Raw genomic sequence first — 56,245 nt, forward strand, 5'->3', positions numbered from 1 at the left:
CGGTGGCTGGCGCATGCGTCTGAACCTGGCCCAGGCTCTGATGTGTCCGTCCGACCTGCTGTTGCTCGACGAGCCGACCAACCACCTGGATCTGGACGCCATTCTCTGGCTGGAGGGCTGGCTGCAAAGCTATCCAGGTACTCTGCTGCTGATTTCCCACGACCGCGACTTTCTCGACGCGGTGGTCGACCACGTCGCCCATGTCGAACAGCGCAAGCTGAACCTGTACCGCGGCGGCTACACGGCTTTCGAGCGTACCCGCGCCGAACGCCTGGCCCAGCAACAGCAGGCCTACGAGAAGCAGCAGGCGCAGCGCGCGCACATGGAAAAGTACATCGCCCGCTTCAAGGCCCAGGCCACCAAAGCTCGCCAGGCGCAGAGCCGGATCAAGGCCCTGGAGCGCATGGAAGAGCTGAGCGCGGCGCATGTCGACTCACCCTTCGACTTCGTCTTTCGCGAGGCTGACAAGATTTCCACGCCGCTGCTCAGTCTCAGCGAAGGTCGCCTCGGCTACGGCGACAAGACCGTGCTGCAGCAGGTCAAGCTGAGCCTGGTGCCCGGCGCGCGCATTGGCCTGCTCGGCCCCAACGGCGCGGGCAAGTCGACGCTGATCAAGAACCTGTCGGCCGAACTGCAGCCGCTGAGCGGCAGCCTGAGCCGCGGTGAGAATCTGGTGATCGGCTATTTCGCCCAGCACCAGCTCGATTCGCTGGACGACAAAGCCAGCCCGTTGCTGCATTTGCAGCGTTTGGCGCCGAGCGAACGCGAGCAGACCCTGCGCGACTTCCTTGGCGGCTTCGACTTCCGTGGGCCGCGTTGCGATGAGCCGGTGGTTAACTTCTCCGGTGGCGAGAAGGCCCGCCTGGCGCTGGCGTTGATTGCCTGGGAAAAGCCCAATCTGCTGCTGCTCGACGAGCCGACCAACCACCTCGACCTGGAAATGCGCTTGGCCCTGACCATGGCCCTGCAGGAATTCGCCGGCGCCGTGGTGGTGGTATCGCACGATCGCCATCTCCTCAAGAGCACCACTGACGAGTTCCTGCTGGTCGCTGAAGGCCGCGTGGTGCCATTCGACGGAGATCTGGACGACTATGCGCGCTGGCTGGTCGATTACCGTCAGCGTCAGGCGCCAGCGAGTGCGCCGACCGAGGGTGGCGCGGACAAGACCGACAAGCGCGCCCAGCGCCAGGCTGCTGCGGCGTTGCGCCAGCAACTGGCACCGCACAAGAAGCAGGCGGAAAAGCTCGAACAGGAGCTGGGCAAGGTGCAGGAAAAGCTCGCCGCCGTCGAAACCCAGCTGGGCGACAGCGGTCTGTACGAGGCCGCGCGCAAGGATGAGCTGCGCCAGCGCCTGGCCGAACAGGCACAGCTCAAGACCCGCGAGGCCGAGCTTGAGGAAGCCTGGCTGCTGGCGCTGGAAACCCTGGAGGCGTTGCAGCAGCAACTGGAGGAAGCCGAGTGATGGAACAGTTAGATTTGCTGATGGCCTGGCGCGACCCGCTGATTCGCACCGGCCAGGTACTGCTGATCATCCTGCTGGCGTGGGTTGCCCAACGCATTCTGACCCGTGCCATCAGCCGCCTCGGCGCGCGTTACAGCCTGTTGCCGCCAGAAGTGCTGCAGCCGCTGCGGGGGCTGGTGCGCTGGCTGATCATGGGCAGCGCGCTGCTCATGGTGCTGGAGCGCCTGGGGGTTTCGGCCACCGTGCTGTGGACGGCGCTGACCGGTTTCACTGCTGTCGCTGCGGTGGCGTTCTTCGCCATCTGGAGCGTGCTGTCGAACATGTTCTGTGCGCTGCTGATCTTCACCATGGGGCCGTTCCGTATCGGCGACACGGTCGAGGTGATCGATAGCGCTGACAAGCCGGGTGTGAAGGGCCGGGTCATCGCCATCAACCTGTTCTACACCACCCTGCAGGACCTCACTGAGGATGCCTCCGGCGCTGTGTTGCAGGTACCCAACAGCCTGTTCTTCCAGAGGTCGGTGCGCCGCTGGCGCTGACCGACTGGTCGAGGCGCTGGAGCAGGAGTAGGCTGTGCTGCTCTTCCCCTGAATTCAGCTTCTCGAGGTACGCATCATGGCATTGGAAACCTGGCTCGCTTTCTTCGTCGCCTGCTGGGTGATCAGCCTGTCGCCGGGTGCCGGTGCCGTGGCCTCGATGTCGGCCGGTATGCAGTATGGCTTCTGGCGCGGCTACTGGAACGCGCTTGGCTTGCAGCTCGGCCTGGCGCTGCAGATCGCCATCGTCGCCGCTGGCGTGGGCGCCATTCTGGCCGCCTCGGCCCTGGCCTTCAGCCTGATCAAATGGTTCGGCGTGGCCTATCTGGTGTTCCTCGCTTACAAGCAGTGGGTCGCGCTGCCTAGCGATCTGGATGCCGGTGCGGCCGAGCGGCCTATTGGCCGGCCACTGACCCTGGTGTTGCGCGGTTTTCTGGTCAACTTCAGCAACCCCAAGGCCATCGTCTTCATGCTTGCGGTACTACCGCAGTTCATCAACCCGCATGCGCCGCTGCTGGCGCAGTATCTGGTGATGGGCGTGACCATGATCATCGTGGATCTGATCGTTATGGCCGGCTACACCGGCCTCGCTTCGCGCGTCCTGCGGCTGCTGCGCACACCGCGTCAGCAGCGGGTGATGAACCGCAGTTTCGCCGCACTGTTCGCGGCTGCGGCTGGCCTGTTGGCGACGGTCAAGCGCGCGGCAGTCTGATCCTCGTTCGTATCGCTCAACGCTGGCCGAGCGTTTGCCAGGGATGTTCTGAAAAAGCCATTCATCGCCACTCCCGCGGAGGCGGGAGCCCAGTTGATTCGCCGATTCTGGGTGCTCGCCTGCGCGGGCAGGACGGGTTTTCAGGTTCCGCTCGGCTGATTGTTACCAGATATTTCAGATTGTTCTTGTGCTTGGTCGTTAGGCAGGCAACAATTTAATGCCACCCATTCTCGTTTGGGATGCATTAATGATCCGCTTTCGTTTCTCCCTTTCCTGGCTGATGCTGCCGTTGCTGGCCAGCCTCAGCTTTCTCGCCGTTGCCGAGCCCCTCGATGGCGCCGCGCAGGCGCTGCATCTGATTGGCTATATCGGTGCTGATTACCCGGCCACCGTTGCCGGTGGCCAGATCGTCGATGCCGGTGAATACCAGGAGCAACTGGAGTTTCTCGACGTTTTGCAGGGCCTGGTCGTGGCCTTGCCGGCTCAAGCTGGCCGTGCCGAGTTGGAGCAGGGCGTGCGCGATCTGCACCAGGCGATTGTCCAGCGCCAACTGGGCGATGAGGTCGCAGGCGCCGCGCGCAAGCTGGGTGCACGCCTGGCCGAGCTCTATCAGGTGGCGCAGACCCCTGTGCTGACGCCTGACCCGGAACGCGGCGCGCCGCTCTACGCGCAGCATTGCTCGGTGTGCCATGGCGACACCGGCCTGGGCGATGGGCCTGCCGGCATCGGTCTGGAGCCGGCGCCGGCCAATCTGCGTGACGCCGCGCGTCTGGATCGCCTGAGCCTGTATGACCTCTACAGCACGCTCGGCCTGGGCATTGAAGGCACCGATATGCCGGCTTTCGCCGATCAGCTCGACGAACGCCAACGTTGGGACCTGGCCGCCTACATCGCCGGCTTCAGCGCCGCGCCGGCACAGGGCCAGACGCGCTTCGCCATGAGCGAGTTGGCCGGTCGCACGCCTGCCGAGATTGCGGCTGCTGGCGGCGATATCGCCGCGTTCCGCGCCCAGCGCGCGCATCCGGTGCTGGAGCAGCGCGGCCCGCAACAATTGATCGGCTACACCCGCTCGACCTTGGAGCGCAGTCTGCAGGCCTACCGCGAGGGTGATCGTGAGCAGGCCTATGACCTCTCCGTTGGCGCCTACCTGGAAGGCTTCGAACTGGTCGAAGGTGCTCTCGACAACCTCGATGCAGTGCAGCGCAAGACCACAGAGCGCGCCTTGATGGCCTATCGACAAGCGCTCCAGGATGGCGCTGGCGTCGCGCAGGCGGCACAGGCGCTGGAACAGGCCAAGGTGGAGCTGGACAAGTCTGCGGCGCTGCTGGCCGATGGCGCAATGGATGACAGCCTGAGCTTCTTCGCCAGCCTGTTGATTCTGCTGCGCGAGGGGCTCGAGGCGATTCTGGTGCTGGCGGCGATCCTCGCCTTTCTGCGCAATACCGGGCAGCAGCAGGCGGTACGCAGCGTGCACATCGGCTGGGGTCTGGCATTGCTGGCAGGTGTCGCGACCTGGGCGGTGGCGGCCTACCTGATCGACATAAGCGGTGCTCAGCGTGAGCTGCTGGAAGGCGCCACGGCGCTGTTCGCCAGCGTGGTGCTGCTGTGGGTTGGCGTGTGGATGCATGATCGTCGCCATGCTGCGGCCTGGCAGGATTACATCAAGAGCAGCCTGGTCGGTGGCGGTGGTCGTTTCGGCTTCGCCATGCTGGCGTTCTTCTCGGTCTATCGCGAGCTGTTCGAAGTGATTCTGTTCTACGAAACCCTCTGGCTACAGGCCGGCCCTGCCGGGCACGGTGCGGTGCTGGCCGGCGCCGGTGCGGCGTTGGTGCTGCTGATCGGCCTGGCCTGGGTGATCCTGCGTGGTTCGCGCAAACTGCCGCTGGCGACCTTCTTCGGCGTCAACGCGGTGCTGCTGTGCGTGCTGTCCGTGGTCTTCGCCGGCCATGGTGTGGCCGCGTTGCAGGAGGCCGGTGTGCTCGGCACTCGTCCGGTGGCCTTCTTCGAGTTCGACTGGTTGGGCATTCATGCCGATGCCTGGAGCCTGTCGGCGCAGGGCCTGGCGCTGGCCGGTATCGCGCTGCTGTACGGGCGCAGCCTGCTGGGTGAACGGCGCCGCGCAGCAGCTCAGGCCTGAGCCACTGGAAAGGCGTGAACGAGGGCGACTTTGCTCGCCCTCGTTGCGCGATAGCGTGAACCGCTGCCACGACAGCGGGTCCCAGTGTACCTAGGCTGGCTCCAATTTCTCTGCCGAGTGCGCGCATGTCTTCCTCGATCCACTCCACTCACTACGCCGACAGTCCTGATCTGGCGTTGGCTGCTCTGCGTCATCCTCCCCTGGAGCAGGCCCTGTCTGCGGCCTGTGCCCAGCTAGCTGTGCGCGAAGCTTTTCTCGCTGCGTTGCGCGATCCGGCCATCGGCCCGCAGCCGCGCTTGCTGCTGGCGATTTCCGGTGCAGATGTGTGCGGTCAGCGGCGCCTGGCTGCGCTGGTAGCCGAGCTGCTGCCCGATGAAGTGGAACTGGACCTTATCGAGCTGGCCGACGACAACCTGTCGCGCGCCGTGCGTGAGCGCTGCGAGCCTTTCTACAACGCCTGATCGAGTCGTCAGCTGGCATACTGCGCGCTGATTGTTCTGCGGAAGTTGCTGCATGCGCGTATGGATCGACGCCGACGCTTGCCCCCGGGCAGCGCGGGACCAAGTGGTCAAGTTCGCCCTCAAACGAGGCTTCGAAGTGGTGCTGGTGGCCGGTCAGGCCGTCGCCCGGCCGAATTTCGCCTGCGTGAAACTGATCGTGGTGCCCAGCGGGCCGGACGCCGCCGATGATCATTTGGTGGAGCACGCCGTGCCCGGCGAGCTGGTGATCTGCAGCGACGTGCCACTGGCCGACCGTCTGGTGAAGAAGGGTGTGGCTGCGCTCGACCCGCGTGGTCGCGAGTTCGACGAACGCAACATGGGCGAGCGCCTGGCGGTGCGCAATCTGTTCACCGACCTGCGTGAGCAGGGGCAGGTGGGCGGTGGTCAGGCGCCGTATTCGGAAAAGGATCGGCAGGCATTCGCCAACTCGCTGGATCGGATTCTCACACGGCTGAGTCGCTAGCTGCTCCGGATTTCTGCTATGGGAGGCGCGTAGGGCGTACTCGCGAAGCAGTACGCCGGTGATGAGCGAGCTGGGCGCCAGCCGCGGCTGAAGCCCCTCCCACAATGTGCGTTGCCACTACCCACACAGATAGGTGCCAGTGCCCACTGCCACCAGCACGCCCTCGTCGTTGTGCAGCTCCATACGAATCACCGCCACCTTGTTACCGGCGCGCAAGGGCATGGCCGTGGCAGTGAAGCGCTGGCCGCGTCCGGGGCGCAGGTAGTCGATGCGCAGATCGATGGTGCCGAGCTTGGACAGTTTGCTCATGCGCTCGGCTGCCGGCAGGTGCTGGTGGTTGGCGAATGCGCCGATCAGCGCCATGGCGCCGCCACAGACGTCGAGCAGCGAGGAAATCACGCCGCCGTGCAGGATGCCGTGGACGAAGTTGCCGATCAGTTCGGGCTTCATCGGCAGGTGCATGGTCACCCGCTCGGGGCTCAGCTCGTCGAGTTCGATACCGAGCATCTGATTGAAGGGGATGCGCTGAAAGAAACTGGCCACCGCCTGTTGCAGGTCGGGGCTGAGGACGAAGGGCTGGGACATGGCAGGGGCTCCGGGAAATCCTGTTGCCACGCTGCAGTACCGCGCAAGGCTTGGCCAGAGGCAATGCAGGAGTGCCCTGAGTATTGGCCGGATCGGCCTGACTCCTGTGGGAGGGTTCGGGCGCGTTCCGCTTCAGCTTCAGTCCACCAATGGCAATTAAGGTGGGCTAAAACGGAACGCCGCCCACCCCATGGGGCCTTGGCGTCAATTCAGGCGCAACGCCACATGCCGACGCCTGAAAATCAGTGGTGCGCCAGTTCCAGTACGCGGTCGACCATCTTGTTGATGCCCGATGCCGCCTCGGCGATGGACTGCGCGAGCATATAGGCCGGCGTGGTCACCAGCTTGCGTTGCTCATCCTCGATGATGTCGCTGACCTCGCACTCATGGTGCTCGGCGCCCATCTGGGTCAGGGTGGTGGCGGTGTCGTGATCGGTGCCGATGGTGCACACCACGCCGGCCCCGAAGATTTTCGCCGCCAGTGCCGGCGCTATGCACATCAGGCCGACCGGCTTGCCGGCATCGACGAAGGCCCTGCATGCGGCCAGTACGTCCGGCTGCACGGTGCAGCCGGCACCGTTGGTGGCGAAGTCGGAAAGGTTCTTCGCCACGCCGAAGCCGCCAGGCAGGATCAGCGCGTCGAACTCGGCCACATGCAGCTCTTTCACGTCCTTGATCTTGCCGCGGGCAATGCGCGCCGATTCCACCAGGACGTTGCGCGTCTCGTCCATCTCGTCGCCGCTATAGTGATCGACCACGTGCAGCTGCGGCACGTTGGGGGCGAAACACTGGACCTGGGCGCCACGCTGGTCGAGGCGCAACAGGGTGATCACGCTTTCATGGATCTCGGCGCCATCGTAGACGCCACAGCCGGACAGAATCACTGCCACTTTCTTGCTCATGCTCGACTCCTGGTGAGGAAAGACGCGACCGTGAAGCGGGCGCGGGTGTTACCGATTCCTGGGTTGTCGCCAAATGCCACTCGGGCTGTCATTTGCCGCCGCGAAGCCTGGCGAAGCTGCGCATAGGATGAATAACAGCTCATTCCCGACACAAGTACAACGATACGGCGCAGTCATGAATTACGTTCTCTACGCAGTGCCCTTCTTCTTTTTGCTGATCGCTCTGGAACTGCTCGCAGACCGCTGGCGCGGCATGTGTACCTATCGCCTGGCCGATGCGCTCAACAGCCTCAGTGCTGGCGTGCTGTCGCAGGCCACCGGGATTCTCACCAAGGTGGTCGGCCTGCTCACCTATACCTTCGCCTGGGAGCATCTGGCGTTGGTCGAGTTGTCTGCAAGCAGCCTCTGGGTGTGGATCTTCGCCTTCGTCTTCTACGATTTCTGCTACTACTGGAACCACCGCCTGGGCCACGAGCGCAATGTGCTCTGGGCCGCTCATGCCGTGCACCATCAAAGCGAGGACTACAACCTCTCCACTGCGTTACGGCAAACCAGCACCGGTTTCATCTTCGGCTGGATCTTCTACCTGCCGATGGCCGTGGTTGGTGTGCCGCCGCTGGTCTTTCTCACTGTCGCAGCCCTGAACCTGCTCTATCAGTTCTGGGTGCATACTCGCCACATTCCCAAGCTGGGCTGGTTCGAGTGGTTGTTCATCACGCCATCCAACCACCGGGTTCACCATGCGCAGAATCCTATCTACATGGATCGCAATTACGGCGGTGTGTTCATTGTCTGGGACCGAATTTTCGGCACATTCCAGGAGGAGCTCGACGAGGAACCGGTGATCTTCGGCGTAACCGTACCTCTGGCCAGCTGGAACCCCCTGTGGGCCAACCTGCAGGTCTACGCCGGGCTGTGGCGCGACGCCAGGCGCGCCAGCTCCTGGTGGGACCGCCTGCGTATCTGGTTCATGCCAACGGGGTGGCGCCCGGCCGACGTGGCGGCGCGCTATCCGCAAGCCAAGGCGGACCTGAGCAACTTCCGCAAGTTCGATGTGCCGCTGGCGCGTGGCGCGCAGGTTTACGCGTTGCTGCAGTTCGTCTGTTACCTGCTAGCCGGCGTATGGCTGCTGGCGCAGGGCGATGCGCTTTCGATCAGTGCGGTGCTGCTGGCCTGCCTGTGGATGGCGCTGGGCCTGTGCAGTATCGGCATGTGGCTGGAAAACCGCAGCAATGCCAGGCAGATGGAGTACCTGCGCCTGGCGAGCAACCTGCCGGCATTCTGGCTGGCCGGTGAACTGGGCATGCTGACGTTGGATGTCGGTGCCTGGACCTGGCTTGTCGCTTACAGCCTGGCCAGCCTGCTGGGCATCTGGCTGGCTCGCGGTTCAGCCACGCCGGCGCTGACGCCACCGGTTTAGCCAGGCGAGCGCCAGTAGCAGTACCACCGCGGCGAGCAGGATGACCTGATAGTTGCGCAGCTCTTCCAGCAGACCGCCCATGGCGTTGCCCAGACTGTAGGCCAGCAGGCTGATGCCGCCGGCCCAGACGCCAGCGCCGATGGCATCGAGCAGCAGATAACGGCGCCAGGAATAGCCGGACAGGCCGATGGTCAGCGGCATCACCGTGCGCAAACCATAGAGGAAGCGGAAACACAGGACCCACAGGTCCGGATAACGCCTGATCAGCGCGCTGGCGCGTTCGCCCAGCGGTTGCCAGCGTGGTTTGCGTGCCAGCAGCGCGCGGCCATGGCGACGGCCGAGGTAGTACCACAGCTGATCGCTGGCGAAGGTGCCGAGGAAGGCGCACAGCGCCACCCATTCGATCTCCAACACGTTGCGCACGGCCATGTAGGCCGCCAGCAGCAAGGACACCTCACCCTCGAGGAAGGTGCCCAGTACCAATGCCGGATAACCGAACTGGCGGATCAGATCTTGGAGCATGCCGTGCGCTCGATGTGGGGGTGCTGAAGACTACTCTGACCGCGAGGAACCCGGAAGGTGGCGCGTCATGCCACAATGCGCGACTGGCTGTGCGACTCGCCGTCGCACGCGGTCATTTGACCGTCATCATTTGGTCATAATGGTCGCTTATAACCGTCACACTGGCCCGCCCGAGCGGGCTTTGGAGTCTGCCGTGAGCGTTACCCCCGCCAATCGTCTGTTCCCCGCCACCCGTCTGCGTCGCAATCGCCGCGACGATTTTTCCCGTCGCCTGGTGCGCGAGAATCGCCTGAGCGTCGATGATCTGATTCTGCCGGTGTTCGTCCTCGACGGCGAAAACCGCCGTGAAGCCGTGCCGTCGATGCCGGGCGTCGAGCGCCTGTCCATTGATCTGCTGCTCAAGGAAGCCGAGCATTGGGTCGAGCTGGGCATTCCGGCGCTGGCACTGTTCCCGGTCACGCCGCTGGAGAAGAAGTCCCTGGATGGGGCGGAAGCCTGGAACCCGGACGGTATCGCCCAGCGCGCGATCCGCGCCCTGCGTGAAAAATTCCCCGAGCTTGGGGTGATCAGTGACGTGGCCCTCGACCCCTTCACCACTCACGGCCAGGACGGCATTCTCGACGACTCCGGCTACGTGCAGAACGACATCACCGTCGATGCGCTGGTCAAGCAGGCGCTGTCGCATGCCGAGGCTGGTGCCCAGGTGGTGGCGCCGTCGGACATGATGGATGGCCGCGTGCAGGCGATCCGCGAGGCACTGGAGCTGGCCGATCACGTCAATGTGCGCATCATGGCCTACTCGGCCAAGTACGCCAGCGCCTACTACGGTCCGTTCCGCGATGCGGTGGGCTCGGCCGCCAACCTCGGCAAGGGCAACAAGCTCGGTTACCAGATGGACCCGGCCAACAGTAACGAGGCGCTGCACGAAGTGGCCGCCGACCTGGCCGAAGGTGCCGACATGGTCATGGTCAAGCCTGGTATGCCCTATCTGGACATCCTCTGGCGTGTGAAGGATGCCTACAAGGTGCCGACCTTCGTCTATCAGGTCAGTGGTGAGTATGCCATGCACATGGCGGCGATCCAGAACGGCTGGCTCAGCGAGGCCGTGATACTGGAATCGCTCACCGCCTTCAAACGTGCCGGTGCCGATGGCATCCTCACCTATTTCGCCGTACGGGCGGCAGAACTGCTAAAACAAGAGCGATGACGCTCTCAGGAACCCAGCGATGAACAGCGAAGGACTCAACAGCGAAGTGCTCGACAACAACCCGCCTCAGGCCGAGGTGGTCGCCGAGACGCCAGTGGTGGAAACCCCGCCGCCGGCGCCGATTCCCAGCCTGGATGACAGCAGCCTGTACATCCACCGTGAACTGTCGCAACTGCAGTTCAATATCCGGGTGCTGGAGCAGGCGCTGGATGAGTCCTATCCGCTGCTCGAACGTCTGAAGTTCCTGCTGATTTTCTCCAGCAACCTCGACGAATTCTTCGAGATCCGCGTCGCCGGCCTGAAGAAGCAGATCAATTTCGCCCGTGAACAGGCCGGTGCCGACGGCCTGCAGCCGCACCAGGCGCTGGCGCGCATCAGCGAACTGGTGCACGAGCAGGTCGAGCGACAGTACGCCATTCTCAACGACACGCTGTTCCCGGCGCTGGCCAAGCACAACATCAACTTCATCCGCCGGCGGTTCTGGACCACCAAGCTCAAGGCCTGGGTACGCCGCTACTTCCGCGACGAGATCGCGCCGATCATCACGCCCATCGGCCTCGACCCGACGCACCCCTTCCCGCTGCTGGTGAACAAGAGCCTGAACTTCATCGTCGAACTTGAGGGCGTCGATGCCTTCGGTCGCGACTCCGGTCTGGCCATCATCCCGGCGCCACGCCTGCTGCCCCGTATCATCAAGGTGCCGGAAGACGTCGGCGGCCCCGGCGACAACTACGTGTTCCTGTCGTCGATGATCCACGCCCACGCCGATGACCTGTTCCAGGGCATGAAGGTCAAGGGCTGCTACCAGTTCCGCCTGACCCGTAACGCCGACCTGTCGGTGGATACCGAGGACGTCGAAGACCTGGCCCGCGCCCTGCGCGGCGAGCTGTTTAGCCGTCGCTATGGCGATGCGGTGCGCCTGGAGGTGGTCGACACCTGCCCGAAACACCTACGCGATCACCTGCTCAAGCAATTCGGCCTGACCGAGAGCGAGTTGTACCAGGTCAACGGCCCGGTCAACCTGACCCGGCTGTTCAGCATCACCGGCCTGGATAACCACCCGGAGCTGCAGTACGCGCCGTTCACTCCGGTGATCCCCAAGCTGCTGCAGAACGCCGAGAACATCTTCAGCGTGGTCAGTAAGCAGGACATCCTCCTGCTGCACCCCTTCGAGTCCTTCACCCCGGTGGTCGACCTGTTGCGCCAGGCGGCGAAAGACCCGCATGTGCTGGCGATCAAGCAGACCCTGTATCGCTCCGGTGCCAACTCGGAGATCGTCGACGCGCTGGTGGAAGCCGCGCGTAACGGCAAGGAAGTCACCGCGGTGATCGAGCTGCGTGCGCGCTTCGACGAAGAGTCCAACCTGGCCCTGGCCAGCCGTCTGCAGGCTGCCGGTGCGGTGGTGATTTATGGCGTGGTCGGCTTCAAGACTCACGCCAAGATGATGCTCATCCTGCGCCGCGAGAACGGCGAGATCGTCCGCTATGCACACTTGGGCACCGGCAACTACCACGCCGGCAACGCCAAGCTGTACACCGACTACAGCCTGCTCACCGCCGACGTAGCTCTGGGCGAGGACGTGTCGAAGCTGTTCAGCCAGCTGATTGGCATGGGCAAGACCCTGCGCATGAAGAAACTGCTGCACGCGCCCTTCACCCTGAAGAAGACCCTGCTCGACCTGATCGCCAAGGAAACCGCAGCTGCAGCCGAAGGCAAGCCGGCGCATATCATCGCCAAGTTCAACTCGCTGACCGACCCCAAGGTGATCCGCGCGCTGTACAAGGCCAGCCAGACCGGGGTGAAGATTGACCTGGTGGTGCGCGGCATGTGCTGCCTGCGCCCGGGTATCGCCGGGGTGTCGCACAACATCCAGGTGCGCTCGATCATCGGGCGCTTCCTCGAGCATACGCGGGTGTTCTACTTCCTCAATGGCGGTGACGAGAAGATCTACCTGTCCAGCGCCGACTGGATGGAGCGCAACCTCGACAAGCGCGTTGAGACCTGCTTTCCGGTAGAGGGCAAGAAGCTGATCATGCGCGTGAAGAAGGAACTGGAAAGCTACCTGACCGACAACACCCAGGCCTGGGTGCTGCAGCCGGACGGCCGCTACCTGCGTCAGCAGCCCACCGGCAACCAGAACCCGCGTAGCGCACAGTCCGGTCTGCTGGAAAAGCTCACGGCCCCGGTCGTCGTCGCTCGTTAAAAGCGGCTGCTTGCAGCCCCTGATGACCCTCTCCTGCTTGCGGGAGAGGGCTTTGAGGGCCGCGGGAAGCACTGCTTCCTGCGCCGATGAGCGCCCAATCGCTAGCCCTCTCCCCCGCCCCCTCTCCCGCAAGCGGGAGAGGGGAGAAAGCAGCCCGGCCGCATGTTTCGTAGGGTGCGCTGCCCCCTACACCGATGTGCGGCCGCAGTCCCTTACCTCTACGGGCACAGGGAAAACCGGCAGCTTTGCGGTATTCTCTGCCCTCCCCCGTGAATGGCAGAGGAGCAAGACCAGAGCCTTGCCTTCCGCATTTTCCCGCCTTTCACGGGCTACGCTATCCCTACAACCGTGCCCGCACCTGCTTCGGGCTGATGCCGAACGCACGCTTGAACGCCGTGGAGAAGTTGGCGGCGCTGCTGTAGCCGGCGATCCAGGCCGCCTGGCCGACACTCACGCCCTGACGCTCCAGCGCCTCACGCGCCTGTTGCAGCTTGCGCTGGCGCTGATACTCGAACAGCGAGGTGCCCTTGGCCGCCTGGAACTGACGCTGCAGGGTGCTGGCGCAGCAGCCGACCTCGTGTGCGATATCTTCCAGTGACCAGCCATCGGCCTCGCCGCTGTGCAGCAGTTCCAGGGTGCGGCGGATGCGCTGGTGCTCGTGCGGGCGTAGATTCGGCACTGCCTGAGTCGGTTGCCGGGTCATCAGGCTCAACGCTTCGCCGGCGATCTCCAGGGCACGGCTTTCCAGGTAGAGATTTTCCAGCAGGCGATTGCCGCAGCCGGGATGCAGTACCTGTTCGGCCAGCGTCAGCAGGCGTGGCGACGGTTGCCAGCGCATTACATTGAGTGGCCGGTAATTGCCCTGCAGCAACGCCTTCAGCTGCGCCTGGCCATCGAAGCCGCTCGATTCGAACCACTCCGGCGCCAGGCTCACCGAGACCTTGCGGATGCGCTGGCCACGGCGTGCGCGACGGGCAAACAGCATCGGCTCGTTGAGCGCGATGGTCACTCCCTCGCCAGCAGTGCCGGATGTACCGAAGGTGAAGGGCCGACCGTCGTAGCTGACCTCGCTGCGCCCTTGCAGGAAGAGGATGAAATTCAGGTGAGGGCGCGCTTCGGTCTGGGTGGCGAAGTCCTGCAGCTCCTGGCAGTCCGAGCAGTGCAGCGACAGGCCGCTGCGCAGCCTGCGCCAGCTCAGGTGACCCTGGAACAGACGGTCACGCGTGCGCTCGCCGTCCACCAGGCGAATGCGTTCATCGGCCAGGTTGGCCAGTTCTGCGGCGCGGACGATGGGAGCGTGGCTGGTCATCGATGACACCTCTGCATGCCTCTGGCGCAAAGAACAAATCCCCGCGCACAAACCTCTTGTTACAAACAGGGTGGCAGACTACGCCTCGCTATTTATTGATGCAAATCATTCGCATTGAATATTGTGCCGGCGCATCATGCCGTGCACATCGGGGAGGGGGCATGTACCTGCAAACGCGTCATCATTCACTCAAACCCTTGGTCATCGCCATGCTGCTGGTTGTGCCGGCATTGGCAGCGGCTTCCGAGGAGCCGCTGCAACTGCAGGCCACCGAGGTGCTTGGCACCGCTCAGGAGGAGCTCAAGCAGGCGCTTGGCGTATCGGTGATCACCGCCGAGGACATCCAGAAAGCGCCACCGGCGAACGACATCGCCGAGATCATTCGCAAGCAGCCGGGCGTCAACTTGACCGGCAACAGCGGTTCGGGCGCGCGTGGCAACAACCGCCAGATCGATATCCGCGGCATGGGCCCGGAGAACACCCTGATCCTGATCGATGGTAAGCCGGTGAGTTCACGCAATGCCGTGCGCTATGGCTGGCGCGGTGACCGCGACACCCGCGGCGATACCAACTGGGTGCCGGCCGAGCAGATCGAGCGCATCGAAGTGCTGCGCGGCCCGGCCGCTGCGCGCTATGGCAGCGGCGCTGCCGGTGGCGTGGTCAACATCATCACCAAGCAGGCCGGACTGGAACATCACGGCAACCTCAGCCTGTACGCCAACATGCCGCAGCACAGCGAGGAAGGCGCCACCCGGCGTTTCAACTTCGGCCTCAGCGGCCCGCTGGCGGAGAACATTTCCTATCGCGTCTACGGCAACCTGAACAAGACCGACTCGGACGACGCGGACATCAACGAAGGCCGCGCCGTCAGCACCAGCAACGCCGCGCTGGCGGGCCGCGAAGGCGTGCGCAACCGCGATGTCGACGGCACTCTGAGCTGGCGCCTGGACGAATCGCAGACCCTCGACCTGCAGGCCGGCTTCAGTCGCCAGGGCAACATCTACACCGGCGACAGTATGAACAACCTGAGCAGCAACGCAGGGATCAACAGCGCGCGCGCCGATTGGATTGGCCGTGAAACCAATCGCATGCTGCGCAACACCTACGCCATCACCCATCACGGCGACTGGGACTTCGGTAGCACGCTGAACTACCTGCAATACGAGCGCACGCGCAACAACCGCCTCAAGGAAGGCCTGGCCGGCGGTCCTGAAGGTGCTATCAATGGTAACGAGTTCGGCACCATCGAACTGCAAAGTATGACCGCGCACAGTGAAGTCAGCCTGCCGCTGACAGCCCTGTTCGAGCAGGTGCTGACCCTTGGCGCCGAGTGGAACGAGCAACGCATGGAGGATGGTGTGTCCGATCTCGCCGCGATCCAGAGCATCGGCTATCCGACTCGTTTCGCCGGTAACATCGCCATGCGCACCGCATCGCTGTTCGTCGAGGACAATATCGAACTGCGCCCGGGCACCATGCTTACGCCAGGGCTGCGCTACGACCACAACAGCATCAGCGGCAGCAACTGGAGCCCATCGCTCAACCTGTCGCATCGCCTGGACGATAATTTCACCCTCAAGGCCGGTATCGCCCGCGCCTACAAAGTACCCAATCTGTATCAGAGCAACCCGTCCTATGCGCTCTACAGTAACGGCATCGGTTGCTGGGATTTCGTCGCCGGAGGCCCCGGCTGCTTCCTGGTGGGCAACGAGAATCTTGAGGCGGAAACCAGCGTCAACAAGGAGCTTGGTCTGGAGTTCGAGTCTGGTGAATATCAGGCCAGCCTGACTTGGTTCCGCAACGATTACCGCGACAAGGTCGAGGCCGGCCGCGTTCCGGTCGGTACGGTGGACTTCACGCAGGGCAGCGCTACCCGAGTGGCCAACGTGTTCCAGTGGAGCAACATTCCGCGTGCGGTGGTCGAGGGCTTCGAAGGCAACCTGAAGATGCCGCTGGCAAGCAGCCTGAGCTGGAACACCAACTTCACTTGGATGCTGCAATCGAAGAACAAGGAGACCGGCGAGCCGCTGTCGATCATCCCCGAGTTCACCGTCAACTCGACGCTGGACTGGCAGGTCAGCGACCCGCTGTCGTTGCAGACCACAGTGACCTGGTATGGCCGGCAGACGCCGGGCAAGTACGACTATCAGGGCAACGTGCTGACGGGCTACGCGCGCCGCGAAATTTCGCCCTACGCCCTGGTCGGCATCGGTGGCAGCTATGCCATCGACAAGAACTGGAGCGTCGGTGCCGGCATCAGCAACCTGTTCGACAAGCGCCTGTACCGCGAGGGCAATAGCCGCGAGGCCGGCGCCTACACCTACAACGAACCGGGGCGCACCTTTTACGCCAGCATCAGCACCAGCTTCTGAGCGGACGAGGGAGTGGTTCAAGCCACTCCCTCGCCCTTGCGACAACCACGACAGAAGCGGGCCCACCCGCCACCACCTGATGAGCCTTACTGCATGATTCGATTTCAAGGTACCGCGACCACCGCTTCGGCCTCGCTGTACATGACCAAGCTGTGCAAGCACTTTCGCCACAAGATCGCCGTGGAGTTCGACGAGCGCAGTGCCGATGCGCAATTTCCCTTTGGCCGCTGTCTGATGCACGCCGAAACCGATGCGCTGCATTTCGACTGTCAGGCCGACGATGCCGAGGCCGCCGCGCGCATCCGTTTCGTCCTCGACGATCATCTGGTGCGTTTCGCCCGCAAGGAGGGCCTGGCGGTCATCTGGAGCGAAGAGGCCAGCGATGAGAGCTAGCGTTGCCCTGTTCGTCCTGGCGCTGTGCGCGTCGCTTGGTGTAGCCGCCGAAAGCTGGCAGCCGGCGACGCTGGTGCAGGCCGAGATGCGCGAGCTGCATTCGCGGCACACCGGGCGCAGCTATCGACTGTATCTGTCGAAACCACAAGGTGAGGCGCCACCGCAGGGTTACCCGGTGGTCTATGTGCTCGATGCCGAGCTGTTCTTCCCGCTGCTGGCGCAGCAGGCGCTGATGTATACGCCGCACGCGGCGCGTGACGGGCGCGAGGCGGTGCTGGTGGTTGGCATCGGCTATCCGGGGGATGCGCCTTTCGACATTCCGGCGCGGGCCGAGGACTACACGCCGCCAGCGCCGAACCTCGGCGATAGCCATGCCCGCGAGGGCGGCGCCGAACGGTTTCTGGACTTTATCGAGGGTGAGGTCAAACCCTTGGTGGCGTCACGCTACAGGGTCGATACACGGCGCCAGACCCTGTTCGGCCACTCCTACGGCGGCCTGTTCACGCTCTACACCTTGCTGTCACGGCCACAGGCGTTCCAGCGCTACGTTGCTGCCAGCCCGTTGTTGTGGTGGCACCGGCGCTACGCCTTCGATCTGTTGGAGACCTTCGCCAGTCAGGAGCCGCGTCCAAACGTTCGCCTGATGCTCAGTGTCGGTGCGGCCGAGCAGCCGGCGGCCGATGTGCCGCTGCTGGAAGTGCGACAAAAACACCTGGCCGAGCGGCGCATGGTCGATAACACTCGGGAATTTCAGCAGCGCCTCGGCGTGCTGGGCGTGAATGCGCAATTGCTGCTGACGCCTGGCGAGGATCACGCCGGCAACGCCTTCGTCAGCAGCCTGCAGGTGCTGGATTTCGCGCTGCAGCGCTAGGGCGGGTGATGGCGGGTTTCACCCGTCCTACGGCACTCCCGAATCAACGCACGCTCAATGTCAGCCGGGTGGGCATTAGCCCACACTGACTGCGTTGGAGGGCTGAAACGGATCGCCGCCCGGCCCACCCTACGAGCTATCCCTCCGGTAGGGTGCGCCGCGCCCACCGCCTGATCAGCGCACGCTCAACGTCAGGTCGATGCGCTTAAGCCACTCGGCCTCGGCTTCGAAATCCGCCTGGGTCAACGGGTTAGCTGCCAGCCAGCCTTCGGGGAAGACGATTTCCAGGCTGTTGTCGCCGACTTTGAACTGCACCTCGGGCATGCTCTGCGTGCCGCGAATATGGTGAAAGAGGATGGCGAAGCGCAGCAGCACGCACAGGCGCATCAGCTTGATGCCTTCCTCGCCGAAATCGGCGAACTTGTCCTTGGGAATGTTGCGCCGGTGGCCACGCACCAGCAGGGCGAGCATCTGCTGATCCTGGCGGGAGAAACCGGCCAGGTCCGAGTGCTCGATCAGGTAGGCACCGTGCTTGTGATACTGATAGTGAGCGATATCCAGGCCCACCTCGTGCACCTTGGCGCCCCAGCTCAACAGCTCGCGGTGCCAGACATCGGTCAGCCCCCAGTCGCTGGCGACCTTGTCCAGTGCCGACAGCGCCTTGGCCTCGACCCGGGCGGCCTGGTCGGTATCGACGTGGTAGCGCTCCATGAACGCCGCCAGCGTGCGTTCGCGGACGTCTTCATGCTGATGACGGCCGAGCAGATCGTACAGCACGCCTTCACGCAGAGCACCTTCGGAGTGGCTCATGCGCTGGATGTCGCAGGCATCGAAGATGGCTTCGAGAATCGCCAGGCCGGCGGGGAAGATACCGCGGCGATCCGGCTTGATGCCGTCGAGGTCGATCTTCTCCACCTCGCCGAGTTTGAACAGCTTGCGCTTGAGCCAGGCCAGGCCCTCGACCGTCACCTCGCCATTGCCCAGGCCGGCGGCCTTGGTCGCCAGACCGATGGCCTTGATGGTGCCGGAGGCGCCGACGGCGTCTTCCCAGCCGAGACGGCGCAAGCCCTGCTCGATGCCCATCAGTTCCAGGCGCGCGGCGGTGTAGGCCTGGGCGTAGCGCGCCGGGGTGATCTTGCCGTCCTTGAAATAACGCTGGGTGAAGCTGACGCAGCCCATTTGCAAGCTCTCGCGCAGCAGTGGCTCGAAACGCTGGCCGATGATGAACTCGGTACTGCCGCCGCCAATGTCGGCGACCAAACGCTTGCCGGGTGTGTCGGCGATGCTGTGGGAGACGCCGAGGTAGATCAGGCGAGCTTCTTCGCGACCGGAAATCACCTCGACCTGGTGACCGAGAATCTCCTCGGCGCGGCGGATGAACACTGCGCGGTTGCGCGCCTCACGCAGGGCATTGGTGCCGACGATGCGTACAGCGCCTTCCGGCAGTGTGTTGGTGAATTGGGCGAAACGACGCAGGCAATCCAGGCCGCGCTGCATCGCCTCTTCGCTGAGCTGGCGCTCGTCGTCCAGGCCCGCTGCCAGCTGGACCTTGTCGCCGAGGCGCTCGAGGATGCGGATTTCATGATTGTCGGCCTTGGCCAGCACCATATGGAAGCTGTTCGAGCCCAGGTCGATGGCGGCGATCAGGGGAAAACTCTCGGCAGGGGCTTGGGGCATGATTGCGGCATCTCGTTCGATTTCCGCGCATCCTGCCACGACTGAGCGCATGAGCCAACGCATTCGGATGTCGCATGAAACTGGTCTAGACCTGTGGTTATCGCAGGTTCAGCACGCTCAGCGGCTGTTTTAGAAGCTGCTCGTCGCAGTTGTGACCCTCGCCGCCGCGGTCCACCACCAGGAAGCGTCCAGGGTGTTGCAGCCAGAGTAACGGATGATGCCAGGTACCGCGCGCGTAGTTCACGCCCTGATCCGGCCACTGATGAAGGCGCGGATCTTCGACTCGTCCAGTTCGCCAGGCGGGGCGACGACGATCATCATGTGCCCGCCATCCACCGGGTAGAACGCCTGGCTGCCCAGCGGATGGCGTTCGAGCATGGTAAGGGTGATGGGCGCGTGCCAGGCCTTGCCTTCGAACAGGTTGACCAGGGTACGTGACGCTTCACCGGCCAACTCCACCTGAACCAGGTCGTGGTAGCGGGTGGTGGTGCCGGCGTTGATCGGGAAGGCCTGCGCTCCGGCCGCTTCGATCACATCACCGAAAGGCGCGAAGGCTTCGCGGGTCAGCGGCTCGATGCGCGATGGCAGCGGGGTCGGTGCGTTCACAGGTTCACCGAACCGATGAAGTGGCGTAGCTCTTCGGTCTGCGGCGCGGCGAACAGCGCCTTGGGATCACCGATCTCGTGCACCTTGCCATGGTGCATGAACACCAGGTTGTTACCCACTTCGCGGGCGAAGCGCATCTCGTGGGTGACCATGATCAGGGTCATGCCCTCGCTGGCCAGTTGCTTGACCACTGCCAGCACCTCGTTGACCAGCTCCGGGTCGAGCGCCGAGGTGATCTCGTCGCACAGCAACACCTTGGGCGACATGGCCAGGGCGCGGGCGATCGCCACGCGCTGCTGCTGGCCGCCGGACAGGCGCTCGGGGTAGGCGTCGAACTTCTCCGCCAGGCCGACGCGTTCGAGCATTTGGCGGGCGGTTTTTTCGGCTTCGGCGCGTGAGGTTTTCTTCACCACCTGTGGCGCCAGCATGACGTTCTCGCCAACGGTCAGGTGCGGGAACAGGTTGAACTGCTGGAACACCATGCCGACCTTCTGCCGCAGGCTACGCAGATCGGCGCGGGCGGCGTCGAGGTATTCGCCGTCGACTTCGATCACGCCGTCGTTGATCGACTCCAGGCCGTTGAGGGTGCGCAGGAAGGTGCTCTTGCCCGAGCCGCTGCGGCCGATGATGGCGACTACTTCGCCTTCCTCGACCTTGAGGTCGATGCCTTTAAGCACGTGATTGTCGCCGTAGTACTTGTGCAGGGCGACGACATTAAGCAGCGACATTCAGCCTCCTTTCCAGGCGATAGGCAGCGAGTGAGAGCGGGTAGCAGAGCAGGAAGTAGCCGAGGGCGACGAAGGCGTAGACCATGAACGGCTCGAAGGTAGCGTTGGCCAGCATGCTGCCGGTCTTGGTCAGCTCGGTGAAACCGATGATCGAGGTCACCGCGGTACCCTTGCGAGCTGCGTGCGGGCGATTTCGAGCAAGCCAACCGTCTGGATTTCGAATTTCACCAGCGTATTCTCGTTGCCAGCGGCAATCAGGCAATGTGTGCCCTGGTGACGTCCAGCGCGGAGATCTTTCTGGAAAGTCAAAAGCTGCCGTTCATCCGTCCGGAGCGGGCGCAGGAAACCTGGCAGGAGCATCGCAAGATTCTCAAGTCACTGGCTCGGCATGCCGCCGGGCCGGCACAGAAGGCCATGCAGCAGCATATTCGCGCGGCTGCGCTGCGTACCGGCATCGCCTTCATCACCTTGGGTGATTGAAACTATTGAGTGGCTCAATCGCCAGTGCCTTTCGGTGTCACGCAAGCCGGGCTATGATGGCGCCACTTTTTGGTTGCCTGCCATCCTTGGCAGTAACCCTTCGGGCCGTCGCAAGCGACGTCAAAAATTCCTCCCGGCAATTTTTTGCTTCCGAATACACGGAGACTCCTCATGAGCGAATTCATCACCAACGTCAGCGACGCCAGCTTTGACCAGGACGTCATCCAGGCTGAAGGTCCGGTTCTGGTCGACTATTGGGCTGAGTGGTGCGGCCCGTGCAAGATGATTGCCCCGGTGCTCGACGAGATCGCCAAGGAATACCAGGGCAAGCTGAAGATCTGCAAACTGAACATCGACGAGAACCAGGAAACCCCGCCGAAGTACGGCGTGCGCGGTATCCCGACCCTGATGCTGTTCAAGAACGGCAACGTCGAAGCGACCAAGGTCGGCGCGCTGTCCAAGTCGCAGCTGGCTGCTTTCCTCGACAGCAACATCTGAGGCAAGTCGCTCTGGAAGAGGCCCCGCAATTGGCGGGGTTTTTTCGTTTTCGGGACTAGACGCTGTTTTTTCACGGTGTTAAATTCGATTCCGCTGCATCCTCCATGCAGCTCTCTGCACGCCGTCGCCGATTCATTCCTATACGAATTCGTTCGCGATCCTGTCGCCTTCTCTGCGGCGCGGCCTCTCAAGCTAACAGCTTTCTTCTCCTCTCGATGATCACGTCATTCCTATGAATCTGACCGAACTCAAGCAAAAGCCGATTGCCGAACTGCTGGACATGGCCGAACAGATGGGCCTGGAAAACATGGCTCGTTCGCGCAAGCAGGACATCATCTTCGCCCTGCTGAAAAAGCATGCCAAAGGCGGCGAGGAAATTTCCGGTGACGGCGTGCTGGAGATCCTCCAGGACGGTTTCGGCTTTCTGCGCAGTGCCGACTCTTCCTACCTGGCCGGCCCTGACGACATCTACGTCTCGCCCAGCCAGATCCGCCGTTTCAACCTGCGTACCGGTGACACCATCGTCGGCAAGATCCGTCCGCCGAAGGAAGGCGAGCGTTACTTCGCTCTGCTCAAGGTCGACAGCATCAACTTCGACCGCCCGGAAAACGCCAAGAACAAGATCCTGTTCGAGAACCTGACGCCGCTGTTCCCGAATCAGCGCCTGACCATGGAAGCCGGCAACGGCTCCACCGAGGACATCACCGGTCGTGTGATCGACCTCTGCGCGCCGATTGGCAAGGGCCAGCGCGGCCTGATCGTCGCTCCGCCGAAAGCGGGCAAGACCATCATGCTGCAGAACATCGCCTCGAACATCACCCGCAACAACCCCGAGTGCCACCTGATCGTTCTGCTGATCGACGAGCGCCCGGAAGAAGTGACCGAGATGCAGCGCACCGTGCGCGGCGAAGTGGTCGCCTCGACCTTCGACGAGCCGCCGACCCGCCACGTGCAGGTCGCCGAAATGGTGATCGAGAAGGCCAAACGCCTGGTCGAGCACAAGAAGGACGTGGTCATCCTGCTCGACTCCATCACCCGCCTGGCGCGTGCCTACAACACCGTGATTCCGAGCTCCGGCAAGGTACTCACCGGTGGTGTCGACGCCCACGCCCTGGAGAAGCCGAAGCGCTTCTTCGGCGCCGCGCGTAACATCGAAGAAGGCGGCTCGCTGACCATCATCGCCACCGCGCTGGTTGAAACCGGCTCGAAGATGGACGAAGTGATCTACGAGGAATTCAAGGGCACCGGCAACATGGAGCTGATCCTCGATCGCCGTGTTTCCGAGAAGCGTGTGTTCCCGGCCATCAACATCAACAAGTCGGGCACTCGTCGTGAAGAGCTGCTGACCGGTGAGGAAGAGCTGTCGCGCATGTGGATTCTGCGCAAGCTGCTGCACCCGATGGACGAGATTGCCGCCATCGAGTTCCTGATCGACAAGCTCAAGGCGACCAAGACTAACGATGAGTTCTTCTTGTCGATGAAGCGCAAATAAGCGGTTCATGTCTTGCCACAAGGCCGGGGAAACCCGGCCTTGTCGTATCTGGAGGCTTTCAAGCCTTCTGAAAGCCCGACTTCGGCGCTAAACTTTGCGGCCGACTCTTGCCTGTCCGACACGAGGCTCCTGCATGCAGTATCGCGACCTGCGCGACTTCATCCGTGAACTGGAAAAGCGCGGCGAACTCAAGCGCATCCAGACCCCGGTATCGCCCGTTCTGGAAATGACCGAAATCTGTGACCGCACCCTGCGCAAGGGCGGCCCGGCGTTGCTGTTCGAAAACCCCGCGGGCTTCGACGTGCCGGTGCTCGGCAACCTGTTCGGTACGCCCAAGCGCGTGGCGCTGGGCATGGGCGCCGAGGATGTCTCCGAGCTGCGCGAAATCGGCAAGCTGCTGGCCTTTCTCAAGGAGCCGGAGCCGCCGAAAGGCCTCAAAGATGCCTGGAGCAAGCTGCCGATCTTCAAGAAGGTCATCAGCATGGCGCCCAAGGTGGTCAAGGATGCGCCTTGCCATGAAGTGATCGAGGAAGGCGATGACGTCGACCTCGGCAAACTGCCGATCCAGCACTGCTGGCCGGGTGACGTGGCGCCGCTGATCACCTGGGGCCTGACCATCACCAAGGGCCCGAACAAGGAACGGCAGAACCTCGGTATCTACCGCCAGCAGGTGATCGGTCGCAACAAGGTGATCATGCGCTGGCTCAGCCATCGCGGCGGCGCGCTGGATTACCGCGACTGGTGCCAGAAGCATCCGGACAAGCCTTACCCGGTCTGCGTTGCGCTTGGCGCGGATCCGGCGACCATCCTCGGCGCTGTGACGCCAGTGCCCGATACCCTCTCCGAATACGCCTTCGCAGGGCTCATGCGTGGTCATCGTACCGAGCTGATCAAGGCGGTTGGCAGCGACCTGCAGGTGCCGGCCAGCGCCGAAATCGTCCTCGAAGGCGTGATCCATCCGGGCGAGACCGCGCCGGAAGGCCCCTACGGCGACCACACCGGCTACTACAACGAAGTGGACACCTTCCCGGTGTTCACCGTCGAGCGCATCACCCGTCGCCGCGATCCGATCTACCACAGCACCTACACCGGCCGGCCGCCAGATGAGCCGGCGATCCTCGGCGTGGCGCTGAACGAGGTGTTCGTGCCGATCCTGCAGAAGCAGTTCCCCGAGATCACCGACTTCTACCTGCCGCCGGAAGGCTGTTCCTACCGCATGGCGGTGGTGACCATGAAGAAACAGTACCCGGGCCACGCCAAGCGCGTAATGCTCGGTGTGTGGTCGTTCCTGCGACAGTTCATGTACACCAAGTTCGTTATCGTCACCGACGACGATATCAACGCACGGGACTGGAATGACGTGATCTGGGCGATTACCACGCGCATGGACCCCAAGCGCGACACGGTGATGATCGACAACACGCCGATCGACTATCTCGACTTCGCCTCGCCGATCTCCGGCCTGGGTTCAAAGATGGGCCTGGACGCCACCCACAAGTGGCCCGGTGAAACCACTCGCGAGTGGGGCCGCGCCATCGAGAAGGATCCGGCCGTGGTGGCGCGTGTAGACGCGCTGTGGAGCGAGCTGGGAATAGATTGATGAACGTCACCCTGCAACCCTCCGGCGTCACTCTCGCGCTGCAGCCGGGCGAACGCATTCTCGATGGCGCCCGGCGCCTGGGCTATGACTGCCCGCAGAGCTGCCGTAACGGCAACTGCCATATATGTGCTGCCTTGCTGGTGGAGGGGCGTGTGCGGCAGAACGGCGTGGAGCTGGATCATGGCGAGCTGTTCACCTGCCTCGCCGAACCGCTGGAAGACTGTGTGCTGCACTGGGATGGCGTGCTGGCGCCGGGCGAGCTGCCGGTACGCGAGCTGAGTTGCCAGCTGATCGAATGCCAGGAAGTTGGCGGCGACGTGTTCCGCGTACGCTTGCGTACCCCGGCCGGCAAAGCGCCGCGTTATCACGCCGGGCAGTACCTGCTGTTGCAGCGCCCGGATAGCGAGATGGCGGCCTTTTCCCTGGCCTCTGCGCCGCATGCCGGGCGTGAGCTGGAACTGCATATCCTCGCGCGCGAGGACAGCAGCATTGCCCTGCTGGAGCATCTGCGCAGCACCGGCATGGCTCGCGTGCAGATGCCTTATGGTGATACCCACCTTGCCGATCTGCCCGATGGACCGCTGGTGTTGATCGCCGCGGGCACCGGTATGGGCCAGATGCACAGCCTGATCGAGCATTGCCGCGCCGCTGGTTTCCCCCACCCGGTACACCTGTACTGGGGCGCGCGGCGACCCGAGGATTTCTACGAGCTGCCGCACTGGGCCGAGTGGCAGCAACTGGACAATCTGCACCTGCATCAGGTGGTCAGCGACCAGTGTGGCTGGCAAGGCCGCTGCGGCCTGCTGCACGAAGCGGTGCGCGAAGACTTCCCCGACCTCAAGGCTTTGCACGTCTACGCCAGCGGCTCACCGGCGATGGTCTACGCCACCCTCGATGCACTGGTCGAAGCCGGTATGGACGCCCACCAGATGCGCGCCGACGTGTTTGCCTACGCGCCGCGCTCATAAGTGTAGGGCGGGTGCAACCCGCCACTGATTGATTCGGCGGGTTGCACCCGCCCTACGCACTTCAGCGAACGGTCACCACCACCTTGCCCACGGCCTTGCGCTGGCTGAGGGTAGCGATGGCTTCTCCGCCGCGCTCAAGCGGGAAGGTCTGCGACACCAGCGGCTTGAGCTTGCCTTCGGCATGCCAGGCGAACAGCTGCTGGAAGTTCGCGGCATTGTCCTGCGGCTGGCGCTGGGCGAAGGAGCCCCAGAATACGCCGACCAGGGAGGCGCCCTTAAGCAGTGGCAGGTTGGCCGGCAGGGCCGGGATGCCGCCGCCGGCGGCAAAGCCCACCACCAGGAAGCGACCGTTCCAGCCGATGCTGCGAAAGGCTTCCTCGAACAGCGTGCCGCCTACCGGGTCGTAGATCACGTCCACGCCCTGGCCGTCGGTGAGTTTCTTCACCTCGTCCTTGAGGCTTTGTTCGCTGTAGTTGATCAGGTCGTCGGCGCCGGCCTTGCGCGCCACTTCCAGTTTCTCGGCGCTGCTCGCTGCTGCAATCACTTTCGCGCCCATGGCCTTGCCGATTTCCACCGCTGCCAGGCCAACGCCGCCGGAGGCGCCGAGCACCAGCAGGGTTTCACCCGGTTGCAGGTTGGCGCGTTGCTTGAGGGCATGCATGGAGGTGCCGTAGGTCATGCCGAAGGCGGCGGCGGTGGTCAGGTCCATGCTCTTGGGTACTGGCAGCACGTTGTAGGCCGGCACGGCGACTTCTTCGGCGAAGCCGCCCCAGCCAGTCAGCGCCATCACCCGGTCACCAGCGCGCAGATGGCTTACCTTCTCGCCCACGGCCTTGACCACGCCGGCCACCTCTCCGCCCGGGGCGAAGGGGAAGGGCGGCTTGAACTGGTATTTGCCTTCGATGATCAGTGTGTCGGGGAAGTTGACCCCGGCGGCCTGCACCTCGATCAGCACCTCGTTCTTCTTGGGTTCGGGGCTCGGCAGGTCTTCCAGTACCAGGGTGTCGGCAGGGCCGAAGGCTTTGCACAGCAGGGCTTTCATGAAGGTCATTCCTCTTGCAGGGTGCCATGCAGTGTAGAAAGCGCCCGCCGAGGGTCAACGAGCATGCCGATGCCTGATAGGTCGGCATAAGCGTCGGGCTTGGGTGCTGGCGCGGGGATGGCTATGCTAGGCACATCCCCGATGGAGTGCCGAACGTGAAACTGTTGACCGCCCTGTTGCTGAGCCTGTCGATCTGCCTGCCTGCCCTGGCGTCTTCGGATAAGAAGGAAGAAGCCCCGACGACGCTCTACTACAACCTGACGCCAGCGCTGATCGGTAACCTGGCCGATACCGGCAACCGCCTGAAATTCTTCAAGGCCGATGTGTCGTTGCGCGTGACCGGTACCGAGGCGGAGGAGAAGATTAAACAGCATGAGCCGCTGATCCGTCATCAGATGGTGATGCTGTTCTCGGCCCAGACCAGCGAGACCATCAATGCCCCCGATGGCCGTGAGAACCTGCGTCTGGAAGCGTTGAAGAAGGTGCAGGACGCGATCAATGGCGAAGAGGGCAAGCCCATCGTCGAAGACCTGTTTTTCAACAATCTGATCATTCAGTGAACGGCGGCGTAGTCAGTCACGCGTCGACGCTGTGAATGCGTAGGAGCGGCGCCCCGCCGTGAACCGCGGGGCAATGGAAAAGCTTCGCCCCAGGGCGGGGCTCCTACGAAAAGCCAGCTCCGGGTTGTTCAGGCCATCTGTGCCAAGGTCTTGCGAAAACGCGTCAGCGCGGCGACGAAGAACAGCGCGCCGATGCCGGCGATGGCCAGCATGTAGGGCCAGACGATCGCGAACCCCGCGCCGCGATAGAGAATGGCCTGGGCCAGCGCGACGAAGTGGGTGGTCGGCGCCGCCAGCATGATCTGCTGTACCAGCTCCGGCATGCTTTCGCGCGGCGTGGTGCCGCCGGAAAGGATCTGCAGCGGCAACAGTACCAGGATGATCAGCAGGCCCAATTGCGGCATCGAGCGCGCCACCGTGCCGAAGAAGATGCCCATCGAGGTAGTGGCGAACAGGTGCAGCGCCGCGCCAACCAGAAACAGCGCAATCGAACCCTCGATCGGCACCTGCAGCCAGCCCTGCACTACCAGCAGCAGTGACAGCGCCGCAGCTGAGAGCACCACCAGCCCCATCGACCAGACCTTGGCCAGCATGATTTCCAGTGGCGTCACCGGCATCACCAGCAGGTGTTCGACGGTGCCGTGCTCGCGTTCGCGAATCAGCGCCGCGCCGGTGAGGATGATCGACAGCATGGTGATCTGGTTGATCACCTCCATCACCGAGCCGAACCAGGCGCGCGTCAGGTTGGGGTTGAACTCTATGCGTGCCACCAGTTCGGCTGGCTGCTGCAGCTCGCCCCGGTAGCGGCGGACGAACTCGGCCACCTCGCTGGCGCCGATATTCTGGATGTAGCCGGCACCGGTGAAGGCCATGCTGACCTGGGTGGCATCGACGTTGAGCTGGATTGCCGGGCTCCGACCGGCGAGCACGTCGCGCTGGAAGTTCGGCGGAATGTTCAGGGTGAAGGTGTAGCGCCCGGCATCCATGCCGCGATCCATCTCGTTCAGGTCGATACGTTGCGGGGTACGGAAGTAGGGCGCCTGGAAGGCCTGGATCAGCCGTTCGGAGAGTTGCGACTGGTCTTCGTCGACCACGGCGATGGCGGCGTTGTGCAGGCTCTCCGGCATGCTGGTTGCGGCCGAGTAGATGCCCATGCTGAAGGCCCAGATGATCAGCAGTACCAGCGCCAGGTCATGCTGCAGGCTGCGCAGCTCCTTGATGCCGAGGTGGAGGATATTGGCCAGGCGTTCCATCACTCCTCCTGTTTGCGCAGCAGGCTAGCGCTGAGCAGCGTCAGCAGAGGGATGGTCAGGGCCAGAGCGGTGAAGTAGCCGGTCAGGTCCTGCAGCTCCAGCGCCTTGGAGAAGATGCCGCGGCTGATCACCAGAAACTGCGAGGTCGGGTAGAGCTGGCCGATCAGCGCGCCCGCGCCTTCCAGCGAGGCCACCGGGTAGATCAGCCCGGAAAACTGGATGGCCGGCAGCAGGGTGACGATGGCGGTTCCGAATACGGCGGCGATCTGACTGTTGGTGAAGGTCGACATGAGCAGGCCGAGTCCGGTGGCGCAGGCCAGATAGAGCAGGGCGCCGGCCAGCAGAGTCAGCGGGTTGCCCTTGAGCGGGACGTCGAACACCGTGACTGCCAGCAGCATCAGCAGGATGAAGTTGAACAAGCCCAGGGCGATGTAGGGCAGTTGTTTACCGAGCAGGAATTCCAGGCGGGTGACCGGGGTAACGTAGAGATTGATGATCGAGCCCAGCTCCTTCTCGCGCACCACACCCAGCGCCGTGAGCATCGCCGGGATCAGCATCAGCAGCAGCGGGATCACCGCCGGCACCATGGCCTTGAGGCTTTCCACGTCCGGGTTGTAGCGGTAGCGCACTTCCAGTTCGGCGGCGCTGGCTGCCTGCGGCTGGGGTGAGCGGCGCGCCAGCTCTGCCAGGTAGTGCTGATGCAGGCCGGTGACGTAGCCCTTGATGGTTTCGGCGCGGGTCGGCATGGCGCCGTCGATCCACATGCCGATCTGCGGATTGTCGCCGCGCTTGAGATCGCGACCGAAGTGCGGCGGAATCTCCACGGCGAGGCTGATATCGCCATTGCGCAGGCGCCGTTCCAACTCGTCGTAGTCGGAGAGCGGCGCCTTCTCCAGGAAGTAGCGCGAGCCGGACAGGTTCAGGTGGTATTCCTGGCTGGTGGTGGTCTGGTCGCGATCGAGCACGGCGAAGGTCAGGTCTTCGACGTCGAGGCTGATGCCATAGCCGATGATGAACAGCAGCAGCACGGTGCCGAGCAGCGCCATGCCGCCACGAATCGGGTCGCGGCGCAGCTCCAGCGCTTCGCGGCGGGCATAGCTGAGCAGGCGGCGCAGGCTGAAGCGTTGACGCTGTTGTGGCGGCGCCTGTTCCAGCGGCGGCGCCTCGCTGACCGCTTGCTCGCCAACCGCCTCCTGCAGGTAGGCGATGAAGGTGGCTTCCAGGTTGTCCAGGCCGCGTTTGTCCATCAGACCCTGCGGCGTGTCGCTGTCGAGCACGCGGCCGGCGTGCATCAGCGAGATTCGGTCGCAGCGCTGCGCCTCGTTCATGAAGTGGGTGGAGATGAAGATGGTCACGCCGTCCTGGCGCGACAGGTCGAGCATCAGTTGCCAGAAACCGTCACGCGCCACCGGGTCGACGCCTGAGGTGGGCTCGTCGAGGATCAGGATTTCCGGCTTGTGAATCACCGCCACGGCCAGCGACAGGCGCTGGCGGATGCCCAATGGCAGGCGCTCGGGGAGCATGTCCATGACTTCGCCGAGGTCGAAGCGTGCGGCCATCTGCGCCACGCGTGGCTCGATCTCCTCGGCGGGTACGTGAAAGAGTTGCGCGTGCAGCACCAGGTTCTGCCGCACCGTCAGTTCGCCATACAGGGAGAACGCCTGGGACATGTAGCCGACCCTCTTGCGCGTGGCCATGTCGCGCGGGTCGACCGCCTGGCCGAACAGCAGCGCCTCGCCCTCGCTGGCCGGTAGCAGGCCGGTGAGCATCTTCATGGTGGTGCTCTTGCCGCAGCCGTTGGAGCCGAGAAAACCAAAGATTTCGCCCCGGCGGATGCGAAACGACACCGAGTCGACGGCGACGAAATCACCGAAGCGCATGGTCAGGCCCTTGGCTTCGATGGCGATCTCTTGGCTGTCTTGCAGGGGGGGAATGAGCACCTGCTGATGGCCGCGGCGGCGTTCCTCGGGCAGCAAGGCGATAAAGGCCTGTTCCAGGCTGGCGCTGTTGGTGCGTACGCGCAGTTCCGCCGGGCTGCCTTCGGCCAGCACGCGTCCGGCATCCATCGCCACCAGGTGGTCGAAGCGCTCGGCTTCCTCCATATAGGCCGTGGCCACCAGCACGCTCATCTGCGGACGCTGTGCGCGAATGCGCGCGATCAGTTCCCAGAACTGGTTGCGCGACAGCGGGTCGACGCCGGTGGTTGGCTCGTCGAGGATCAGCAGGTCGGGGTCGTGGATCAGCGCGCAGCACAGCCCCAGCTTCTGCTTCATGCCGCCCGACAGCTTACCCGCCGGACGCTCGCGGAAGGCCGACATACCGGTGCTGCGCAGCAGGTCTTCGATGCGTCGCTCGCGCTCGGCAGCGTCCTGACCGAACAGGCGGCCAAAGAAATCCAGGTTCTCGAACACCGACAGCGTCGGGTAGAGGTTCTTGCCCAGACCCTGCGGCATGTAGGCGATATGCGGGCAGACATTGCGCCGATGACGGGCATCGGCCATGTCGCCGTCGAGCACTTCGACGCGGCCGTCCTGAATCTTGCGCGCCCCGGCGATCAGCGCCAGCAAGCTGGACTTGCCGACGCCGTCGGGGCCGATCAGGCCGACCATGCAGCGGGCCGGCAGTGCCAGCTCGACCTGTTGCAGCGCGTGGGTCTGGCCGTAGCGCAGGCCGACGCCGCTCAGGCGTGCGACCGCCGCGTTCATTGCGGAACCTTGATCGCCAGATGCGCGGGCCACTCGGCGTCAGGGTCGAGGCGCAGGTAGGCCATGCCCGGTACGCCGGTCTTGACCTGCTGCAGGTGCCTGCTCAGCAACTCGGGATCGAGGCGCGCCTTGACCCGGAACATCAGTTTCTCGCGCTCGTTGGCGGTTTCCACGCTCTTCGGGGTGAACTGGGCGACGCTGGCGACATAGCTGACCCTGGCCGGGATCACGTACTGCGGTACGGCATCGATCACCAGGCGTACCTCGCTGCCGAGGGCGACGCGACCGGCCTGACGTTCGGGCAGGAAGAAGGTCATGTAGACGTCGGTGAGGTCCACCAGGTTGAGCAGCTTGCCGCCGGCACCCAGCACTTCACCGGGTTGGCTCACGCGGTATTGCACGCGACCGGCGCGAGGCGCCTTGAGCAGGCTGTCATCGATGTCCACCTGCAGGCGCTCGACGCTGGCTCGGGCCGCCTCGGTCGCCGATTGCGCTTCGATGGCCTGCGATTGCGCGGCGGCGATACCGGCCTCGGCCGAGCTTACCTGGGCGCGCGCGGCGGCCAGCGCGGCTTCGGCGCTTTGCAGGCGGGCCAGATCGTCATCCAACGTCTGCTGAGGCAGGGCGTTGCGCTTGACCAGGGTGGCGCTGCGCGCGTGACGTTTGCGCGCGGCATCCAGTTCGGCCTGGCGCTGGCGCACCACGGCTTCGGCGGCCAGCTTCTCGCTTTGGCGCAGGCTGATCTGGCTGGCGGCGGTGGTCTGGCCATTCTCGGCCTGGCGCAATTGGGCGCGGGCCTGCGCCAGTTGGGCTTCGAGCACCTGGGTGTCCATGCGCGCGAGAACCTGGCCTGGCTCGACGAAGTCACCTTCATCGACCTCGATGCTGGCAACGCGCCCGGCGAGCTTGGTGGCCACATCCACTTCGGTGGCCTCGATGCGTCCGTTGCCGCTGGCGAAGCCCTCGCCCAGGCCGTTCGGGCGCAGCTGCCACCAGGCTGTGGCAGCCAGTACGGCGACGGCGGCAGCGAGCAGAACGGCCTGGCGAGATTTGACGTTGATCATTTCGGCTTCCCTGTTGAACCCCGGTTGCGGGGTTTTCACGACCTGTCGATTGTCTGTCGAATGCGCATTAGGTGGCTTGATGCAGGTCAAGCACGGGCGGCTGCCACAGGCAGGTGCGGTCACGCCCTTCATGTTTGGCATGGTACAGCGCCTGATCGCCCTGGGCGAGCAATTCGCCTGGCTGTTCGTCAATCACTGGATCCACTACGGTGATGCCGATACTCAGGGTCAAGCGCCCCAGCGGACTGCTCGGGTGCTTGATATCCAGGCTGGCAACCGCCGCATGGATGCGTGCGGCGACCTGCTCGGCACCCTCCTGATTGGTGTTGGCGAGAATGATCGCGAACTCCTCGCCACCGTAGCGGCAGGCCGTATCGCCTTCGCGTTGCAGGCTGTCGCGCAGGGCTGCACTGACTCTGCGTAGGGCGTCGTCACCGGCGAGGTGGCCGAGTGCATCGTTGTAGGCCTTGAAGTGGTCGATATCCAGCATCAACAGCGCCAGGGGCGCGTCGAGGCGGCGCAGGCGGCGCCATTCGGCCAGCAGTTGCTGGTCGAAGTGGCGGCGGTTGTACAGGCCGGTCAGGCCGTCGAGTTGCGACAGGCGTTGCAGTTGCGCTTCCAGTTGCAGGCGCTCGCTGTTGTCGCGGGAAACGGCGATCAGATATTCGTGATCATGCAGTTGCACCAGCTGGGTGTTGATCTCGGCCGGTTGCCGGTTGCCGGCTGCCGTCGCGGCGAATCAGTTCGCGCTGGAAAATCCGCGAGAGGTTGTTGCTTTGCGCCTGGCGCGCCTGTTCCAGCCAGCTGTGAAAGCCTGGCAGGAGCCTCTCTGGATCATCGCGCAGTAGCTCGGCGAACTGTTCGGGGCGGTAGCCGAGCGTGGCGTAGGTGGCCTGATTCATGTGCAGCAGCTCGCGGGTACTGCTGTCGAAGATGAACAGTCCGTCATGGCTGGAGTCGGTCAGGTCCAGTACCAGTTGTAGCCGCTCGCGGTTCTCGCGCAGGCGTTGCTCGGTTTCTTCACGGCGTTCGGCTTCCAGTTTGAAGCGACGATTGGCCTGCTGCAGGGCATGGGCTCGGCGGCTGTTCTCCAGCGCCAGAGCCAGGGCGGCAACCAGCAGCAGGCTGATGGTCAGGCTGGCGCCGAGCACGACGTCGGGCAGCGGCGAGTCCAGTTGATCGAGCAGTTGTTCAGTGGGGCTCAGGCGCAGGCTGAAGCCCTGATTGTTGAGCAGGCTCAGGTGCAGTTGCAGGCTGTGCTGCGTCTCGGAATCTACTGCTCCATGACGAAACAGGCTGTGGCCGTTCTCAAGCAATTCGAGGTTGAAGGCTTGGCGGTCGATCTGGGTGAGTAGCTGCAGCATCAGCGGCTCGACCCGAAATACGCCCTGCAGGAAACCGTCGAACACCTTGCTGCCATTCAGCTCGCGGTACAGCGGTGTATAGAGAACAAAACCGCGTCCGCCCTGGACCAGATCGAAGCTGTTGGAGAAGCGTTGTTCACCGCTCTCGCGAGCTTCCATCGCCAATGGGTAATTGGGGTGCTCAGGGTGCAGGCGAAAATTCAGCGCCGCTTCGTTGCCGGCTACTGGCAGCAGCCAGCGCATATGCAGGTCGGGGCCAACCCATTGGATCGACTGGTAGGCAGGAAAGCCGCGTAGGGCAAGCTCCACCTCTTCGTCCCAGCTGGCGCGTGGCAGGCGGCCGAGGCTGTTCCACAAGCGGGCGATGCGTTCGAGGCTGGCCACTTCCAGGTGCAGCGTGCTTTCCAGCTGCCGTGCCAGGCTGCGTGCCTGGTAGCCGACTCGCTCGTCGATGCGTTGTAGTTGCGCAGATTCGATCTGGCGCCATAGCAATACGCTGGCGCTGCTCAGCACCAATAAGAGAAGCGCCAGCGCGAGGCGCGCTGGCCAGGCGGAGGATGCTGGCATGGATAACTCCTGAAGCGTGCTGTGGTGATAGCACACTGCTGTGGGGGGCTCAACGCATGGCGAGAATCGCCGTCCACTCGGCCTCCGTGACTGGCATCACCGACAGGCGACTGCCGCGTTGTACCAGGGCCAGCTCGGCCAGGAGCGGGTTGTTCTTCAGGTGTTGCAGCGCCAGTACCTCGTCGAAGGCTTCGACGAACTCGACGTCCAGGGCGCTCCAGGGGTTCTTCTCGGCGCTGGCCTTGGGGTCATGGTAGTGGCTGTGTGGGTCCAGCGCGGTTGGGTCCGGATACACCTCGCCGGCAATACGCGCGATGCCGGCGATACCGGGTTGCGGGCAGCTGGAGTGGTAGAAGAAGAACAGGTCGCCCGGTTGCATTGCGCGCATGAAGTTGCGCGCCTGGTAGTTACGCACGCCATCCCAGCGCGTTTTGCCCAGTCGCTGCAGGTCATGGATGGACAATTCATCGGGTTCGGACTTCATCAGCCAATAAGGCATGAACTTTGCTCCTGCAGGTCTGTCGTAAGCGGACGCTCGTTTGAGGGGGATCTCCGACGGCCGGTTGGCGTCGGAAATTGCACAGTGCATGGCACTGAAGGAAAATGCCCGGCTAAACGCTTGGCGCTGTCGTATTGGATAAAACAATAACGCGCGACCAACGCGCGCATTGCCTTGAAGGGGGAGGCAATAAATGAAACGCAAGCCAGATCTTTTGTGGGTTCTCGTCGTACTGTTCAGTCTGGGTGTGGTTACCACGGGTTACACCCAGAGTCTTTGGGAGCGACAGAGCGACGCTCCGATCAATGTAACGCAGCAGCCCTGATTCGCGGGCAGCCAGCGTAAGCGCCGCAGGGAACGCGGTGCCGCATCGCTCAACTCAATACCACGTCCTGTCCGTCACCGTCGCCTGCAGGGGCACGTCCCAGCTGGCCATGGCCAGTTCATCCACCCGCTGACATTCATGTGCCAGACCCAGTAGTGTCGGCATGTGCCAATTTTTGCGCATTCGCAGATAAGCCAGGCTGCGGTCGTAGAAACCGCCGCCCATGCCCAGGCGCCCGCCACGATCATCGAAGCCCACCAGCGGCAGCAGTACCAGATCCAACGCCCACACCTTGCGTTGGCGTTTGGGTTGCGGGCGCGGCTCGAGGATGCGGAAGCGATTGCCCGCCAGTTTCTCGTGCCGACTGACGCGCTGAAACACCATCTTGGTGCGTGGCCAGGCGCTTAGCACTGGCAGATAGGTGTGCTTGCCGCGTTTCTGTGCGGCGGCCAGCAGCGGGCGCGGATCGATCTCGCCGTCATTGGGCAGGTACAGGGCGATATGCCTGGCGCGGCGAAACTGCGGGCTTTGCGCCAGCTGGCGGTATAGGTTGCGTGCGGCCAGACGTTGCTGGCTGCGGCTGAGTGCACGTCGACGCTGACGCAGCACGCGGCGCAGTTGCGGGCGACTGGGAATGCTGGACGTGGTCATGATGTGAGGTTGTGCTGAGGCAGATAGCAGTGCTGAAACGCGCTGCTGGAAAAGATGACTTCCCGGCGTGCCGCTGTCGGTTTAGCCCTTGAACCCGAAAGTTCAAGGTGGAGGTTGCAGGAGGCGTTAAGGCTTTCCGTCAGGCGGACATGCACACCGGCCCCAACTTGCAACCCCCGTGGTTGTGCGTATCGGCTCAGGGACATCACCGACTGGCGCACACCCCAGGAAGTTGCGTCCAGTATACCCCAATGGAGCACTTGAGGGGCAGTCTGCGACGAACAGGCAGGCATGCCGGTGCTCAGGATGTCGAGTCGTCGGTCAGGGCCTGGTCGACGCGATCGAGCAAATCACGCACCTGCTGGCGGGTGGAGTTGGCGTCCTGGTCCAGGCGCTGCTGCTTGTGCAGCAGGTCGTGGGTTATGTTCAGCGCGGCCATGACGGCAACGCGATCAGCGCCGATCACTTTGCCGCTGGTGCGGATCTCGCGCATCTTGCCATCCAGGTAGCGGGCAGCGCTTTCCAGGTTGGCGCGTTCATCCTGCGGGCAGGCGATGCAATATTCTTTGTCCAGAATGTGGACGGTCACGGTTTTCGACTGGGTCATGAGTCCTGCTCCAGGGCTTTGAGGCGCGAAATCATCGATTCGACCTTATGCCGGGCCAATTCGTTCTTTTCGATCAGATGAGCGCGTTCCTCGCGCCAGGCCTGTTCATTCGCCAGCAGGAGTCGGTTGTGAGCCTTTAGCTGCTCGACACGCTGGATCAGCAGCTCCAGCTTGGCGGTCAATGCGTGCAGTTCGGCGTCTTCCATGGGCTCTCGCTATGGGAGGGAATGGCTGGACTATATAGGCCTGTCCCGTTCAGGGCACCTCTAAAAACTACCTGCGTTGTCATCACTGCGTTAAAAACAAGCTCAAAATGTTAATTGCAACTCGTAAAGTCGAACGCGACTCCGACCGTTTTTCGCTCGTTTTTGCCTTGTGCTGACTGCTTCGCCTACGTTTCTAGAAGCGCCCTTCTTGGGTCAAACCACGGTTGGCAGTGATGTGATGCAGATGACGACATCACACCGGCGGCCTCGGATGGTCTTGGCGCGTCTGCCGGTGCTAGGATACGAGGCCTCCATTCTAGAGATTGCGCCGCCTGGCGCCTAGCTATCTATGTCGATTCCAAGTTCTCCCTACGCCGCCTTCGCCGCTCTGTTGAACAGTGCCGGGCATTCCGTTTCTCCTGCCGAACTGCATGGCCTGCTGCTCGGTCGCAGCTGCGCTGGCGCGGGCTTCGAGGCCGATGCCTGGCTGCTCGACGCTGCCGATCTGCTCGGCGGCGAGCCGCAGGATAACGTACGCCAGGCGCTGATCGGCCTGCAGGAGATGGTCAAGGGTGAGCTGTGCAGCGAAGACGTCACCGTGGTGCTGTTGTTGCCGGATGACGAAACCCCGCTGGCGCAGCGCGCAACAGCTCTGGGCCAGTGGTGCCAGGGCTTTCTCGGTGGTTTTGGCCTGACCGTTCGCGACGGTGCGCTGAGCGCCGAAGCCATGGAAGTGTTGCAGGATCTCTCCGCCATCGCCCAGGTGCAGAGCGCCCTGGAAGAATCCGAAGATGGTGAGAGCGACTACATGGAGGTGATGGAATACCTGCGTGTGGCGCCGCTGTTGCTGTTCACCGAGTGCGCCAAGCCTGCGGCACCTGCTGCCAAACCGTCCCTGCACTGATTTTCGTCGGAGCCTGCCTTGATCAGCATCCCCAAGTCCGAATATGCCCGTCGGCGCAAGGCGCTGATGGCGCAGATGGAACCCAACAGCATCGCCATTCTGCCGGCAGCGCCGGTGTATATCCGCAATCGTGACGTCGAGCATGTCTACCGCCAGGACAGCGACTTCCAGTACCTCACCGGTTTCCCCGAGCCGGAGGCGGTGATGGCCCTGATTCCTGGCCGCGAGCACGGTGAATATGTGTTGTTCTGCCGTGAACGCGACCCGGAGCGTGAGTTGTGGGACGGCTTGCGCGCTGGTCAGGACGGCGCGGTTAAGCATTTCGGCGCCGACGATGCTTTCCCCATTGGCGATATCGACGACATTCTCCCGGGGCTGATCGAAGGTCGCGAGCGTGTCTACTACGCCATCGGTAGCAACCAGGAGTTCGATCATCGGCTGATGGAATGGGTCAACCACATCCGCGCCAAGGCTCGCCAGGGCGCCACGCCGCCGAACGAATTCGTTGCCCTCAACCATCTGCTGCACGACATGCGCCTGTACAAGTCGGCCGCCGAGGTCAAGGTGATGAAGGAGGCGGCCGAGATCAGTGCGCGCGCTCACGTGCGTGCGATGCAGGCCAGCCGCGCCGGTCTGTACGAATACCACCTTGAAGCCGAACTGGATTACGAGTTCCGCAAGGGCGGGGCGAAGATGCCGGCCTACGGCAGCATCGTCGCCGCTGGCCGCAATGCCTGCATCCTGCACTATCGCGAAAATGACGCGGCGCTCAAGGACGGCGATCTGGTATTGATCGACGCTGGTTGCGAGATCGACTGCTACGCCAGCGACATTACCCGCACCTTCCCGGTCAGCGGCAAGTTCTCGCCCGAGCAGAAGGCCATCTATGAGCTGGTGCTCAAGGCCAACGAAGAGGCCTTCAAGCACATCGCACCCGGCAAGCACTGGAACGAAGCCCACGAGGCCACCGTGCGCGTGATCACTGCCGGTCTTGTCGAGCTGGGCCTGCTCGAGGGTGACGTCGATGAGCTGATCGCCAGCGAAGCCTACAAACCCTTTTATATGCATCGCGCCGGCCACTGGCTGGGGATGGACGTGCACGATGTTGGCGACTACAAGGTCGGCGGCGAGTGGCGCGTGCTGGAAGTCGGCATGGCGATGACCGTCGAGCCGGGGATCTACATCGCCCCCGACAACGACAAGGTCGCCAAGAAATGGCGCGGCATTGGCGTGCGCATCGAAGACGACGTGGTGGTGACCAAGAAGGGCTGCGAGATTCTCACCAACGGTGTGCCCAAGTCGGTCGCTGAGATCGAGGCGTTGATGGCGGCCGCGCGTAGCGAGGCGGCCTGAGCCTATGTCACGCGTACAGCTGGCGATTATCGGCGGCGGTCTGGTCGGTGCCAGCCTGGCGCTGGCCCTGCAGGAGACGGCGCGTCAGCGTGGCTGGCGCATCGCCCTGATCGAGCCCTTTGCGCCGGGCAGCGAATACCAGCCCAGCTATGACGCGCGTTCTACCGCGCTGTCCTACGGCAGTCGGTTGATCTACGAGCGCCTCGGTCTGTGGCAGAGCATCGCCCAGCGGGCCGAGCCGATTCAGCAGATCCATGTGTCCGACCGCGGCCGCTTCGGCGCCACGCGCCTGCAAGCCATCGAGGAAGGCGTGCCGGCACTCGGCTACGTGGTGGAGAACGCCTGGATCGGCCACTGCCTGTGGCAGGCGCTGGATGTGGGTGTGATCGAATGGCGCTGCCCGGCCGAAGTGGTCGGCATGCAGCGCCTCGACGATGGCTATCGCCTGACCCTGAACGACGAAACCTGCCTTGACTGCGACCTGGCGATTCTTGCCGATGGTGGGCGTTCCGGCCTGCGCGAGCAGCTCGGCATCGGCGTCAGCAGCAAGCCTTACGGGCAGAGTGCGCTGATCGCCAACGTCAGCCCGCTGGAAGCGCATCGTGGGCAGGCTTTCGAGCGCTTCACCGATGACGGCCCGATGGCGCTGCTGCCGTTGAGCGATAACCGCTGTGCACTGGTCTGGACACGCGCCGCGGCTGACGCCGAACGTCTGTTGCGCGCCAGCGAGTCGAGTTTTCTAAGCGAGTTGCAGCAGGCTTTCGGTTATCGCCTGGGCGCCTTGCGCCAGGTGGGTGCACGGCATCTGTATCCGCTGAGCCTGATCGAGGCGCAGGAGCAGGTGCGTCCGCATCTGGTGGTGCTGGGCAACGCCGCGCACAGCCTGCACCCCATCGCTGGCCAGGGCTACAACCTGTCGCTGCGCGATACCCTGGCGTTGGCCGAGGTGCTGATCGACAGCGAGACGCCGCTGGGTGATTTCGCCACCCTGCAGCGTTACCAGCAACGGCAGCAGCTCGATCAACAGATGACCGTCGGCTTCTCCGACCGGGTGACGCGCCTGTTCAGCAACGCACAGCCGCTGCTGACTGCCGGGCGCAACCTGGGTTTGCTCGGCCTCGACCTGCTGCCGCCAGCCAAGCGCTGGTTCGCCCGGCAGGCGATGGGTATGGGAACCCGCAGCCTGTGAGCGCGTTTTATGACCTGCAGGGTGTCTTTCCAGCTACGGCAGAAATGGTCTCGACCTGCTCGCCAGCATTGCGCGCTCCAGCTCTCGTAGGGTGCGCCGTGCGCACCACCCTGCATGCCATGGTGCGCACGGCGCACCCTACGGATTGAGGAAATGGATATGCGCGCGGATCTGATCATCGTCGGTGCCGGTATGGTCGGCAGCACCCTGGCTCTGGCGCTGGAGCACAGCGGTCTGGATATTCTGATCGTCGACGGCAGCCCGCTGAGCGTGTCGCCCTTCGATGCGCAGGCGCCGTTCGAGCCGCGCGTCAGCGCATTGTCGATGGCCACCCAGCGCATTCTCGAGCGCCTGGGCGCCTGGCCAGGCATCGCTGCACGGCGTGCTTGCCCCTATGGCGAGATGCGCGTGTGGGATGGCTCCGGTACCGGCAGCATTCACTTCGCTGCCGCCAGCGTGCATGCCGAGACGCTGGGCCATATCGTCGAGAATCGCGTGGTGCAGGATGCCCTGCTCGAGCGCTTGCACGACAGCCAGATCGGCCTGCTGCCCGGCGCACGCCTGGAGCAACTGCGCCGCAGCGGCGATGAATGGCTTCTGACGCTTACCGATGGCCGTCAGTTGCGCGCACCGTTGCTGGTCGCGGCCGACGGCGCCAACTCCGCGGTGCGCCGCCTGGCCGGTTGCGCGACGCGCGAATGGGATTATCTGCACCACGCCATCGTGACCAGCGTGCGCTGCGAGCGTGCGCACCAGGCCACTGCCTGGCAGCGTTTCACCGATGATGGGCCGCTGGCCTTCCTGCCGCTGGCCGGGCCGGCCGGCGAGCACTGGTGCTCGATCGTCTGGTCCACCGTACCGGTCGAAGCCGAGCGCTTGATGGCGCTGGATGATGAGGCCTTCTGCGCCGAGCTGGGCAAGGCTTTCGAATCCCGTCTGGGCAAGGTGCTGCATGCCGATCGCCGTCTGTGCATCCCGCTGCGTCAACGCCATGCCAAGCGCTACGTGGAGCCGGGGCTGGCGCTGATCGGCGATGCCGCACACACCATCCACCCGCTGGCGGGGCAGGGCGTCAACTTGGGCTTTCTCGATGCGGCGGTGCTGGCCGAGGTGCTGCTGCATGCCGCTATGCGAGGTGAGAACCTCAGTGATGAGCGCGTGCTGAGCCGTTTCGAGCGTCGGCGCATGCCGCACAATTTGGCGATGATGGCGGCGATGGAGGGCTTCCAGCGTCTGTTCCAGGCTGACCCGTTGCCGTTGCGCCTGCTGCGCAACGTTGGCTTTGATCTGGTCGACGGCCAGGCAGAAGCCAAGGCGCTGTTCGTGCGTCAGGCGCTTGGGCTAACGGGCGACTTGCCGGAGCTGGCACGAGTCTGAGCTGACGCAACTTGTAATAACTGCTGTGTGTGGTCTTGCTGTTTACGTTGAGAAGGCAAATAACATTCACTACTATTCAGCCACTTTGTAATCCACAAGAGGCTGGTCCCATGAAGGCTCGCAACGCGCTTCTCGCTGCATTCACGCTCAGCACCCTGGCAACTGCCGTCCAGGCTGCCGATGAAGTGGTGGTCTACTCCGCCCGCATCGATGAGCTGATCAAGCCGGTATTCGATGCCTATACCGAGAAAACCGGGGTCAAGGTGACGTTCATCACCGACAAGGAAGCCCCTCTGATCGCCCGCCTCAAGGCTGAAGGTGCCAACACCCCGGCTGATCTGCTGATCACCGTCGACGCCGGCAACCTCTGGCAGGCCGAGCAGGAAGGCGTGCTGCAGCCGACCAAGTCCGACGTGATCGATGCCAACATCCCCGCTCAGTATCGCTCCAGCACCGACAGCTGGACCGGCCTGTCGCTGCGTGCACGGACCATTTTCTACTCCACCGAGCGCGTCAAGCCGGAAGAGTTGTCCACCTACGAAGCGCTGGCCGACAAGAACTGGGAAGGCCGCCTGTGCCTGCGCACCAGCAAGAAGGTCTACAACCAGTCGCTGACCGCCACCCTGATCGAAGCCCATGGCGCCGAGAAGATCGAAGAAATCGTCAAGGGTTGGGTCAACAACCTGGCGACCGACGTGTTCCCGGATGACACCGCGCTGTTGCAAGCCATCGACGCCGGTCAGTGCGACGTAGGCATCACCAACACCTACTACTATGGCCGTCTGCACAAACAGCAGCCGGATCTGAAGGTCAAGCCGTTCTGGCCGAACCAGAACGACCGTGGCGTGCACGTCAACCTGGCCGGTGCCGGTGTGACCAAGCATGCACCGCATGCCGAACAGGCCAGGAAGCTGCTGGAGTGGATGACCACCGCAGAAGCACAGAGCATCTTCGCCGGTGTTAACCAGGAGTACCCGGCCAACCCGGCGGTGAAACCGTCTGCCGAGGTGGCTTCCTGGGGCACTTTCAAGGCTGATACCGTGGCCACCGAAGTAGCTGGCAAGCGCCAGGCCGAAGCGACCATGCTGATGGATCGTGCTGGCTGGCAGTAAGCGCGTAACGATCATCGACGAGCACAGCGCTGCCGTTATACTGCGACGCCCCGCCTAGCCGGGGCGTCGTCATTTCCGTAGTCGAGGAATCCGCGTGCCGCATCCCGTCCAGCGTCGCTGGTACCCCATCGTCCTTGCCGTCGCCGTTCTGGTGTTGATGCCGCTGTCGGTGCTGCTGCTGAGCTGGCACGACGTGGATCAGCAGATCTGGACGCACCTGTGGCAGACGCAGATGGCACGGCTGATCGGTAATACGCTGACGCTGGTGATCGGTGTCGGTGTAGGGGTGACGCTGCTGGGGGTGAGCCTGGCCTGGCTCACCAGCCTCTGCGAGTTTCCCGGTCGGCGCTGGCTGGACTGGGCGCTGATGCTGCCTTTCGCCATTCCCGCCTACGTGCTGGCATTCGTTTTCGTTGGCCTGCTGGATTTCGCCGGCCCGGTGCAGACGCTGCTGCGCGAATGGTTTGGCAGTGGCTTGCGCCTGCCGCGCGTGCGTTCGACCGGCGGGGTGATCATCGTGTTGGTGCTGGTGTTCTATCCCTACGTCTATCTGCTCGCCCGTGGCGCCTTCCTGGCTCAGGGCAAGGGCTTGATGGAGGCGGCCCGGGTGCTCGGGCAAAGCCCCTGGCAGGCGTTCTGGCGGGTTGCGCTGCCAATGGCGCGCCCGGCCATCGGTGCTGGTCTGGCCCTGGCAATCATGGAGACCCTGGCGGATTTCGGGGCGGTGTCGGTGTTCAACTTCGATACCTTCACCACGGCGATCTACAAGACCTGGTACAGCTTCTACAGCCTTACCAGTGCTACCCAGTTGGCCAGCCTGCTGCTGCTTGCCGTGGCGTTGGTGCTCTACGGCGAGCGTCGTGCCCGCGGCGCCGCACGACCGGCCAACGAGCGGCCGCGCGGCAAGGCGCTGTATCACTTGCACGGCTGGAAGGCCTTCGCGGCCAGCGCCTGGTGCGGACTGGTATTCGCCTGCGCCTTCGTCATCCCGCTGCTGCAACTGCTGGCCTGGTTCTGGCAGCGCGGTCGCTTCGACCTCGATGAGCGCTACGCCGGGCTGATCCTGCATACCCTTTACCTGGGTGGCATGGCGGCGCTGATCACCGTCAGTGTGGCCATGCTGCTGGCCTTCGCCCGCCGCCAGGCGCCGAACCGCGGCGTGCGCTTCGGCGTCGCGCTGGGCAATCTCGGTTATGCCTTGCCGGGTTCGGTGCTGGCGGTGGCGATCATGTTGGCCTTCAGTTTCCTCGATCGTGAACTGGTGATTCCGCTGTCCACGGCACTGGGCGGAGCCGGCAAGCCGCTGCTGATGGGTAGCCTCACGGCGCTGCTGGTGGCCTATCTGATCCGCTTCATGGCCGTGGCGTTCGGGCCGCTGGAAACCAGCCTGGCGCGGATTCGCCCGTCGCTGCCGGAGGCGTCGCGCAGCCTCGGTGTTGGCAGCTTCGGGCTGTTCTTCAGGGTCTATCTGCCGCTGCTGCTACCGGGCACCTTGTCGGCCGCGCTGCTGGTATTCGTCGATGTGCTTAAGGAAATGCCGGCGACTCTGCTGATGCGCCCGTTCGGCTGGGACACCCTGTCTGTACGGGTATTTGAGATGACCAGCGAAGGCGAGTGGGCGCGCGCCTCGCTGCCGGCGCTGACCCTGGTGCTGGTCGGCCTGCTGCCGGTGATTCTGCTGATAAGGCGCTCGGCCCGCAGTTTCGGTTGATCAAGACAGCGATGTAGGGCGGGTGCAACCCGCCAGTGTCGGGGCATGGCGGGTTACACCCGCCCTACGACCTGAAGCCAGGATGACCCCCCGGACGCATGCGGCTACAATGCGCGCCATTCGCGAGCCGGGGTAACCCGGCGGACGTGCCGAGAAGCGTAGGCGAGGCGGCCAGTGCAAGGCGCAGCCAGGTGAAAAACGGCCGGGGTCGCGCCCGACTGTGCTCATACACATGAGCATTTTGAGCCTGGCTGTAACGCAGCAATGGCAACGCAGCTAGCTTCTCGGGGGTCTGAATCGCTTCGCCAAGCCCGGAAGGAGATTTACCCATGGGACAGCGCACCCCCCTCTATGAGCTGCACCTGGCGCTGGGGGCCAAGATGGTGGATTTCGGCGGCTGGGACATGCCGCTGCACTATGGTTCGCAAGTCGAGGAGCATCATCAGGTGCGCCGCGAGTGCGGCGTGTTCGACGTCTCGCACATGTGTGTGGTGGACGTCAGCGGTGAGCAGGCGCAGGCCTACCTGCAGCACCTGCTGGCCAATGACGTGGCGCGCCTGCAGACGCCTGGCAAGGCGCTGTACAGCGCCATGCTCAACGAGCAGGGCGGGGTGGTCGATGACCTGATTGTCTACCTGACCGGCTCTTCTTCTCCGGCACCGGGCTACCGCCTGGTGCTCAATGCGGGGACTCGCGACAAGGACCTGGCCTGGATGCACGCCCAGACCGCCGAGTTCGCTGTCGAAGTGCGCGAGCGCCGCGACCTCGCGGTATTGGCCATTCAAGGCCCCAAGGCCCGTGCCCGTGTTGCCGAGTTGGTGACCCAGGCCCGTGCCGCGCTGATTCACGAGCTCAAGCCGTTCCAGGGGCTGTCAGAGGGTGACTGGTTCATCGCCCGAACCGGTTATACCGGTGAGGATGGTCTGGAAATCGTGCTGCCGGCGGCAGAGGTGGTGTCTTTCTTCAACGATCTGGTCGGTGCCGGTATTTCGCCGATTGGCCTGGGCGCGCGTGACACCCTGCGCCTGGAGGCGGGCATGAATCTGTATGGCCAGGACATGGACGAGCAGGTCAGCCCGCTGGCTGCCAACATGGCCTGGACCATCGCATGGGAACCAGCCGAGCGCGACTTCATTGGTCGTCCAGTGCTGGAAGCGCAGCGCGCCGCCGGCTGCCCGAGCAAGCTGGTGGGGCTGGTGCTGGAGGAGCGCGGCGTGCTGCGTGCACACCAGGTGGTACGCGTTGATGGCATTGGTGATGGCGAGATCACGAGTGGCAGCTTCTCGCCTACGCTGAACAAATCCATCGCGCTGGCGCGGGTACCGGCCGCGACCGGGGATCGTGCCGAGGTGGAGATCCGCGGCAAGTGGTACCCGGTGCGGGTGGTCAGGCCGAGCTTCGTGCGCAACGGTAAAACCCTTATCTGAATCATCAGGTCGCGGTGCTGGCTTCCCCTGGCGCTGCGGCCTGCTAAATTGTCCAGACGGCCCACTTGCCGTCACCGTTTACGAGGAATCAAACATGAGCAATATCCCCGCCGATCTGCGTTATGCCGCCAGCCACGAGTGGGCGCGCCTGGAGGCTGACGGTAGCGTGACCGTGGGCATTTCCGACCACGCCCAGGAAGCCCTCGGCGACGTGGTATTCATCGAGCTGCCGGAAGTCGGCAAGCAACTGAACGCCGGCCAGGAAGCCGGTGTGGTGGAGTCGGTCAAGGCTGCCTCCGACATCTATGCGCCGGTTGGCGGCGAAGTGATCGCCATCAACGAAGCGCTGGCTGACAGCCCGGAAAGCGTCAACAGCGACCCCTATGGCAGCTGGTTCTTCAAGCTCAAACCGAGCGACACCAGCGAGCTGGACAAGCTGCTGGACGCTGCCGCCTATCAGGCTGCCGCTGACGCCGACGCCTGATTCATCAGGCCTCTACCCGGAAACCCGCTGCGGCGGGTTTCTGTGTTTCTGGGCTCTGCTAGTGAATCCGCATGCAGGGCGTCAGTGGTAGCCCGTATGTAACCCTGGGAGTGGCGATACTCCGTGTGGCAGGAGGCGCTTGAGCGACGAGCTCTTGTCGCGGCTAAAGCCCCTCCCACGATTTGTACTGTGCATGCATCGGTTGATGCAGGTAGGCGCGCTCTTGTAAGGCCCGTTCAATTCCCTCTTTAACCGCTGGTCGGTTGGGCTAACACTTACCCGGAATACAGTATATAAAAACACATATTGTATTGAGTGAAGGTGTACCATGACTGAGCCCATCGATATCCAGCAGTTGCGTGCCAATGCCGACGCCGCCGGGCAACTGCTCAAGGCGTTGGCCAATCCTGATCGCCTGTTGCTGCTCTGCCAGCTGTCGCAAGGCGAGCGCAACGTCAGCGAGCTGGAGGCGCTGCTCGGTATCCAGCAGCCGACGCTGTCCCAGCAACTGGCGGTGCTGCGCCGCGAGGGGTTGGTGGAAACCCGTCGTGACGGCAAGCAGATCTTCTATCGCATCAGCAGCCCGGCGGCGCTGGCGGTGATCGAGACGCTCTACCGCCTGTTCTGCGAGAGCCGGCAATGAACATCGACTGGGCCAGCTTCACACCCTGGAGCGCCCTGGCTGGGGGGGCGCTGATTGGTCTGGCGGCTGCCATATTCGCCTTGGCCAATGGCCGGGTAGCGGGTATCAGCGGCCTGCTCGGCAGCCTGCTGCAGCGTCAGGGCGAAGGGCGCGGCGAAAAAGCAGCGTTCCTTGTTGGCCTGCTTCTGGCGCCCCTGCTCTGGGGATTGTTCGCGGCATTACCGTCGATTCACTTCGAGACTGGCAGTCTCGGCTTGATCGTCGCCGGCTTGCTGGTCGGTATCGGCACCCGTTATGGCTCGGGCTGCACAAGCGGCCACGGCGTCTGCGGTATTTCCCGCCTGTCGCCGCGCTCCATGCTGGCAACCCTGTGCTTCATGGCTACGGGTTTCGCCACGGTCTTTGTCCTGCTTCATCTCCTGGGAGCTTGAACATGGCCAGACTCAGTGCATTCGTCTGCGGCCTGCTGTTTGGTCTGGGCCTGCTGCTGGCGGGCATGGCCGACCCGGCCAAGGTGCTGGCATTTCTCGATCTGGCCGGCAATTGGGATCCCTCGCTGGCGCTGGTGATGGCCGGGGCCATAGGCGTAGCAGCGTTACCGTTGAACCTGGCGCAGCGGCGCAGTAAGGCTCTGCTGGGTGGCGCCATGCAGTTGCCGACCCGCCGCGATCTTGATGCTCGCCTGATTGGCGGCAGCCTGCTGTTCGGGGTCGGTTGGGGTATCGCTGGCATCTGTCCGGGGCCGGCTGTTGCCATCTTGCTGAGCGGGCACTGGCAGGCCCTGCTGTTCGTCGCGGCGATGCTCGCCGGCATGCTGATCTTTACTGCGCTGGAAGGCCGGCGCGGACGTTGACCTGGAGAACCTCGATGAAAGCCAATGTTGGAACGCTCGACCGCAGTCTGCGCATCGCCGCAGGTCTGATTCTTATCGCGCTGAGTCTTGCCGGTGTCATCGGCCTGTGGGGTTGGATCGGTGTGGTGCCACTGGCGACCGGCATCTTCCGTTTCTGCCCGGCGTATCCATTGCTGGGTATCAACACCTGCAAAATGAAATGAAACATATCCACTGAGGCGAGATGCGCATGCGACTTGATGCAGATCAAGTCGCCCCGGGTGTGCGCTGGGCATGGTCGAGACATAACCAGAACAGCCAATACCTGAGGAGATACACACATGCGCACTCTGACCCTGCTGGCCGGATTGTGTTTGGGCGCCAGCGCCTGGGCCAATCTACCCGCCAATGAACCCGTCGAGCCGATCGCACCGGCCGAGATCACTGATCCGGCCAAGGTGGAGCTGGGCAAGCAGCTGTTCTTCGACCCGCGCCTGTCGCGTTCGGGGTTCATTTCCTGCAACTCCTGCCACAACCTGTCGATGGGGGGCAGCGACAACCTGCCGAGCTCAATCGGCCACAACTGGCAGCAAGGGCCGATCAATTCACCGACCGTGCTCAATTCCAGTCTCAACCTCGCGCAGTTCTGGGATGGCCGCGCCGCCGACCTCAAGGAACAGGCCGCCGGCCCTATCGCCAACCCGATGGAAATGGCCTTTACCCACATTCTCGCCGTCGACGTGCTGCGCTCGATCCCGCAATACCGCGAGTCGTTCAAGGCCGTGTACAAAACCGACGAGATCACCCTGGACGAAGTGACCGATGCTATCGCCGAGTTCGAGAAGACCCTGGTCACGCCCAACTCGCGCTTCGACCTGTGGCTCAAGGGGGATGCTGAGGCCATCACCAAGACCGAGCTGGAAGGTTACGAGCTGTTCAAGTCCATCGGCTGCGTGGCTTGCCACAACGGCCCGGCGCTGGGCGGCAACTCGTTCCAGAAGATGGGCCTGGTAGAACCCTATGAAACCAGCAACCCCGCCGAAGGCGTTGCCGGTCTGACTGGCAAGGATGCCGACCGCTTCAAGTTCAAGGTGCCGACCCTGCGCAACGTCGAGCTGACCTATCCCTACTTCCACGACGGTGCCTACTGGAAGCTGGAAGAGTCGGTGGACATCATGGCGCGCCTGCAGCTCGGCCGGCAGCTGAGCGAAGGCGATATTGGCAAGATCACCGCCTTCCTCAAGACCCTGACCGGCGAGCAGCCGAGTTTCGCCCTGCCGATCCTGCCGCCGTCTAACAATGACACACCGCGGCCGCAGCCATTCGAGTGATCAGTACTCCTCCAGCGCCTCGGCGAACTGGCGCACGGCATCGACAACCTGCCGTGCGCCGCTCTGGATTTCCTCGATCACCTGCCCGGCCTGGTTGACCAGCTCCACACCCTGCTCGACCTTGTGCTGACTGGACTGCATGTTGTCTACGGCGTCTTGCGCCAGCTCGTGGTTGCGCTTGACCACCTCGACGATCTCCACCGTGGCCTGTGCGGTACGCGCGGCCAGGCTGCGTACCTCATCAGCGACCACGGCGAATCCGCGGCCCTGCTCGCCTGCGCGCGCCGCTTCGATAGCGGCGTTGAGGGCGAGCAGGTTGGTTTGCTCGGCAATGCCGCGGATGGTCTGCACGATGCTGCTGATCATCTCCGACTGCTGGCTGACCGCGCTAATGCCCTCGGCTGCGCGGGACAGTTCGTCGGCGATGCCGCGCACCATCGTGACGGTTTCGCTGATCACCTCGGCGCCATGCCGGGCACTGTCGTCGGTGCGTTGGGAAATTTCATAGGCAAGTTTGGCTGCATCAGATTCGGCCTGTTGCTGGTGCACCTGCGGGGTGATGTCACGGGCGAACTTGACGATCTTGTAGAGCGTGCCGCTGGCGTCGAACACCGGATTGTAGGTGGCGCTCAGCCAGATGATGTCGCCGTGGCGGTTGATGCGCTGGAATCGCCCTGAGAAGAATTCGCCGCGATTCAGGCGTGCCCAGAAGTCGCGGTAGGCAGGCGAGTCGGCCTCTTCGCGAGTGCAGAACAGGCGATGGTGCTTGCCGCGGATTTCGTCCAGGCGGTAGCCCATGGTTTGCAGGAAGTTGGCGTTGGCTTCCAGCACTTCGCCCTTGAGGTTGAACGCGATCACGGCCATGGAACGGCCGATCGCGTCGATCATGCTCTCCTGCTCCTGTTCGCGGGCTACCAGGGTGGTGATGTCGGTGGCCAGCTTGAGCACCGACTCGACGCGGCCATCGGCGTCCAGGATCGGGTTGTAGCTGGCTTCCAGCCAGACTTCCTGGCCCTGCTTGTTGCGGCGCAGGAAACGATCACGGATGTACTCGCCGGCCGCCAGGCGCTGCCAGAAACGCCGGTACTCGGCGCTGGCCTGGTAGTCGGGAAAGCAGAACAACCGGTGGTGCTGGCCCTGAATTTCTTCCAGGCGGTAGCCCACGGTCGTGAGGAAATTGTCATTGGCGCCGATGATGGTGCCGTCGGGTTTGAACTCAATCATGGCCGTCGAGCGATCGACGGCAGCCTTCCTGGCGAGAGCAGCTTGCAACTGTTGACGAGCCGCTTCCAGGGCTTGCTTGAGGGCTTTATTGAACATGATGTGCTCGAGAGGATACGGGGATGATCCCGACCAATATTATCGGCTTGGTCAGGATCTACTTGAGCCCTGCGCGAGCAATTTTCAGCGCTGTTGTGGCGCCGGCTGTTGCTGGGTGATGCAGTGGATATTGCCGCCGCCCAGAAGGATCTCACGGCCTGGCACCATCACCACGCGATGCTCGGGGAAAATACGCTCAAGAATGGCGCGCGCCTCTTCGTCCTTCGGGTCATCGAAGCTCGGTGCGACAATGCCGCCGTTGACGATAAGGAAGTTGACGTAGGAGCCGGCCAGGCGAACGTCCGGGCTGCGCTCCTGGCTGCCGTCGACGATGTCGACGCCCGCGCACTCTTCGGCGGTGGCATGAATCGGGCCGGGGATCGGCATCTTGTGCACGGTCAGCTGACGGCCCTTGGCGTCGCGCACGCTTTCCAGCACGCGCATGGCGGCCTGGCAGCGCGGGTAGTTGGGATCGTTCGCATCGTCGGTCCAGGCCAGCAGCACTTCACCGGGGCGCACGTAACAGCAGAAGTTGTCGACGTGGCCGTCGGTTTCGTCGTTGTACAGACCGTCCGGCAGCCAGATCACTGTGTCGATGGCCAAGTGCTCGTTCAGCACGGTTTCGATCTCTTCGCGCGACAGGTGCGGGTTGCGGTTCTTGTTCAGCAGGCACTCCTCGGTGGTGATCAGGGTGCCTTCGCCATCGACATGGATCGAGCCGCCTTCGAGGACGAAACCTTCCGTGCGATAGCGCTTGCAGCCTTCGATCTCGAGAATCTTGCGCGCCACCTGATCGTCACGCAGCCACGGCCAGTACAGGCCGCCATCGAAGCCGCCCCAGGCATTGAAGGCCCAGTCCACACCGCGCACTTCGCCACTGGCATTGGTCACGAAGGTCGGGCCGGTGTCGCGCACCCAGGCGTCGTCAGTGGTGATTTCCACCAGGCGGATGTTGGCGTCATCCAGGCGTGCGCGGGCGTTTTCGTACTGCGCCGCGGATACGCAGACGGTTACCGGTTCGAACTGGGCGATGGCCTTGGCCACGGCGGTGAAGGCTGCCTGCGCCGGCTTGCCGCCGTTGCGCCAGTTGTCCGGGCGTTCGGGCCAGACCATCCAGGTCTGGCTCTGTGGTGCCCACTCGGCAGGCATGTGGAAGCCATCGGCGCGTGGAGTCGTGGTCAACGTGGTCATATTTCGCTTCCGTAGGGTGCGCCATGCGCACCGGCAAAGTGTTTGGAGGGCTCGGTGCGCACAGCGCACCCTACCGGATCGACGGTGCTTTTCCGTCGAGAGTGGAAAGCGGCCAGTATAGGTTCGGCCGGCGGTCGCGGAACACACCCCAGGCGGTGCGCGCCTTCTCCAGCTCGGTCAGGTCGAAGCTGTGCACCAGCACGCCTTCCTCGGTCTGGTTCAGCTCCTCGACTTTCTCGCCGAACTGGTTGGCGATGAACGAGCTGCCGTAGAAGGTGATGTCGTAGCCGTCCTGCTCCTCGCGGCCGATGCGGTTGCTTGCCACCAGCGGCATCAGATTGGCGCCGGCATGGCCCTGTTGCACACGCTGCCAATGCTCGCGCGCCCTGTGCGGCAGCCTGGCGTACCAGCCTCTCGGCATTGGCGATGTTCGCGGGCGTATCCCAGGAGCAGGCCATCTGGGTCGCAGCGACGGTAACGATACGGGACATAAAGCACCTCTTGGCTCGTTCGCAAGCCGCTTCGGCGGCCCATTCAGAGTGCTGTGGCTGGACTTGACCAAGGCTGGATGCTCGTTTTATATCCGATAAATATCGGTATTAGAAGGTGCTTTTTGTTGAACTAGCAAAATTAATACGATTTTGTCGGATTTATATTGGTTATGACCATGGGCGTGCAGTGTCGCCTAGGCTGCGCGCCGCGATCGAGCCGGGCGTCAGATACCATCGGTGCGCACGGCGCACCCTACGGGGGATTACGCCAATGGCGCAGGTCTTTTCGGCAGGGCAGCAGGCAGGTACAGGCCGAGGTAGGCATCGAACACACGCATGCCTTCCTCGGCCAGGCGTGGCGTGATTTTGCCGTGCAGCTGTACAGAGCGGGCATAGACGCGATCACCCAGTTCCATGGCCAGGGCGAAGACATCGATATCCATCGGTAGCTGCGGCAGGGGGAAGTGGCGGTCGAACAGCGCCTGCATCAGGCGGCCCAGTTCGAAGTCGTGCTGATGGTCGGCCTGGGTCACCTCGGCCAGGCCATGCTGGGCGAGGATCAGCTGGCGCGCTGCGGCGTCGCGCGCGTAGATGTCCAGCATGCGTTGTTCGACGATGCGCGACAGGTCATGCCAGGTGTTCAGGCTGGCGTGTTCGACCGGCTCCTGCAGGCAGGCGCGAAAGGCTGCGTGCACGTCTGCAGTCAGGCCTTCGAGTAGTGTCGGCACGCTGGCGAAGAAGTGGTACACCGACGACGGTGGAATGCCTGCGTGCTCGGCCACCGTGTAGATCGAGAGGTTGGCCATGCCCTGCTCGGCCAGCAGTTCGCGTGCTGCCGCCAGTATCACGGCGATACGGGCCTGGCTGCTGGCGCGTGGCTTGCGGGTGCTGGCGGGGCGCGACATGGCTGAGTCCTCGTGGGTCGAGGCGCTATTGGACGTCAGCAGGCGGCGGCGAGGCAAGCATCGCCGCCGTCATCAGCTACCGTCGCGGAACCGCTGCCAGACATCGCTGCGAACCTGGGCGTGCTTCTCCGAAAGCACTTCCAGCGGATGCAGGCGGCGCTTGGTGTCCTGATCCGGATAAAGGCCGGGCTGTTCCAGTAGGGCTTTATCGATGAACGACATCGAATCGGCATTACCGTTGGGGTAAAGCGTTTCAGCGGTAATCTGGGCAATGACCTGCGGCTGCATCAGGTAGTCGATGAAGCGGTGAGCGAGGTCCGGCCGAGCGGCGTTGGCAGGAATTACCAGATTGTCGATGAACAGCACCGAGCCTTCGTCCGGTACCACGAAGCGTACCGGCTGGCCGGCCTGCGCCGCGGCAAGGGCGTCGCCGACCCAAGCCATGGCCAGGCACAGGCGACCGTTGTTGAGGTCTGCGATATAGCGCTCGCTGTCGACGTAGCGCAGGTTCGGGCGTAGTGCCTAAAGCACTCCGCCGGCGCGCTCGACCCGGCTTGGTGCGCTGCGCGCCAGGCTGCGGCCCTGGTAGTTGAGCAGCAGCGACAGGGTTTCATCCGGCGCATCCAGCACGCTGATGCCGCAACTGGCCAGGCGCACGCTCTGTTTGGCATCGAACAGCAGGCTCCAGCTGTCCGGCAGTGGTCCGCCATAGGCCGCCTCGGCCTGCGGCGTGTTGATCGCCAGGCCGACCGCGCCCCACAGGTACGGCACGGCGTGCTGGTTCTGTGGGTCGACCGCAGCCAGCTTGCTCAGCAACTGCTTGTCTAGGTGCGTGCGGTTGGGTAGCAGGTTGAAGTCCAGTGGGCGAATGCGGCCACTGGCGATCAGCGCCGGCAGCTCGCTGCGCGAGGGCACGGCGATATCGATGGGCTGGCCGCTTTGCAGTACGGCGGCCAGTTCTTCAGCACTGGCGAAGGTGTGGTACTCGACCTCGATGCCGGTGTCGCGGGTGAAGTCTTCCAGCACCTGCGGCGCGATGTAATCGTTCCAGTTGTAGACCCGAATGCTGTCGGCGGCCTGGGCCAGGCCGCAGCTCAGGCCCAGCAGGACGGCGGCAATAGCGCGTTGCATGAGTAGCTCCCCGATGGATGAAGGCAACAGTATCCGGTGGCCTTGCTTGCCTGAGGTTGATTCATGTCAGCGGAGTCGCCGTACGGCGAACCGCCGGCCCCGACGCGGGGCGTCGGAGTTGTCGGTTGGCAGTTGGCAGGCAAAAAGAAGCCGGCTCCAGACCCTGTGAAAACGCAGCATGGCCGAGCGTAGTAGTTTTCACAGAGTCTGCGGCCGGCTTTCTCGGTGTTACACTGTATGCAGGTACCAGTTGTACTCGAGGTCGGAGATGGTGGTCTCGAACTCCTGCAGTTCGGCTTCCTTGCACGCGACGAAGATGTCGATGTACTTGGAGTCGATGTATTTGTTCATCACCTCACTGTCGTCCAGCTCGCGCAGCGCGTCACGCAGGTTGTTCGGCAGGCTGGGTTCGAGCTGCTCGTAGGAGTTGCCTTCGATCGGCTCGCCCGGTTCGATCTGGTTGGTCAGGCCGTGGTGGATACCGGCGAGGATCGAGGCCAGCATCAGGTAGGGGTTGGCATCGGCGCCGGCCACGCGGTGTTCGATGCGCACGGCATCCGGGCTGCCGGTGGGGATGCGAACGGCCACGGTGCGGTTGTCCAGTGCCCAGCTCGGCGCGTTGGGGACGTAGAACTGCGCGCCGAAGCGGCGATAGGAGTTGACGTTGGGGCAGAGGAACGCCATCGACGCGGACATGGTGTCGAGGATGCCGCCGACGGCATGACGCAGCGAGGTGTTCTCCAGCGGATCTTCGGCCGCGAAGATGTTCTTGCCGGTCTTCTTGTCCAGCAGCGAGATGTGCACGTGCAGACCGTTGCCCGCCTGGCCTGGATAGGGCTTGGCCATGAAGGTGGAATCCATTTCATGGTCGTAGGCGATGTTTTTGATCAGGCGCTTGAGCAGCAGGGCGTAGTCGCAGGCCTTGATCGCGTCTTCGACGTGGTGCAGGTTGACTTCGAACTGCGCCGGGGCGCTTTCCTTGACGATGGCGTCGGCCGGGATGCCCTGTTCCTTGGCGGCTTCGAGCATGTCCTGCAGGCAGTCGACGTACTCGTCGAGGTCGTCGATCAGGTAGACCTGAGTGGAATGCGGGCGTTTGCCGGAGATCGGCGAGCGCGGCGGCTGCGGACGACCGTTCACGTTCTCCTGGTCGATCAGGTAGAACTCCAGTTCGAAAGCTGCGCAGATACGCAGGCCCAGTTCGTCGAACTTCTGTACCACCTGGCGCAATACCTCGCGCGGGTCGGCGAAGAAAGGCGTGCCGTCCAGCTCGTGCATGGTCATCAGCAGCTGCGCGGTCGGGCGCTTCTGCCAGGGTTCGTTGCACAGGGTATTGGGGATCGGGAAGCAGATACGGTCGGCGTCGCCGATGTCCAGGCCAAGGCCGGTACTCTCGACGGTGGAGCCATTGATGTCGAGGGCGAAGAGCGAGGCGGGCAGGTTGATGCCTTTCTCGTACACCTTATGAAGGGCGTTCCGGTCGATGCGCTTGCCGCGCACCACACCATTCATATCTGCAATAAGAAGGTCGACGAACTGGACCTCGGGATGTTCCTTGAGGAACGCGTTCGCTTCGTTAAGCTGAACGGCACGCGGGGGTACCGACATGATGCAACACCTTTTTGTTAAATATATCAATCATGCGACTGCATGGGTGTGAGTCAATCCGAAACGCACTTTACTGTCAAGCAGGCCACATGGTGCCCTCTAGTGGGGCGTGATGGCCATTTTTGGGGCATTTCAAGGCCTTTCAGTGGGCTCCAAACCTTGATCTTTCAGGGTGCTCAGCGGGGTGTGTTCAATTTTTTACAGAGCTATTGTGTAAAAAAATGAACAAGGCTAAGCTCGGTTCAAACCCATAACAGCAATAATACGGGTGTCTCATGTTTTCCCTGCCGGCCATCGGCGTCAGCGCTTGTGCCAGGACCATCGGTCACGCTACCTCTTACCGCAACAGCGAGGCGAGTCTGCATATCATGCGGGCCCGAGTGGTCATGAGCATGACCGCTGCGCTGAGGCAACATCCTTTCTTTGCGCCCGGCGCGTCGCACGACCTGCCTGATCCGGTTTTTCGTTCATTGCATCCCCTGCACGATAGCGTACGCGGCCGTGTGACGCTGTCTGCTGCGCGCCTTGGCCCACGTCCTGCAATGCACAAGGCACTCGCCTGTTTCGCCGGGTGCGTGCTATGCCGCGAGATAGACGGCCCGATGTTCGAATACAAGGGTGAGCGATTTTATTTCGGTGGAGTGACATGCAAGGTACCGGAGGTGTCGCACCCCTAGTAGCATCCACACGAATATCTCGCCTTCTTCCAGGCCTTTGGTGAGGCTTGCAGGGAGAGGGCGGGGCAACGCT

General features: G+C 63.4%; 48 protein-coding genes, 1 other RNA gene and 7 pseudogenes (1 of these 56 cut by a window edge). 31 read left to right on the forward strand and 25 right to left on the reverse strand.

Going from position 1 to position 56,245, the window contains the following annotated elements; all coding sequences use genetic code 11:
- The 6 genes from ACNFCJ_RS01090 to ACNFCJ_RS01115 form a co-directional block, all read left to right on the forward strand.
- A protein-coding gene (locus ACNFCJ_RS01090; protein ID WP_416769284.1) for an ATP-binding cassette domain-containing protein crosses the window boundary here: on the forward strand, positions 1-1,462 show its 3' portion. Its footprint begins 452 nt before the window's first position; only the last 1,462 of its 1,914 coding nucleotides appear in the window; the start codon falls outside the window, past its left edge; it ends in the stop codon at positions 1,460-1,462.
- Positions 1,462-2,001, forward strand: a complete 540-nt coding sequence (locus tag ACNFCJ_RS01095) for a mechanosensitive ion channel family protein (RefSeq protein WP_099524658.1) — start codon at positions 1,462-1,464, stop codon at positions 1,999-2,001. Before ACNFCJ_RS01090 ends, ACNFCJ_RS01095 begins: the two co-directional genes overlap by 1 nt.
- A gap of 76 nt (positions 2,002-2,077) precedes the next feature.
- Entirely contained in the window at positions 2,078-2,710 is a 633-nt protein-coding gene (locus ACNFCJ_RS01100) for a LysE family transporter (protein ID WP_099524656.1), read from the forward strand.
- A 247-nt stretch (positions 2,711-2,957) separates the two neighbouring features.
- The gene (locus ACNFCJ_RS01105) at positions 2,958-4,847 is read left to right on the forward strand and encodes an FTR1 family protein (protein ID WP_416769287.1); all 1,890 of its coding nucleotides are present in this window, start codon (positions 2,958-2,960) and stop codon (positions 4,845-4,847) included.
- Between the two features lie 125 nt (positions 4,848-4,972).
- Complete coding sequence (locus ACNFCJ_RS01110) at positions 4,973-5,308, forward strand: enhanced serine sensitivity protein SseB C-terminal domain-containing protein (RefSeq protein ID WP_143507650.1); 336 nt, start codon at positions 4,973-4,975, stop codon at positions 5,306-5,308.
- Positions 5,309-5,360: 52 nt separating this feature from the next.
- Positions 5,361-5,810: a YaiI/YqxD family protein gene (locus tag ACNFCJ_RS01115; RefSeq protein ID WP_099524651.1), complete on the forward strand. Its 450-nt coding sequence runs from the start codon at positions 5,361-5,363 to the stop codon at positions 5,808-5,810.
- A 117-nt stretch (positions 5,811-5,927) separates the two neighbouring features.
- Here ACNFCJ_RS01115 and ACNFCJ_RS01120 read toward each other — a convergent pair whose 3' ends face one another.
- Positions 5,928-6,395, reverse strand: coding sequence for a thioesterase family protein (locus tag ACNFCJ_RS01120; protein ID WP_143507649.1), 468 nt, complete (start codon positions 6,393-6,395; stop codon positions 5,928-5,930).
- A 242-nt stretch (positions 6,396-6,637) separates the two neighbouring features.
- Positions 6,638-7,297, reverse strand: a complete 660-nt coding sequence (elbB, locus tag ACNFCJ_RS01125; protein ID WP_416769289.1) for an isoprenoid biosynthesis glyoxalase ElbB — start codon at positions 7,295-7,297, stop codon at positions 6,638-6,640.
- Between the two features lie 175 nt (positions 7,298-7,472).
- On the opposite strand from elbB, the gene ACNFCJ_RS01130 reads away from it, so the two are divergent.
- A complete protein-coding gene (locus tag ACNFCJ_RS01130; RefSeq protein WP_416769291.1) occupies positions 7,473-8,717 on the forward strand; it encodes a sterol desaturase family protein in 1,245 nt (414 codons plus the stop codon).
- Here the strand turns inward: ACNFCJ_RS01130 and ACNFCJ_RS01135 are convergent.
- Entirely contained in the window at positions 8,685-9,239 is a 555-nt protein-coding gene (locus ACNFCJ_RS01135; RefSeq protein WP_212629236.1) for a DedA family protein, read from the reverse strand. The two genes, ACNFCJ_RS01130 and ACNFCJ_RS01135, sit on opposite strands and share 33 nt — an antisense overlap.
- Before the next feature lie 193 nt (positions 9,240-9,432).
- On the opposite strand from ACNFCJ_RS01135, the gene hemB reads away from it, so the two are divergent.
- Positions 9,433-10,446, forward strand: coding sequence for a porphobilinogen synthase (gene hemB, locus ACNFCJ_RS01140; RefSeq protein WP_343352029.1), 1,014 nt, complete (start codon positions 9,433-9,435; stop codon positions 10,444-10,446).
- Between the two features lie 19 nt (positions 10,447-10,465).
- Positions 10,466-12,649 (forward strand): polyphosphate kinase 1, encoded by a 2,184-nt coding sequence (gene ppk1, locus ACNFCJ_RS01145; RefSeq protein ID WP_179575199.1) that lies wholly within the window; start codon positions 10,466-10,468, stop codon positions 12,647-12,649.
- 340 nt (positions 12,650-12,989) lie between these two features.
- On the opposite strand, the gene ACNFCJ_RS01150 is transcribed toward ppk1, so the two are convergent.
- Complete coding sequence (locus tag ACNFCJ_RS01150; protein WP_179575200.1) at positions 12,990-13,958, reverse strand: helix-turn-helix transcriptional regulator; 969 nt, start codon at positions 13,956-13,958, stop codon at positions 12,990-12,992.
- 161 nt (positions 13,959-14,119) lie between these two features.
- On the opposite strand from ACNFCJ_RS01150, the gene ACNFCJ_RS01155 reads away from it, so the two are divergent.
- The 3 genes from ACNFCJ_RS01155 (at position 14,120) to ACNFCJ_RS01165 (ending at position 17,594) form a co-directional block, all read left to right on the forward strand.
- The gene (locus tag ACNFCJ_RS01155; protein ID WP_416769295.1) at positions 14,120-16,330 is read left to right on the forward strand and encodes a TonB-dependent siderophore receptor; all 2,211 of its coding nucleotides are present in this window, start codon (positions 14,120-14,122) and stop codon (positions 16,328-16,330) included.
- A gap of 93 nt (positions 16,331-16,423) precedes the next feature.
- Complete coding sequence (locus ACNFCJ_RS01160) at positions 16,424-16,723, forward strand: DUF2218 domain-containing protein (protein ID WP_179575202.1); 300 nt, start codon at positions 16,424-16,426, stop codon at positions 16,721-16,723.
- Positions 16,713-17,594: an alpha/beta hydrolase gene (locus ACNFCJ_RS01165; RefSeq protein WP_416769297.1), complete on the forward strand. Its 882-nt coding sequence runs from the start codon at positions 16,713-16,715 to the stop codon at positions 17,592-17,594. The genes ACNFCJ_RS01160 and ACNFCJ_RS01165 overlap by 11 nt, the downstream gene beginning before the upstream one ends.
- A gap of 174 nt (positions 17,595-17,768) precedes the next feature.
- Here the strand turns inward: ACNFCJ_RS01165 and ppx are convergent, their stop codons facing one another.
- The 4 genes and pseudogenes from ppx to ACNFCJ_RS01185 form a co-directional block, all read right to left on the reverse strand.
- The gene (ppx, locus tag ACNFCJ_RS01170) at positions 17,769-19,271 is read right to left on the reverse strand and encodes an exopolyphosphatase (RefSeq protein ID WP_416769299.1); all 1,503 of its coding nucleotides are present in this window, start codon (positions 19,269-19,271) and stop codon (positions 17,769-17,771) included.
- Positions 19,272-19,368: 97 nt separating this feature from the next.
- Positions 19,369-19,877, reverse strand: a pseudogene (locus ACNFCJ_RS01175) (ureidoglycolate lyase).
- Complete coding sequence (locus ACNFCJ_RS01180) at positions 19,874-20,605, reverse strand: amino acid ABC transporter ATP-binding protein (RefSeq protein ID WP_416769301.1); 732 nt, start codon at positions 20,603-20,605, stop codon at positions 19,874-19,876. Before ACNFCJ_RS01180 ends, ACNFCJ_RS01175 begins: the two are co-directional and overlap by 4 nt.
- Positions 20,592-20,777: pseudogene (locus tag ACNFCJ_RS01185) on the reverse strand (amino acid ABC transporter permease); the annotation flags it as partial. The gene ACNFCJ_RS01180 and the pseudogene ACNFCJ_RS01185, both read right to left, overlap by 14 nt.
- Before the next feature lie 2 nt (positions 20,778-20,779).
- On the opposite strand from ACNFCJ_RS01185, the pseudogene ACNFCJ_RS01190 reads away from it, so the two are divergent.
- The 5 genes and pseudogenes from ACNFCJ_RS01190 to ACNFCJ_RS01210 form a co-directional block, all read left to right on the forward strand.
- Positions 20,780-21,085, forward strand: a pseudogene (locus ACNFCJ_RS01190) (FadR/GntR family transcriptional regulator); the annotation flags it as partial.
- 171 nt (positions 21,086-21,256) lie between these two features.
- The gene (gene trxA, locus ACNFCJ_RS01195; RefSeq protein ID WP_003458627.1) at positions 21,257-21,583 is read left to right on the forward strand and encodes a thioredoxin TrxA; all 327 of its coding nucleotides are present in this window, start codon (positions 21,257-21,259) and stop codon (positions 21,581-21,583) included.
- 232 nt (positions 21,584-21,815) lie between these two features.
- Positions 21,816-23,075 (forward strand): transcription termination factor Rho, encoded by a 1,260-nt coding sequence (rho, locus tag ACNFCJ_RS01200; protein WP_143504656.1) that lies wholly within the window; start codon positions 21,816-21,818, stop codon positions 23,073-23,075.
- 133 nt (positions 23,076-23,208) lie between these two features.
- The gene (ubiD, locus tag ACNFCJ_RS01205) at positions 23,209-24,675 is read left to right on the forward strand and encodes a 4-hydroxy-3-polyprenylbenzoate decarboxylase (protein WP_416769303.1); all 1,467 of its coding nucleotides are present in this window, start codon (positions 23,209-23,211) and stop codon (positions 24,673-24,675) included.
- The gene (locus ACNFCJ_RS01210) at positions 24,675-25,643 is read left to right on the forward strand and encodes a CDP-6-deoxy-delta-3,4-glucoseen reductase (protein WP_343352051.1); all 969 of its coding nucleotides are present in this window, start codon (positions 24,675-24,677) and stop codon (positions 25,641-25,643) included. The genes ubiD and ACNFCJ_RS01210 overlap by 1 nt, the downstream gene beginning before the upstream one ends.
- A 61-nt stretch (positions 25,644-25,704) precedes the next feature.
- Here ACNFCJ_RS01210 and ACNFCJ_RS01215 read toward each other — a convergent pair whose 3' ends face one another.
- Positions 25,705-26,685 carry an NADPH:quinone oxidoreductase family protein gene (locus tag ACNFCJ_RS01215; protein ID WP_343352053.1) on the reverse strand — a complete coding sequence of 327 codons (981 nt, stop codon included), beginning with the start codon at positions 26,683-26,685 and terminating at the stop codon, positions 25,705-25,707.
- Between the two features lie 155 nt (positions 26,686-26,840).
- Here ACNFCJ_RS01215 and ACNFCJ_RS01220 point away from each other — a divergent pair, with 155 nt between their 5' ends.
- The gene (locus ACNFCJ_RS01220) at positions 26,841-27,245 is read left to right on the forward strand and encodes a flagellar basal body-associated FliL family protein (protein WP_416769305.1); all 405 of its coding nucleotides are present in this window, start codon (positions 26,841-26,843) and stop codon (positions 27,243-27,245) included.
- 128 nt (positions 27,246-27,373) lie between these two features.
- Here ACNFCJ_RS01220 and ACNFCJ_RS01225 read toward each other — a convergent pair whose 3' ends face one another.
- The 9 genes and pseudogenes from ACNFCJ_RS01225 to ACNFCJ_RS01265 form a co-directional block, all read right to left on the reverse strand.
- Positions 27,374-28,498 (reverse strand): ABC transporter permease, encoded by a 1,125-nt coding sequence (locus tag ACNFCJ_RS01225; protein WP_343352057.1) that lies wholly within the window; start codon positions 28,496-28,498, stop codon positions 27,374-27,376.
- Positions 28,498-31,203 (reverse strand): ribosome-associated ATPase/putative transporter RbbA, encoded by a 2,706-nt coding sequence (gene rbbA, locus ACNFCJ_RS01230; protein ID WP_416769308.1) that lies wholly within the window; start codon positions 31,201-31,203, stop codon positions 28,498-28,500. Before rbbA ends, ACNFCJ_RS01225 begins: the two co-directional genes overlap by 1 nt.
- Positions 31,200-32,267, reverse strand: coding sequence for an HlyD family secretion protein (locus ACNFCJ_RS01235; protein WP_416769309.1), 1,068 nt, complete (start codon positions 32,265-32,267; stop codon positions 31,200-31,202). The genes rbbA and ACNFCJ_RS01235 overlap by 4 nt, the downstream gene beginning before the upstream one ends.
- Before the next feature lie 67 nt (positions 32,268-32,334).
- Positions 32,335-34,198, reverse strand: a pseudogene (locus tag ACNFCJ_RS01240) (diguanylate cyclase).
- A 49-nt stretch (positions 34,199-34,247) separates the two neighbouring features.
- Positions 34,248-34,697, reverse strand: a complete 450-nt coding sequence (locus tag ACNFCJ_RS01245; RefSeq protein WP_143504650.1) for an EVE domain-containing protein — start codon at positions 34,695-34,697, stop codon at positions 34,248-34,250.
- Positions 34,698-35,076: 379 nt separating this feature from the next.
- Entirely contained in the window at positions 35,077-35,673 is a 597-nt protein-coding gene (locus ACNFCJ_RS01250) for a 5-formyltetrahydrofolate cyclo-ligase (protein ID WP_416769313.1), read from the reverse strand.
- Between the two features lie 55 nt (positions 35,674-35,728).
- Positions 35,729-35,907, reverse strand: a non-coding RNA gene (gene ssrS / locus ACNFCJ_RS01255) — 6S RNA.
- A 67-nt stretch (positions 35,908-35,974) separates the two neighbouring features.
- On the reverse strand, positions 35,975-36,280 hold the full coding sequence (locus ACNFCJ_RS01260; RefSeq protein WP_116617675.1) for a cell division protein ZapA: 306 nt from the start codon (positions 36,278-36,280) through the stop codon (positions 35,975-35,977).
- Positions 36,277-36,486: a TIGR02449 family protein gene (locus ACNFCJ_RS01265; RefSeq protein WP_013713533.1), complete on the reverse strand. Its 210-nt coding sequence runs from the start codon at positions 36,484-36,486 to the stop codon at positions 36,277-36,279. The genes ACNFCJ_RS01260 and ACNFCJ_RS01265 overlap by 4 nt, the downstream gene beginning before the upstream one ends.
- Before the next feature lie 349 nt (positions 36,487-36,835).
- On the opposite strand from ACNFCJ_RS01265, the gene ACNFCJ_RS01270 reads away from it, so the two are divergent.
- From ACNFCJ_RS01270 to ACNFCJ_RS01330, 13 genes are all read left to right on the forward strand, one after another.
- The gene (locus ACNFCJ_RS01270; RefSeq protein ID WP_179575214.1) at positions 36,836-37,390 is read left to right on the forward strand and encodes a YecA family protein; all 555 of its coding nucleotides are present in this window, start codon (positions 36,836-36,838) and stop codon (positions 37,388-37,390) included.
- Positions 37,391-37,408: 18 nt separating this feature from the next.
- The gene (gene pepP, locus ACNFCJ_RS01275) at positions 37,409-38,743 is read left to right on the forward strand and encodes a Xaa-Pro aminopeptidase (protein WP_256835621.1); all 1,335 of its coding nucleotides are present in this window, start codon (positions 37,409-37,411) and stop codon (positions 38,741-38,743) included.
- Positions 38,744-38,747: 4 nt separating this feature from the next.
- Positions 38,748-39,932, forward strand: coding sequence for a 2-octaprenyl-6-methoxyphenyl hydroxylase (gene ubiH, locus ACNFCJ_RS01280; protein ID WP_416769316.1), 1,185 nt, complete (start codon positions 38,748-38,750; stop codon positions 39,930-39,932).
- Between the two features lie 159 nt (positions 39,933-40,091).
- On the forward strand, positions 40,092-41,309 hold the full coding sequence (locus ACNFCJ_RS01285; RefSeq protein WP_416769318.1) for a 2-octaprenyl-3-methyl-6-methoxy-1,4-benzoquinol hydroxylase: 1,218 nt from the start codon (positions 40,092-40,094) through the stop codon (positions 41,307-41,309).
- A gap of 110 nt (positions 41,310-41,419) precedes the next feature.
- On the forward strand, positions 41,420-42,421 hold the full coding sequence (locus ACNFCJ_RS01290; protein ID WP_416769319.1) for an extracellular solute-binding protein: 1,002 nt from the start codon (positions 41,420-41,422) through the stop codon (positions 42,419-42,421).
- 94 nt (positions 42,422-42,515) lie between these two features.
- Positions 42,516-44,132 (forward strand): ABC transporter permease, encoded by a 1,617-nt coding sequence (locus ACNFCJ_RS01295; protein WP_416769321.1) that lies wholly within the window; start codon positions 42,516-42,518, stop codon positions 44,130-44,132.
- Between the two features lie 329 nt (positions 44,133-44,461).
- Complete coding sequence (gene gcvT / locus ACNFCJ_RS01300) at positions 44,462-45,559, forward strand: glycine cleavage system aminomethyltransferase GcvT (protein ID WP_416769322.1); 1,098 nt, start codon at positions 44,462-44,464, stop codon at positions 45,557-45,559.
- A 94-nt stretch (positions 45,560-45,653) separates the two neighbouring features.
- Positions 45,654-46,043, forward strand: coding sequence for a glycine cleavage system protein GcvH (gene gcvH, locus ACNFCJ_RS01305; RefSeq protein ID WP_003458665.1), 390 nt, complete (start codon positions 45,654-45,656; stop codon positions 46,041-46,043).
- A 328-nt stretch (positions 46,044-46,371) separates the two neighbouring features.
- Entirely contained in the window at positions 46,372-46,686 is a 315-nt protein-coding gene (locus tag ACNFCJ_RS01310; RefSeq protein WP_106735104.1) for an ArsR/SmtB family transcription factor, read from the forward strand.
- Positions 46,683-47,117, forward strand: a complete 435-nt coding sequence (locus ACNFCJ_RS01315) for a YeeE/YedE family protein (protein WP_416769324.1) — start codon at positions 46,683-46,685, stop codon at positions 47,115-47,117. The genes ACNFCJ_RS01310 and ACNFCJ_RS01315 overlap by 4 nt, the downstream gene beginning before the upstream one ends.
- A gap of 2 nt (positions 47,118-47,119) precedes the next feature.
- Positions 47,120-47,539: a DUF6691 family protein gene (locus ACNFCJ_RS01320; RefSeq protein WP_256835614.1), complete on the forward strand. Its 420-nt coding sequence runs from the start codon at positions 47,120-47,122 to the stop codon at positions 47,537-47,539.
- A 14-nt stretch (positions 47,540-47,553) separates the two neighbouring features.
- Positions 47,554-47,742, forward strand: coding sequence for a DUF2892 domain-containing protein (locus ACNFCJ_RS01325; protein ID WP_074857615.1), 189 nt, complete (start codon positions 47,554-47,556; stop codon positions 47,740-47,742).
- Positions 47,743-47,859: 117 nt separating this feature from the next.
- On the forward strand, positions 47,860-48,849 hold the full coding sequence (locus tag ACNFCJ_RS01330; RefSeq protein ID WP_125874199.1) for a cytochrome-c peroxidase: 990 nt from the start codon (positions 47,860-47,862) through the stop codon (positions 48,847-48,849).
- On the opposite strand, the gene ACNFCJ_RS01335 is transcribed toward ACNFCJ_RS01330, so the two are convergent.
- The 7 genes and pseudogenes from ACNFCJ_RS01335 to ACNFCJ_RS01365 form a co-directional block, all read right to left on the reverse strand.
- Entirely contained in the window at positions 48,850-49,398 is a 549-nt protein-coding gene (locus tag ACNFCJ_RS01335; protein ID WP_416769581.1) for a methyl-accepting chemotaxis protein, read from the reverse strand.
- Positions 49,393-50,169: pseudogene (locus ACNFCJ_RS01340) on the reverse strand (PAS domain-containing protein); the annotation flags it as partial. The gene ACNFCJ_RS01335 and the pseudogene ACNFCJ_RS01340, both read right to left, overlap by 6 nt.
- An 84-nt stretch (positions 50,170-50,253) precedes the next feature.
- Entirely contained in the window at positions 50,254-51,360 is a 1,107-nt protein-coding gene (aguA, locus tag ACNFCJ_RS01345; protein WP_416769326.1) for an agmatine deiminase, read from the reverse strand.
- 70 nt (positions 51,361-51,430) lie between these two features.
- Positions 51,431-51,742, reverse strand: a pseudogene (locus tag ACNFCJ_RS01350) (nitrilase-related carbon-nitrogen hydrolase); the annotation flags it as partial.
- A 372-nt stretch (positions 51,743-52,114) separates the two neighbouring features.
- Positions 52,115-52,756 carry a TetR/AcrR family transcriptional regulator gene (locus tag ACNFCJ_RS01355; RefSeq protein WP_116617682.1) on the reverse strand — a complete coding sequence of 214 codons (642 nt, stop codon included), beginning with the start codon at positions 52,754-52,756 and terminating at the stop codon, positions 52,115-52,117.
- A 72-nt stretch (positions 52,757-52,828) separates the two neighbouring features.
- Positions 52,829-53,887, reverse strand: a pseudogene (locus ACNFCJ_RS01360) (polyamine ABC transporter substrate-binding protein).
- A 228-nt stretch (positions 53,888-54,115) separates the two neighbouring features.
- Entirely contained in the window at positions 54,116-55,495 is a 1,380-nt protein-coding gene (locus tag ACNFCJ_RS01365) for a glutamine synthetase family protein (RefSeq protein WP_416769328.1), read from the reverse strand.
- Between the last annotated feature and the right edge of the window lie 750 nt (positions 55,496-56,245).

It is taken from the genome of Pseudomonas sp. NY15364 (assembly GCF_048068235.1).
Lineage (GTDB): Bacteria > Pseudomonadota > Gammaproteobacteria > Pseudomonadales > Pseudomonadaceae > Aquipseudomonas > Aquipseudomonas mendocina_D.

Excerpts from the sequence above, each read along its gene's own strand:
- ACNFCJ_RS01110 (WP_143507650.1), top strand. The coding sequence starts at position 4,973 with ATGTCTTCCTCGATCCACTCCACTCACTACGCCGACAGTCCTGATCTG.
- ACNFCJ_RS01160 (WP_179575202.1), top strand. The coding sequence starts at position 16,424 with ATGATTCGATTTCAAGGTACCGCGACCACCGCTTCGGCCTCGCTGTAC.
- ppk1 (WP_179575199.1), top strand. The coding sequence starts at position 10,466 with ATGAACAGCGAAGGACTCAACAGCGAAGTGCTCGACAACAACCCGCCT.
- ACNFCJ_RS01105 (WP_416769287.1), top strand. The coding sequence starts at position 2,958 with ATGATCCGCTTTCGTTTCTCCCTTTCCTGGCTGATGCTGCCGTTGCTG.
- ACNFCJ_RS01235 (WP_416769309.1), bottom strand. The coding sequence starts at position 32,267 with ATGATCAACGTCAAATCTCGCCAGGCCGTTCTGCTCGCTGCCGCCGTC.
- ACNFCJ_RS01270 (WP_179575214.1), top strand. The coding sequence starts at position 36,836 with ATGTCGATTCCAAGTTCTCCCTACGCCGCCTTCGCCGCTCTGTTGAAC.
- ACNFCJ_RS01210 (WP_343352051.1), top strand. The coding sequence starts at position 24,675 with ATGAACGTCACCCTGCAACCCTCCGGCGTCACTCTCGCGCTGCAGCCG.
- ACNFCJ_RS01215 (WP_343352053.1), bottom strand. The coding sequence starts at position 26,685 with ATGAAAGCCCTGCTGTGCAAAGCCTTCGGCCCTGCCGACACCCTGGTA.
- ACNFCJ_RS01320 (WP_256835614.1), top strand. The coding sequence starts at position 47,120 with ATGGCCAGACTCAGTGCATTCGTCTGCGGCCTGCTGTTTGGTCTGGGC.
- ppx (WP_416769299.1), bottom strand. The coding sequence starts at position 19,271 with ATGCCCCAAGCCCCTGCCGAGAGTTTTCCCCTGATCGCCGCCATCGAC.
- ACNFCJ_RS01120 (WP_143507649.1), bottom strand. The coding sequence starts at position 6,395 with ATGTCCCAGCCCTTCGTCCTCAGCCCCGACCTGCAACAGGCGGTGGCC.
- ACNFCJ_RS01135 (WP_212629236.1), bottom strand. The coding sequence starts at position 9,239 with ATGCTCCAAGATCTGATCCGCCAGTTCGGTTATCCGGCATTGGTACTG.
- ACNFCJ_RS01165 (WP_416769297.1), top strand. The coding sequence starts at position 16,713 with ATGAGAGCTAGCGTTGCCCTGTTCGTCCTGGCGCTGTGCGCGTCGCTT.
- ACNFCJ_RS01245 (WP_143504650.1), bottom strand. The coding sequence starts at position 34,697 with ATGCCTTATTGGCTGATGAAGTCCGAACCCGATGAATTGTCCATCCAT.
- ACNFCJ_RS01285 (WP_416769318.1), top strand. The coding sequence starts at position 40,092 with ATGCGCGCGGATCTGATCATCGTCGGTGCCGGTATGGTCGGCAGCACC.
- rbbA (WP_416769308.1), bottom strand. The coding sequence starts at position 31,203 with ATGAACGCGGCGGTCGCACGCCTGAGCGGCGTCGGCCTGCGCTACGGC.
- ubiH (WP_416769316.1), top strand. The coding sequence starts at position 38,748 with ATGTCACGCGTACAGCTGGCGATTATCGGCGGCGGTCTGGTCGGTGCC.
- elbB (WP_416769289.1), bottom strand. The coding sequence starts at position 7,297 with ATGAGCAAGAAAGTGGCAGTGATTCTGTCCGGCTGTGGCGTCTACGAT.
- ACNFCJ_RS01355 (WP_116617682.1), bottom strand. The coding sequence starts at position 52,756 with ATGTCGCGCCCCGCCAGCACCCGCAAGCCACGCGCCAGCAGCCAGGCC.
- ACNFCJ_RS01250 (WP_416769313.1), bottom strand. The coding sequence starts at position 35,673 with ATGACCACGTCCAGCATTCCCAGTCGCCCGCAACTGCGCCGCGTGCTG.
- ACNFCJ_RS01365 (WP_416769328.1), bottom strand. The coding sequence starts at position 55,495 with ATGTCGGTACCCCCGCGTGCCGTTCAGCTTAACGAAGCGAACGCGTTC.
- ACNFCJ_RS01130 (WP_416769291.1), top strand. The coding sequence starts at position 7,473 with ATGAATTACGTTCTCTACGCAGTGCCCTTCTTCTTTTTGCTGATCGCT.
- ACNFCJ_RS01315 (WP_416769324.1), top strand. The coding sequence starts at position 46,683 with ATGAACATCGACTGGGCCAGCTTCACACCCTGGAGCGCCCTGGCTGGG.
- trxA (WP_003458627.1), top strand. The coding sequence starts at position 21,257 with ATGAGCGAATTCATCACCAACGTCAGCGACGCCAGCTTTGACCAGGAC.
- ACNFCJ_RS01325 (WP_074857615.1), top strand. The coding sequence starts at position 47,554 with ATGAAAGCCAATGTTGGAACGCTCGACCGCAGTCTGCGCATCGCCGCA.
- ubiD (WP_416769303.1), top strand. The coding sequence starts at position 23,209 with ATGCAGTATCGCGACCTGCGCGACTTCATCCGTGAACTGGAAAAGCGC.
- ACNFCJ_RS01290 (WP_416769319.1), top strand. The coding sequence starts at position 41,420 with ATGAAGGCTCGCAACGCGCTTCTCGCTGCATTCACGCTCAGCACCCTG.
- ACNFCJ_RS01155 (WP_416769295.1), top strand. The coding sequence starts at position 14,120 with ATGTACCTGCAAACGCGTCATCATTCACTCAAACCCTTGGTCATCGCC.
- gcvH (WP_003458665.1), top strand. The coding sequence starts at position 45,654 with ATGAGCAATATCCCCGCCGATCTGCGTTATGCCGCCAGCCACGAGTGG.
- aguA (WP_416769326.1), bottom strand. The coding sequence starts at position 51,360 with ATGACCACGTTGACCACGACTCCACGCGCCGATGGCTTCCACATGCCT.
- ACNFCJ_RS01100 (WP_099524656.1), top strand. The coding sequence starts at position 2,078 with ATGGCATTGGAAACCTGGCTCGCTTTCTTCGTCGCCTGCTGGGTGATC.
- ACNFCJ_RS01310 (WP_106735104.1), top strand. The coding sequence starts at position 46,372 with ATGACTGAGCCCATCGATATCCAGCAGTTGCGTGCCAATGCCGACGCC.
- gcvT (WP_416769322.1), top strand. The coding sequence starts at position 44,462 with ATGGGACAGCGCACCCCCCTCTATGAGCTGCACCTGGCGCTGGGGGCC.
- ACNFCJ_RS01225 (WP_343352057.1), bottom strand. The coding sequence starts at position 28,498 with ATGGAACGCCTGGCCAATATCCTCCACCTCGGCATCAAGGAGCTGCGC.
- ACNFCJ_RS01180 (WP_416769301.1), bottom strand. The coding sequence starts at position 20,605 with ATGTCGCTGCTTAATGTCGTCGCCCTGCACAAGTACTACGGCGACAAT.
- rho (WP_143504656.1), top strand. The coding sequence starts at position 21,816 with ATGAATCTGACCGAACTCAAGCAAAAGCCGATTGCCGAACTGCTGGAC.
- ACNFCJ_RS01330 (WP_125874199.1), top strand. The coding sequence starts at position 47,860 with ATGCGCACTCTGACCCTGCTGGCCGGATTGTGTTTGGGCGCCAGCGCC.
- ACNFCJ_RS01150 (WP_179575200.1), bottom strand. The coding sequence starts at position 13,958 with ATGACCAGCCACGCTCCCATCGTCCGCGCCGCAGAACTGGCCAACCTG.
- ACNFCJ_RS01265 (WP_013713533.1), bottom strand. The coding sequence starts at position 36,486 with ATGGAAGACGCCGAACTGCACGCATTGACCGCCAAGCTGGAGCTGCTG.
- ACNFCJ_RS01260 (WP_116617675.1), bottom strand. The coding sequence starts at position 36,280 with ATGACCCAGTCGAAAACCGTGACCGTCCACATTCTGGACAAAGAATAT.
- ACNFCJ_RS01115 (WP_099524651.1), top strand. The coding sequence starts at position 5,361 with ATGCGCGTATGGATCGACGCCGACGCTTGCCCCCGGGCAGCGCGGGAC.
- ACNFCJ_RS01095 (WP_099524658.1), top strand. The coding sequence starts at position 1,462 with ATGGAACAGTTAGATTTGCTGATGGCCTGGCGCGACCCGCTGATTCGC.